Source organism: Sorangium sp. So ce726 (assembly GCF_051521405.1).
Lineage (GTDB): Bacteria > Myxococcota_A > Polyangia > Polyangiales > Polyangiaceae > Sorangium.
This window is the reverse complement of the sequence record NZ_CP150349.1, coordinates 10305293-10362963: the sequence shown is the minus strand read 5'-3', so window position 1 is coordinate 10362963 and position 57671 is coordinate 10305293. Positions and strand designations below refer to the sequence as shown.

General features: G+C 69.1%; 48 protein-coding genes and 1 pseudogene (1 of these 49 cut by a window edge). 28 read left to right on the top strand and 21 right to left on the bottom strand.

Features of this window, described 5'->3' with window-relative positions; genetic code table 11:
- Positions 1-57 precede the first annotated feature (57 nt).
- Positions 58-1650: an FAD-dependent oxidoreductase gene (locus WME79_RS38560; protein WP_437525427.1), complete on the top strand. Its 1593-nt coding sequence runs from the start codon at positions 58-60 to the stop codon at positions 1648-1650.
- Positions 1651-1733: 83 nt separating this feature from the next.
- On the opposite strand, the gene WME79_RS38555 is transcribed toward WME79_RS38560, so the two are convergent.
- Positions 1734-3071, bottom strand: coding sequence for an adenylate/guanylate cyclase domain-containing protein (locus WME79_RS38555; RefSeq protein ID WP_437525426.1), 1338 nt, complete (start codon positions 3069-3071; stop codon positions 1734-1736).
- A gap of 164 nt (positions 3072-3235) precedes the next feature.
- On the bottom strand, positions 3236-4174 hold the full coding sequence (locus WME79_RS38550) for an SGNH/GDSL hydrolase family protein (RefSeq protein WP_437525425.1): 939 nt from the start codon (positions 4172-4174) through the stop codon (positions 3236-3238).
- A gap of 369 nt (positions 4175-4543) precedes the next feature.
- Here WME79_RS38550 and WME79_RS38545 point away from each other — a divergent pair, with 369 nt between their 5' ends.
- The gene (locus WME79_RS38545; protein ID WP_437525424.1) at positions 4544-5419 is read left to right on the top strand and encodes a helix-turn-helix domain-containing protein; all 876 of its coding nucleotides are present in this window, start codon (positions 4544-4546) and stop codon (positions 5417-5419) included.
- Between the two features lie 172 nt (positions 5420-5591).
- Here the strand turns inward: WME79_RS38545 and WME79_RS38540 are convergent, their stop codons facing one another.
- A complete protein-coding gene (locus WME79_RS38540) occupies positions 5592-6665 on the bottom strand; it encodes a polysaccharide deacetylase family protein (RefSeq protein WP_437525423.1) in 1074 nt (357 codons plus the stop codon).
- Positions 6666-7596: 931 nt separating this feature from the next.
- The gene (locus WME79_RS38535) at positions 7597-8004 is read right to left on the bottom strand and encodes a hypothetical protein (RefSeq protein ID WP_437525422.1); all 408 of its coding nucleotides are present in this window, start codon (positions 8002-8004) and stop codon (positions 7597-7599) included.
- Positions 8005-8219: 215 nt separating this feature from the next.
- Here WME79_RS38535 and WME79_RS38530 point away from each other — a divergent pair, with 215 nt between their 5' ends.
- Positions 8220-8384, top strand: coding sequence for a hypothetical protein (locus WME79_RS38530; protein WP_437525421.1), 165 nt, complete (start codon positions 8220-8222; stop codon positions 8382-8384).
- 49 nt (positions 8385-8433) lie between these two features.
- A complete protein-coding gene (locus WME79_RS38525; RefSeq protein WP_437525420.1) occupies positions 8434-9255 on the top strand; it encodes a hypothetical protein in 822 nt (273 codons plus the stop codon).
- Here WME79_RS38525 and WME79_RS38520 read toward each other — a convergent pair.
- The 3 genes from WME79_RS38520 to WME79_RS38510 form a co-directional block, all read right to left on the bottom strand.
- A complete protein-coding gene (locus WME79_RS38520) occupies positions 9226-10284 on the bottom strand; it encodes a cyclase family protein (protein ID WP_437540023.1) in 1059 nt (352 codons plus the stop codon). The genes WME79_RS38525 and WME79_RS38520 overlap by 30 nt on opposite strands.
- 217 nt (positions 10285-10501) lie before the next feature.
- Positions 10502-11785, bottom strand: a complete 1284-nt coding sequence (locus tag WME79_RS38515) for a PAS domain-containing protein (RefSeq protein WP_437525419.1) — start codon at positions 11783-11785, stop codon at positions 10502-10504.
- A 43-nt stretch (positions 11786-11828) separates the two neighbouring features.
- Positions 11829-14042 carry a cytochrome c peroxidase gene (locus WME79_RS38510; protein ID WP_437525418.1) on the bottom strand — a complete coding sequence of 738 codons (2214 nt, stop codon included), beginning with the start codon at positions 14040-14042 and terminating at the stop codon, positions 11829-11831.
- 251 nt (positions 14043-14293) lie between these two features.
- Here WME79_RS38510 and WME79_RS38505 point away from each other — a divergent pair, with 251 nt between their 5' ends.
- Complete coding sequence (locus WME79_RS38505; RefSeq protein WP_437525417.1) at positions 14294-14695, top strand: hypothetical protein; 402 nt, start codon at positions 14294-14296, stop codon at positions 14693-14695.
- A gap of 49 nt (positions 14696-14744) precedes the next feature.
- Here WME79_RS38505 and WME79_RS38500 read toward each other — a convergent pair whose 3' ends face one another.
- Together WME79_RS38500 and WME79_RS38495 are read right to left on the bottom strand one after the other, a co-directional pair.
- A complete protein-coding gene (locus tag WME79_RS38500; protein WP_437525416.1) occupies positions 14745-16190 on the bottom strand; it encodes a right-handed parallel beta-helix repeat-containing protein in 1446 nt (481 codons plus the stop codon).
- Between the two features lie 173 nt (positions 16191-16363).
- Entirely contained in the window at positions 16364-18049 is a 1686-nt protein-coding gene (locus tag WME79_RS38495) for a right-handed parallel beta-helix repeat-containing protein (protein ID WP_437525414.1), read from the bottom strand.
- A gap of 523 nt (positions 18050-18572) precedes the next feature.
- Between WME79_RS38495 and WME79_RS38490 the strand changes: the two genes are divergently transcribed.
- From WME79_RS38490 to WME79_RS38480, 3 genes are all read left to right on the top strand, one after another.
- On the top strand, positions 18573-18842 hold the full coding sequence (locus WME79_RS38490) for a hypothetical protein (protein ID WP_437525412.1): 270 nt from the start codon (positions 18573-18575) through the stop codon (positions 18840-18842).
- A 364-nt stretch (positions 18843-19206) separates the two neighbouring features.
- Complete coding sequence (locus WME79_RS38485) at positions 19207-19806, top strand: HdeD family acid-resistance protein (protein WP_437525410.1); 600 nt, start codon at positions 19207-19209, stop codon at positions 19804-19806.
- 198 nt (positions 19807-20004) lie between these two features.
- Positions 20005-20430 (top strand): CBS domain-containing protein, encoded by a 426-nt coding sequence (locus WME79_RS38480; RefSeq protein WP_437525408.1) that lies wholly within the window; start codon positions 20005-20007, stop codon positions 20428-20430.
- Here the strand turns inward: WME79_RS38480 and WME79_RS38475 are convergent.
- The 4 genes from WME79_RS38475 to WME79_RS38460 form a co-directional block, all read right to left on the bottom strand.
- Positions 20427-21239, bottom strand: a complete 813-nt coding sequence (locus WME79_RS38475) for an HAD hydrolase family protein (protein ID WP_437525406.1) — start codon at positions 21237-21239, stop codon at positions 20427-20429. The genes WME79_RS38480 and WME79_RS38475 overlap by 4 nt on opposite strands.
- The gene (gene zwf / locus WME79_RS38470) at positions 21236-22630 is read right to left on the bottom strand and encodes a glucose-6-phosphate dehydrogenase (protein WP_437525404.1); all 1395 of its coding nucleotides are present in this window, start codon (positions 22628-22630) and stop codon (positions 21236-21238) included. The genes WME79_RS38475 and zwf overlap by 4 nt, the downstream gene beginning before the upstream one ends.
- 276 nt (positions 22631-22906) lie before the next feature.
- A complete protein-coding gene (locus WME79_RS38465) occupies positions 22907-24562 on the bottom strand; it encodes a tetratricopeptide repeat protein (protein ID WP_437525402.1) in 1656 nt (551 codons plus the stop codon).
- 37 nt (positions 24563-24599) lie between these two features.
- Positions 24600-25724: a metallophosphoesterase gene (locus WME79_RS38460; RefSeq protein ID WP_437525400.1), complete on the bottom strand. Its 1125-nt coding sequence runs from the start codon at positions 25722-25724 to the stop codon at positions 24600-24602.
- 707 nt (positions 25725-26431) lie between these two features.
- On the opposite strand from WME79_RS38460, the gene WME79_RS38455 reads away from it, so the two are divergent.
- From WME79_RS38455 to WME79_RS38445, 3 genes are all read left to right on the top strand, one after another.
- On the top strand, positions 26432-27043 hold the full coding sequence (locus WME79_RS38455) for a hypothetical protein (RefSeq protein WP_437525398.1): 612 nt from the start codon (positions 26432-26434) through the stop codon (positions 27041-27043).
- 7 nt (positions 27044-27050) lie between these two features.
- Positions 27051-28442 (top strand): hypothetical protein, encoded by a 1392-nt coding sequence (locus WME79_RS38450; RefSeq protein ID WP_437525396.1) that lies wholly within the window; start codon positions 27051-27053, stop codon positions 28440-28442.
- A gap of 62 nt (positions 28443-28504) precedes the next feature.
- The gene (locus tag WME79_RS38445; RefSeq protein ID WP_437525394.1) at positions 28505-29566 is read left to right on the top strand and encodes an imelysin family protein; all 1062 of its coding nucleotides are present in this window, start codon (positions 28505-28507) and stop codon (positions 29564-29566) included.
- Between the two features lie 36 nt (positions 29567-29602).
- Here WME79_RS38445 and WME79_RS38440 read toward each other — a convergent pair whose 3' ends face one another.
- The 4 genes from WME79_RS38440 to WME79_RS38425 all read right to left on the bottom strand — a co-directional run bounded on the left by WME79_RS38440 (position 29603) and on the right by WME79_RS38425 (position 32015).
- Complete coding sequence (locus WME79_RS38440; RefSeq protein WP_437525392.1) at positions 29603-29995, bottom strand: hypothetical protein; 393 nt, start codon at positions 29993-29995, stop codon at positions 29603-29605.
- Positions 29996-30021: 26 nt separating this feature from the next.
- A complete protein-coding gene (locus WME79_RS38435; RefSeq protein WP_437525390.1) occupies positions 30022-31173 on the bottom strand; it encodes a zinc-dependent alcohol dehydrogenase in 1152 nt (383 codons plus the stop codon).
- Positions 31174-31278: 105 nt separating this feature from the next.
- Positions 31279-31419, bottom strand: coding sequence for a hypothetical protein (locus WME79_RS38430; RefSeq protein WP_437525388.1), 141 nt, complete (start codon positions 31417-31419; stop codon positions 31279-31281).
- On the bottom strand, positions 31416-32015 hold the full coding sequence (locus WME79_RS38425; protein ID WP_437525386.1) for a TetR/AcrR family transcriptional regulator: 600 nt from the start codon (positions 32013-32015) through the stop codon (positions 31416-31418). Before WME79_RS38425 ends, WME79_RS38430 begins: the two co-directional genes overlap by 4 nt.
- A 107-nt stretch (positions 32016-32122) precedes the next feature.
- Here WME79_RS38425 and WME79_RS38420 point away from each other — a divergent pair.
- The 3 genes and pseudogenes from WME79_RS38420 to WME79_RS38410 all read left to right on the top strand — a co-directional run.
- A pseudogene (locus tag WME79_RS38420) lies at positions 32123-32254 on the top strand (alkene reductase); the annotation flags it as partial.
- 123 nt (positions 32255-32377) lie between these two features.
- Positions 32378-33289, top strand: a complete 912-nt coding sequence (locus WME79_RS38415; protein ID WP_437525385.1) for an NmrA family NAD(P)-binding protein — start codon at positions 32378-32380, stop codon at positions 33287-33289.
- A gap of 5 nt (positions 33290-33294) precedes the next feature.
- Positions 33295-34188: an SDR family NAD(P)-dependent oxidoreductase gene (locus WME79_RS38410; protein ID WP_437525383.1), complete on the top strand. Its 894-nt coding sequence runs from the start codon at positions 33295-33297 to the stop codon at positions 34186-34188.
- Between the two features lie 129 nt (positions 34189-34317).
- Here the strand turns inward: WME79_RS38410 and WME79_RS38405 are convergent, their stop codons facing one another.
- Complete coding sequence (locus WME79_RS38405; RefSeq protein WP_437525381.1) at positions 34318-35886, bottom strand: sigma-54 interaction domain-containing protein; 1569 nt, start codon at positions 35884-35886, stop codon at positions 34318-34320.
- A 209-nt stretch (positions 35887-36095) separates the two neighbouring features.
- Here WME79_RS38405 and WME79_RS38400 point away from each other — a divergent pair, with 209 nt between their 5' ends.
- The 7 genes from WME79_RS38400 (at position 36096) to WME79_RS38370 (ending at position 44667) form a co-directional block, all read left to right on the top strand.
- Positions 36096-37331, top strand: a complete 1236-nt coding sequence (locus WME79_RS38400; RefSeq protein ID WP_437525379.1) for an RtcB family protein — start codon at positions 36096-36098, stop codon at positions 37329-37331.
- Positions 37328-37984 (top strand): peptide chain release factor-like protein, encoded by a 657-nt coding sequence (locus WME79_RS38395; protein ID WP_437525378.1) that lies wholly within the window; start codon positions 37328-37330, stop codon positions 37982-37984. The genes WME79_RS38400 and WME79_RS38395 overlap by 4 nt, the downstream gene beginning before the upstream one ends.
- A gap of 325 nt (positions 37985-38309) precedes the next feature.
- On the top strand, positions 38310-41012 hold the full coding sequence (locus WME79_RS38390) for a TIR domain-containing protein (protein WP_437525376.1): 2703 nt from the start codon (positions 38310-38312) through the stop codon (positions 41010-41012).
- Positions 41013-41411: 399 nt separating this feature from the next.
- Positions 41412-41903 (top strand): cytochrome c-type biogenesis protein, encoded by a 492-nt coding sequence (locus WME79_RS38385; protein ID WP_437525374.1) that lies wholly within the window; start codon positions 41412-41414, stop codon positions 41901-41903.
- Positions 41904-42147: 244 nt separating this feature from the next.
- On the top strand, positions 42148-42996 hold the full coding sequence (locus WME79_RS38380) for an MbnP family copper-binding protein (protein WP_437525373.1): 849 nt from the start codon (positions 42148-42150) through the stop codon (positions 42994-42996).
- Position 42997: 1 nt separating this feature from the next.
- On the top strand, positions 42998-43531 hold the full coding sequence (locus tag WME79_RS38375) for a hypothetical protein (RefSeq protein WP_437525371.1): 534 nt from the start codon (positions 42998-43000) through the stop codon (positions 43529-43531).
- Positions 43528-44667 carry an MbnH family di-heme enzyme gene (locus WME79_RS38370; protein WP_437525369.1) on the top strand — a complete coding sequence of 380 codons (1140 nt, stop codon included), beginning with the start codon at positions 43528-43530 and terminating at the stop codon, positions 44665-44667. The genes WME79_RS38375 and WME79_RS38370 overlap by 4 nt, the downstream gene beginning before the upstream one ends.
- A gap of 23 nt (positions 44668-44690) precedes the next feature.
- Here the strand turns inward: WME79_RS38370 and WME79_RS38365 are convergent, their stop codons facing one another.
- Positions 44691-45461 carry an SDR family NAD(P)-dependent oxidoreductase gene (locus tag WME79_RS38365; protein WP_437525367.1) on the bottom strand — a complete coding sequence of 257 codons (771 nt, stop codon included), beginning with the start codon at positions 45459-45461 and terminating at the stop codon, positions 44691-44693.
- A 121-nt stretch (positions 45462-45582) separates the two neighbouring features.
- Between WME79_RS38365 and WME79_RS38360 the strand changes: the two genes are divergently transcribed.
- The 5 genes from WME79_RS38360 to WME79_RS38340 all read left to right on the top strand — a co-directional run bounded on the left by WME79_RS38360 (position 45583) and on the right by WME79_RS38340 (position 50769).
- Positions 45583-46275 (top strand): TetR/AcrR family transcriptional regulator, encoded by a 693-nt coding sequence (locus tag WME79_RS38360; protein WP_437525365.1) that lies wholly within the window; start codon positions 45583-45585, stop codon positions 46273-46275.
- A gap of 13 nt (positions 46276-46288) precedes the next feature.
- Positions 46289-47176: a phosphotransferase family protein gene (locus tag WME79_RS38355; RefSeq protein WP_437525363.1), complete on the top strand. Its 888-nt coding sequence runs from the start codon at positions 46289-46291 to the stop codon at positions 47174-47176.
- Positions 47177-47585: 409 nt separating this feature from the next.
- Complete coding sequence (locus WME79_RS38350; protein ID WP_437525361.1) at positions 47586-48818, top strand: polysaccharide deacetylase family protein; 1233 nt, start codon at positions 47586-47588, stop codon at positions 48816-48818.
- A gap of 137 nt (positions 48819-48955) precedes the next feature.
- Positions 48956-49774, top strand: coding sequence for a peptidyl-prolyl cis-trans isomerase (locus WME79_RS38345; protein ID WP_437525359.1), 819 nt, complete (start codon positions 48956-48958; stop codon positions 49772-49774).
- On the top strand, positions 49771-50769 hold the full coding sequence (locus tag WME79_RS38340; RefSeq protein WP_437525358.1) for a HupE/UreJ family protein: 999 nt from the start codon (positions 49771-49773) through the stop codon (positions 50767-50769). Before WME79_RS38345 ends, WME79_RS38340 begins: the two co-directional genes overlap by 4 nt.
- A 73-nt stretch (positions 50770-50842) precedes the next feature.
- Here the strand turns inward: WME79_RS38340 and WME79_RS38335 are convergent, their stop codons facing one another.
- On the bottom strand, positions 50843-52012 hold the full coding sequence (locus WME79_RS38335; RefSeq protein ID WP_437525356.1) for an SUMF1/EgtB/PvdO family nonheme iron enzyme: 1170 nt from the start codon (positions 52010-52012) through the stop codon (positions 50843-50845).
- Positions 52013-52284: 272 nt separating this feature from the next.
- On the opposite strand from WME79_RS38335, the gene WME79_RS38330 reads away from it, so the two are divergent.
- Positions 52285-54978 carry a penicillin acylase family protein gene (locus WME79_RS38330; RefSeq protein ID WP_437525354.1) on the top strand — a complete coding sequence of 898 codons (2694 nt, stop codon included), beginning with the start codon at positions 52285-52287 and terminating at the stop codon, positions 54976-54978.
- Positions 54979-55244: 266 nt separating this feature from the next.
- Positions 55245-57116 carry an ABC transporter ATP-binding protein gene (locus tag WME79_RS38325; RefSeq protein WP_437525352.1) on the top strand — a complete coding sequence of 624 codons (1872 nt, stop codon included), beginning with the start codon at positions 55245-55247 and terminating at the stop codon, positions 57114-57116.
- Between the two features lie 64 nt (positions 57117-57180).
- On the opposite strand, the gene WME79_RS38320 is transcribed toward WME79_RS38325, so the two are convergent.
- Positions 57181-57671: the end of an alpha/beta hydrolase family esterase gene (locus WME79_RS38320; protein ID WP_437525350.1), read on the bottom strand. 550 nt of this gene lie beyond the right edge of the window; only the last 491 of its 1041 coding nucleotides appear in the window; its start codon lies off the right edge, out of view — the gene reads right to left on this strand; the stop codon is at positions 57181-57183.

Here is a 57671-nt window from a genome sequence, read left to right as displayed (position 1 = left end):
CAAATCCGACGCGATACACTGTATCGTTGTGATACACTGTATCAAAGGACGGTTTTTATGCACGTAGAATCGACGTCGGTGCTCGTGGTCGGGGGCAGCCTGGTCGGCCTGTCGGCCGCGGTGTTCCTGTCCTGGCGAGGTGTGCGCACGGTGCTGGTCGAACGGCATGCTGGCAGCTCGCCGCATCCACGCGCGATCGGCTACACGCCGAGGACGCTGGAGCTCTATCGCGCGGTCGGGCTGGGCCAGCACATCCCGCAGGTGCCGCCCGGCTTCCGGCTGCGCCGGGCTCGGATCGAGAGCCTCGCCGGGGAGTGGTTCGAGGAGGTCCCGTGGACGCCCGGGGAGCAGGTGGCGCCCGCGATCGAGCGCTCGCCGTGCGCGGGCGCCGCGATCGCCCAGGATCGTCTCGAGCCCAGGCTTCGAGACAGGGCGGTCGAGCTCGGCGCGGACGTGAGGCTCGAGACTGAACTGACCCGCTTCGAGCAGGACCCAGACGGCGTGACCGCGTGGCTGCGCGAGCGCGACGGGCGAGAGGTCGCGCTGCGCGCTTCCTACCTGGTGGCGGCGGACGGCCACCGCAGCGCGATCCGCGAGGCGCTCGGGATCGGCCGCGCCGGGCGAGGGCACATCCGGACGGTGCGCAGCGTCCTCTTCCGGGCTCCGCTCGAGGAGTACCTTCGAGCGGGGGTCACGCAGTTCGCGATCGAGCAGCCGGGCTTCAGCGCATTCCTCACCACCTACGGCGACGGCCGCTGGGTGCTGATCTTCTGGGATGACGAGGAGCGCGACGCGGCGACCTTGAGAGCGCTGATCTCCAGGGCGATCGGCAGGGCTGACCTGGAGATCGAGATCGTCACCACCGGGCGCTGGGAGATAAGCGCCCTCGTCGCCGACCGCTTCACCTCCGGCAGGGTGTTCCTCGCCGGGGATGCCGCGCACACGCTGCCGCCCAACCGGGGTGGTTACGGCGCGAACACCGGCATCGAGGACGCCCACAACCTCGCGTGGAAGCTCTCTGCGGTGCTCTCCGGCGCGTCGACGCCGGATCTGCTCGACACATATGACGCCGAGCGGCGCCCGATAGCGTGGCTCCGGCACCACCAGATCTTCGCCCGGGAGGACTACAAGGCGCACGCGGGCGGGACCGCCGGAGGCGCGCCGATCATCGACGACGACGCCATGGAGCTCGGGCAGCTGTACCGATCGACGGCGGTGCTCGGCGCCGGCGACGGGCTCCCGCCGGCGTTGCGGCCCGAGCAATGGGCGGGTCAGCCCGGCACGCGCGCGCCGCACGCGTGGGTGGTGAGAGGTGGCGAGCGGCTGTCGACGCTCGATCTGCTCCAGCGACGCTGGGTGCTGCTCACCGAGGACGCGCGGTGGTGCTCCGCCGCAGCGCAGGTCGGTGAGCAGCTGGGCATCGAGCTCGAATGCGTCTGCATCGGCGCAGAGGTGCAATCATCCGATGATGGAGCGTTCTGCAGGGCGTTTGGCCTCGAGGCCGGGGGAGCGTCGCTGGTCCGCCCGGACGGCTACGTGGCGTGGCGCTCGCTCGATCTGCCGGCGGATCCGGCGGGCGCGCTCGCCGATGCCCTCGGGCGGGTGTCGTCCGCCGCGCGCCGCACCGGCGAGCTCGCCGCCCTCAAGTAGGTGTTCGTCGCCAGCGGGATCGACCGACGATGATGGTCACGATCGATTGACCCGGAGGGCCGGTCACGCAGACGGCCAACCGCTCACTTGACGTAGAAGGCACGCACCGGCGCAGCTACGCCCTTCAGCCGGAGCTCGCCAGCGGACTCCAGCGGTACGGCGCCGCCCAGCAGCTTCGCCGTGCTCTCGCCAATGAGGATACGGCCCGGCTCACTCGCCGTCTCGAGCCGCGCGGCGATGTTCACAGCAGGTCCGATGACGGTGTAGTCCGAGCGCGCCAGCGACCCGAAATTGCCGACGACGGCGTCACCCGTGTTGATGCCAGCGCGGGCGACGAGGCGAACACCGTCACCCAGGCTCGGCAGCGTGGCTTGAAGTTCGCGCGCGAGCGCGACGCAGCGACGCGCCTGCTCGGCCGGGTCGAGGGGATCGGGGGCTCCGAACACGAGCATGACGGCGTCCCCGACGAACTTGTCGACGGTGGCCCCGTGCGCGTGCGCCACGTCAGCCACCGTCGACAGGTACCGGTTGAGCAGCCGCCCGACGGCCTCGGCACCGAGCCTCTCCGACAGCGATGTGAACCCCACGAGGTCGGTGAACATCACGGTCACCACCCGCCGCTCGGGCTCAGCGTCCATCCGCAGCTCTCCGTGCGCGGCGCGCTCGACGAGCGACGGCGGCAGGTAGCGTCGGAGGACGGACTCCGTGAGGTAGCGGTGGAGCTTGGCGGTCTGGTTCACTGCGTAGTTCGACGCAAAGAACACGAGGAAGATGCCGGCGGACATGTCGGCCATCACGGCCGCCGCGGCCGCGGGTTCAGCATAGAAGAGGTGTGGAAAAGACGGGCTGAACGATGGAGGCGGTGGGATCACGCCCATGAGCTCGAGGGTGCCCACGCCACAGTACAGACAGGAGCCGAGGACCGCAGTGAAGAGGCCGAACCGAAAGCCGAGGAAGATCCGGTACAGCGCTACGAACATGACGATGTACAGGGCCGCCGGCGACACCAGCGTTCCGGTGGCATGCATGACAAGCTGGTTTGACGCGAGCTCGGCGGTCAGCGTGGCATAGGTCAGCGCGCGAGCGATGATCGAGGCGTCCCGCCCTGAGGCCCGCGTGACCGCCAACAAGGCCCCGTTCGCGACGATGAAGACCGCCAGCATGGCGAACCAGGCGGCCACGATGAAGCGTGCCTGCGCCGGGTGATGCGCGCGCTCCGCAAATATCGATAACGCCAGTCCCGACGGCACCAGGATGGGCGCAGCGACGAGGAGCCTCACGCCAGCGGCGGTCCGGATCCGCTGGCGCGCTGCGCGCTGCGCGCCCGTGTCCGTCAGGAATTCGCGAAAGAACACGCGCACAGACGCGCCGAGATGGCCGGCACCGCCGTGCTCCTGCATCTCACCGACCGAGGCGCGCACCGGACGAGCGTACACATCGCGCGCCGGCGCACGCAAGCGTGGTCGTCAATCGGCCGCTGCTGCGCCGTGCTCAGCGCGCGGGGACGGAATGCTCGTGGTATCGGGCAATCGCGCCACCGCGCTCCGAGCGGGTCGGCGGTCACTGGATCGGGCTGGCGCCCGGATCACCTCAGGTAGTCGGAGATCGCGTCGTACCAGCGGCCCGCCATCCGGGCGTAGCCAGCCTTGTTGGGATGGACCCCGTCGCCGAGCTCGGACGTGGGGAAATCCTTGAACTGATCGACGAAGAGGACGTGCGCGCCCTTGCTGGCGCGCGCCTCGACCAGCGCGGGGATCTTGGCGTTGTACGTGCTGACCGCGTTTGCGCCGCTCGGGAAAGGAATGATGTTGCTCACGACGATCAGCGCGTCGGGCGCCTCGGCGATCAGCTCGTCGATGAGCGCGCCCAGGCGGGTGTCGGCGCCGTTCGGGCTTTGATACATGTCATTGGTGCCGGCATGGAGCAGCACGATGTGCGGCATATCCCGGAGCCCCGGGGTGGGTATACGATTGGCGATCTGCTGGATGGTCTCTCCGCTGATGCCCTCGTGATTGCGGGGGAACGGCTTGCCATCGACCATCGCTGGGCCGTTCATCTGCTGCGTGCCCGTGAAGGTGACCTCGTGGCCGTCTTGCGTGGCAAGGTGGAAGAGCTCGACCCGGTACCCGCCGTCGAAGCCGAGACCGAAGGTGATCGAGTCCCCGAGGGGCAGGATCTTGCAGGCGCCCGTCGCAGGGCAAGGCTGGAACCCTGTATCGGGCGAGCCCCCGCTGCCGCTCGAGGTTTCCGCAGCGCTGCTGCTGCTGCTGCTGCTCGCGCCCCCAGCCCCGCCGCCGCTGCTCGAGCTCGAGCTGCTGGAAGCAGCTCCGCCGCCCGAACCGCTGGTCGCCGCCGTGCTGCTCGCTCCACTCGTGGTCGAGGAGACTCCCGAGCCCTCACCCGTGCTCGTCGTCGGGGTGCCGCCGGAGGAAGAAGAAGCACCTCCTCCGGTGCCACCCGAGCCATCGGACGACCCATCAGAAGCGCTGGAGCAGGCCATGGAACCGACCAAGAGAAGGCCCACGAGCGGAATCCCACGGGCAAAGGTGCCGAATGCGCCACGGCGGACGAGCAGCGAAGAGGTCGAGGTAGACATGTGAACACAGCTCCCGGTCAGCGACCGAAGAAAAATATGTTTTGAAAAGAATTGGCGGGAGCTCGGCGCAATGCCACACCACCCGCACAGCCTCTGCGAGGAAGTGAAGGGAAGGGTACGTGGCGCTCGTAGCGAGGTCGTTCAAATTCCCGGCGAAGGTTTTCAGGATCCCGACGTGCGGGATCCGATCCACCAGACACCGGCGAGCAGAGATGTGTGAACGCTCACATGCCAGTGCACGAGGGGCTTGACCCCCGTGTTCCTCGACGTCGACGATGCTCCGGGGCGACCCCAGGCATGACCGCGGAGTTTTCAGCGAAATACGGGGCGGCGCTCACCGGATCGGACTGGGTGGGGCTGCCCCTCCGGATCGGGCACGTGCCCGAGAGCGGCCGGGTCGAGGGACTCTCGGCGGAGAGCGATGCGGTCCTGGTCTGGACGGGAGGCCCGTCGCAGGTCGACATTCGCTTCGCGGAGCCGACCTCGGGCGAGGTCCGGGAGCATTCCTTCGAGCGGCTCTCGGGAATGATGGACCTCTTGCCGCGGAGGACCAGGCTTCACAGCGTGGAGTGGCGGGGGCGGCCCTCCGTGTGCACGTCGGTGAACTTCCCCGAAGCCTCCATGGTGGCTCTCTGTGCGTCTCCGTCCGCCGTTCTGGTCCCGGAGCGGGATCCGCGGTTCGGCCTGGTCGACGCCCATGTCGTCGACCTGGTCCATCGCCTGCAGGCGCAGGCCGAGGGCCAGGAGTACTTCGGGGCTGTCTACGTGCAGTCGCTCTGCCTGGCGCTGGCTTCCTACCTATCGGCACGGTACGGAGCGGGATCCGGGGCGGAGATCTCGCTGCGCAACGCGAGCCTCTCCAGGAGCCAGCGAACTCAGATCGAAAAATTCGTGGACAGCGAGCTCTCCTCGAACTTCGGGCTCGTCGACCTGGCGGGGCAGGTGGGCTATTCGCCGGACCATTTCTCGCGCTTGTTCAAGAACGCCTTTCACCAGACTCCCCACCAGTACGTCATTTCACGCCGCATCGAGAGGGCGATGACCATGCTCCAGGACGAGCGGCTGTCCATCGCGGAGATCGCGCTGGAGTGTGGCTTCTCCAATCAGGGGCACCTCACGACGGCGTTCAAGCGCCGCACGGGGACGACGCCGGGCGCATATCGAAAGAAGTGAGCGCCCAGCCGGGCTTCTTGGGCGCAGGCGATCCCCTCGCGCCGAGCAGCGCCTGGCGCGCCGGCGGGGCCGCGCCGCCCGCGATCTGCATGAGCGGCTGCGCGCGGGTCCCACGATCACTCGACCAGCGAGGCCGACGGGCCCTGGGCTTCGTCCTGAGAGCCATCGAGCATCAGGCCCGGATCGACCGGCGCCACCGCGCGTCGCCGCGCGAGTTGCCGCTGCAGTAGCTGCTGGTCCGCAGGACGCCCGACACCGAGCGGATGAGGCTCCGGTGATCCGGGCCGAAGTCGATCCGCGGCACCGAGAACGGCGCGTCCGCGGAGCTATGGAATCCGCTGATGGTCGTATGGTCGCCAGGCCAGTTGGTCACGGCTCCCAGGAAGCCGAGCCGGCGAAGCGTCGCGCACTCGCGAGGACCGAAGTCCGTCCCCACATGCCCGTTCGGATAACAGAAGATGGGGACCGGGCGCCTGGCCTCGGCGCGCAGGCGCGCCCAGGACACGTGGATCTCGTGCTTCGATTGCGCGTCGGTCGTCCTGGAGAGCACCGGATGGGTGACCGTGTGCGGACCGAACGTGATGCCGCGCGCCTCGCACGCGCGGACGTCATCCCACGACATGGGCGCGTACCGCGCGGGAGGGCGCGCCGGGAGATCGACCTCGGCCTCGGCGACGAGCCGCTGGATGGCGCGGAGCTTCTCGGTTTCGGGCACGCGCTTGCAGCGCTCCATGAAGCGCCGCGCGAGCCGCGCCCGCGGGATGCCGTTGTCCAGGCGGATGACGTGGCGGATGCCGTCCACCATCACGCTGAGCTCGCGGCGCCGCGTCGTCTCGAACACGTGCTCCACGCGGTGCCACCAGCACCACAGATGGCCGTCCAGATAGCCGCTCACCACGAAGATGGTGGCCGGGCAATCGAACTCCGCGAAGATCGGCGCGGCGACCGTCGCCTGGTCGATCGTGCCGTCATCCATCGTGAAGGCGACGGCCCGGTCGATGGGCGGCTCCTCGCCCGCGAGGCCTCGGAACACCCGCTCGAGCGAGACGAGCGGATACCGCTCGCTTCTCAGGAACTGCAGCGCGCGCCGGAGGGCGCGCGGATCGAGGCCCTCGATCCCGCGATCCGGGTCCGCGAACCGATGCATCACGATGATGGTCGAATGGCCCTGCATCATCGGCGTGAATGGCCGCGTCGCCCACGGCGCGGCCAGGAGATCCGAGAGCCATCGCATTGCGTTCGACATGAGTTGTCCCCCCTCGAGAGCGTTTGAAAGCAGCAGCGTTCGGCGATGGCGGCGCTCCGCCGCCTGATCAGCTCGCGAGCGGCGCCGGCGAGCGCGACGAAAGGTGCTCGCCGAGAGCTCGCCCGCCGTCGCGGTGCGGGGCGGCGGTGGTTGCGCGCGGCGTCACCGCAATCGGTCCGTACCACCATACCCCTCCCCATCGAGTAGACTGCCGATCTCTCGACTCGACCGCTCATCGAGCGCCAGGCATGCATCGCTGTCCCCCCGTCGCGCCGTGTCTCACCGGTACGGAACACACCGTCCGGGGCATCGCCAGCGCGAAACCGGGACGGATGGGGCCTCGACCTGGCAGATCGATACGAGCGCTGCAACACGCCGCATGGCTACATTGCGGACGGCAAGGGCGCGACTCGAATATACTATACGTCGAATTCACGAACTGACAAGCACATCGCACAACAAACGAGAAGGCCGGAGTGCGGGGGCTGCACAAACTCAAAAAGGACATGGACCGCGGCGCCCAGGAGTGGTGATCCGTCCCAGTCTTCGACTGGCCACGTCCCTCGCGGGCGACACCCGTCCAGGAGCTGGCCGCGAGCCCGCGTGGGCGGCGCGGTCGCTGGCCCACAAAGTCGTTCGTTTTCGCCAGGTTACAAAAATCGTCGCCGGCCGGTCACGAAACGTGAGCCGCGTCTGGCTCGCCTGAGCACTGTAGAGGGCGTGCCGTGGCTCGGGCCGGGGGGCGGTCTGGGGTGGAGCGTGGTTGGCAGAGGTTCGCCCTGCGGCGGCGCTGCAGGGGACTTCGGATCGTCGTCTCCTCACGGAACATGGGACACCGCGATGGATATTGCCGGACGGAGGACACCTCGATGCAGGTCGGAGACGGCGTAGCCGCGCGCGTCTGGGGGGGCTGCGCCGATCGCGACCCGCATCAACGGCTGCGCGCCGGTGCTTCGCGGAGGTAGTCGAGCAGCCGGGCCTCGTCGCTGCCGATCATCCGATCGATGCCGTCCTCGCGGACATGGCGCTGGATCTGCAGCGCTCCCGCGGTCGTCCGCACGAGGATGGCGATGCGCCGGAAGCCGCCCATCACGACCGGCCGAATTCGCTGCATTGCCGCCTCGAACTTCGGATCATTCCGCCCCACCGCCGCGCGCAGATCGATGAGCAGACACAGGCGATGGCGGTCGACCCGGTCGAGCGCGCGGCCCACCTCCATCCACAGCTCCTCGAACTGCGTGGCAGACTCGGACGGCAGCGGGCTCCGCGTGACCCGCGCGATCTGCGAAACCGGGTCGACCGTCACGGTGTGGTGCGCGTTGCGGAGGAGCTCGAGCATGGCCAACGACCATTCTATCAGATCCAGAGCAGCCGAGCGAGCGAACGAGCCGAGCACCCCGGGTGGAGCAGCCGAGTTCGCCGATGCTGCCTGGCTCTTTCTTCGACGCCGCCGGAAGCGACGCCTCGGACACCTACTGGAAACCTGCTCGGCGAGCCCCACCGCGTGAATCGCTCTGACGCGCAGTGGCAAATCCTGGACAGGAGCGGCGATGGATGCGCTCGGCCGGCGAAGCTGCGCGCGCGGCCATCGGCGAGGCGCGCCGGCATGTCCTCTCCATCGCTGACAGGATCGACGATCCGGTCTATCGCGAGAGCTTTTTGAAGAGCGTGCCGGAGAACCGGAGGACTCTGGAGCTCACGTCGATGGACGGCCGCTGACAGGCTCGTGTAGGCTGGCCCCCACAAAGAACCGCGCGGGAGGGCGCTCATGCACGTGAAGACCCCAGCGATCGGCCTGCTGCTGCTCGCCTCGTGGCTGCTATGCATCACGGGTTGTGCTGCTGTGCCGCTCGTGCACCGATTCGGCAAGTTCCACGAGGTCCATGTCCCGCTCGATGGGGTGGAGACGGTGGTGACGCCGGCGACGGTCACTGCGGCCGACGTTCACGCCATGCGCGCGCAGCTCGCGTTTTCGGGCGCGTCAGTGCGGGGGGACGACGCGCTCCGGGAGGAGGGGCGCAGGGAGCTCGATCGCGCGCTCAGGTTGGAGCCGGCGAACGTCCTCGCGCTGCGGATGCTGATGCAGTTCGAGAGGGGCTTGCCGGTCAACGAGTGGATCAGCCGCCTGGAGGAGCAGGTGGCGCGTCGGCCCGACGACGGCGAGGCGTGGCTCCTCCTCGGTCAGCTGCTCGGCTACCGAGAGCGCGGCGTGGAGCAGCTCGCCGCGCTGCGCCGGGCGGTCGCGCTCCTCCCCGGCGACGCCTTGGCCTACAACAACCTCGCGTGGGCGCTCGTCACCACGGGGCACCCGCAGGAGGCGCTCCCCCTGGCCACGAAGGCCGCGATGCTCGCCCCCTGGAACGCCTCGTTCCTCGACACGTACGCCGCGGGCCTGTTCGCGCTTGGGCGCTGCCCCGACGCGCTCCGGGTCCAGGCGCGCGCCGTCGACCTCATTCCCCATCACGCACAGGGCTCCAGGCGGGCGCGTTGGTTCACCGACAAGCTGGGCGAATACCAAAGCTCCTGCGGGCAGGTCGCGGATCGAGGCGAGCCGATCCGCTCACCGGATCGCGAGCGGGATGCCCGGTGATCCGGACGCGCCCCGGAGGGGCAGCGGGCTGTAGACGTAGAAGAACTCGTAGGGGCTCTTGTGGCCGTGGGGCCGCTCTTCGAGCTCTGCGGCCAGATCCGCGGCCAGCTCCGAGAGCACCATCACCTCGTGCATGAAGATTCCGCTCTTCACCAGCAGGTGATGGTGCACCGGGAAGATCACCCCCGGCGCCACCGGAGGCTTCGGCGGGAGGACCTCGATGCCGAAGTTGTCTGACCCGACGCAGGCGATCCCCTTCGAGGAGAGCCACTTCGCGACCTCGAGCCCGATCCCTGGCTGAGCCAACCCCACGCCCGGCTGCGTGTAATACCCCTCGGTGCCGAGCTCCCAGTTCTCCTCCCAGCCCGTGAAGATCAGCACGACGTCGCCTGGGCCGATGTCCCGCGCGTCCATTTTCTGCGCGCGCAGCGTCTTCATCACCATCGACAGCGTGATCTCCTGGCCGAACGCGAGCGTCTCCCCGCCGTTTGCGTAGCGCTTGACGTCGAGGAGCACGCCGCGCGTGACGAGCGGCTTCACGTTCTCGACGCCGAGGTGCGCGAGCCCGTCTTCCGTGAGGATCTCGGCGCCGGTGAACTGGTTGTAGAAGAGCGCGTCGGCGGGGTCCGTGCTCCCGGGCGGGATGTAGCCGAAATGGCCCAGCGCGTCGAACTCCGTCCCCATCTGGCCGAACTCCCCGTGCATCACCTCGGAGTTCGTGACCTGCTGCTGGATCACCGTGGTCGGCCCAGCCTCCATGGAGAGCCCCTGGTTGCCCGGGAACGCCGGCATACCCGGCTCGTAAACGTGACCCAGGCGATAGACCTTGCCCTCCTTGATCAGGCGCTTGCCCTCGAGGACCTTGTCCGGCGTCTGCGTGTTGGAGGCGCCCGCCTCGTCGTCAGGGCCCCACGGCGAGGGACCGGGCACCGGATCGTAAGCCTCCAGCATCGGCACGCCGCGGGCCAGCGCTGCCCCCGCGACCAGGCTGACGGCCATGGTCACCACGATCGCGCCACGTAACGGCATCACTCCAGGCTTCATAGGCAACCTCCTGGGTCACATCGCACGTTGTACCGACAGCGCCGTGCGCTCCCATTATGGGCGCGGGCGCATGCCATCAATAGAGTACACCGTCAGGGGCGCCATAATACTGCTCTTCCGAGATCGTCGCGGGCTTCGCCAATGCTGTGAAGGCCTTGTGCGTACCCGCGTACACCCGGTCTCTCGGTGGGAGCGCGCTGGGTCACCAGCGGAGCCGGCGTCCCAGCGCATAGGCGATGCCGCTCTCCAGGGTCCCTTTGGTCACGATGCCGCTCAGATCGGCGCCCATTGTCGTGAGCGTCTGCGCGATCTGCGGCTTGATCCCGGTGAGCACGACCCGGGTGCCGAGCAGCCCCGCGGCCCGGGCCGCGTCGACGAAGGATTGCGCCACCCGCTCGTCGACGACCTTCACCCCGGTGATGTCGAGGATGGCGATCTTGGCCTGCTGGGCGGCGATCCCTTCAAGCAACGTCGTCAGGATCTGCTCGGCGCGCGCGGGGTCGACGCTCCCGACGATCGGCATTGCGACGACGCCAGGCGCCAGCGGCAGGAGCGGCGTGATGAGCTCCTGGATCGTCGCCTGCTGCATCTCGATGAGCTGCCGCTGCATCTCCGCGCGCTCGGCCTCGGCCTGCTTCGTTCGGCTGATGTCCACCGAGATCGTCCCGACCGCGTAGATCTTCCCCTCGGCGTCGCGGATGGGGAACTTGGTCGACAGGTAGGTGCGCGGACCATTCGGGTAGACGAGCACCTGCTCGGATGCGCCCGGGCGTCCGGCGGCCGCCACCTCTTCATTGGCCTTTCGTATCGAGGTGGCCGCCGGCGCCGGGAGAAGGTCGTAGACGACCCGCCCGAGCAATTCCTCGCGGCTCATCTTGTAAAACGACTCGATTTCGCGGTTCACGAGGAGGAGCCGGCCCGCGGCGTCCACCGCGACCATCATCGACGGCGTGTATTCGAGGAACGCATGGAGCAGGCTCTCACTCCGCTCGAGCATCTGCTCCGTATGTTTGCGCGCGGTGATGTCGTGCGCCGATCCCAGCATCCGGCGCCCCGGTGCCTCCGGCTCGCGGCCGAGCGCGACGCCTCGCTCGAGGAACCATCGCCAGCCGCCGTCGCGACCGCGCACGCGGTACTCCACCGTCGCCTGCTCCCCGCTCTCCGAGGCGGCCACGCGAGCCCGGTACTCCTCGATGCGACCGATATCGTCCGGATGGACTATCGGGGAAAGGCCGTCGCCATGGGGCGAGCCTGCCGCCGATCCATCGCCCCCTCGGGCGAGATCGGCGAGCTCCCGGTTCCGGTAGATGTACCGCCCCTCATCGAGATCGAGCACGTAAACGAGGCTGGGCAGCGCGTCGAGCAAGCGCTCCGGGAAGCTGCGGTCGGCCTCCTCCAGCTCGGCGACGCGGGAGCGCAGGCGCTGCACTTCCTTCTGCAACGCGTCCAGCTCCGCCTCGAGCGCCACGGTCTTCTGCGCGTCCATCGCCCTCGCAGGGCGATGTTATCCCAGCCTCGGCTGAGGTGGATCACAATTTTCCTGGGTATCCGCGCTCCAGCACGATTTCGCGCGACGCCTCGTCGAGCTCGATATCGGCGCGGGGGATCTCGCCGGTCAGGCTGTCGAGCCAGCGGGTGATCAGGTGCACCTCCTTGTCAGCCAGCTCCTTCCCGAGCTGGTGTCTCGCCATCATCCTCACGGCCTCCTCCAGCGAAGAGACCGAGCCGTCATGGAAGTAGGGCCCTGTCTGGGCGACGTTGCGCAGGCTGGGCACCCGGAAGACCATCCAGTCGACGTCCCGCCGCGTGATCTCGTAGCGGCCCCTGTCCTTCGTGTCGGGCCACGGCTTCACGAGCCCGGCCTTCTGGTACATCGTGGCGCCGAGGTCGGGCCCGAAGTGGCAGGAGACGCAGCCGATATCGACGAACACGTTGAAGCCCGCCCTCTCCTCGGCGCTCAGCGCGGTCTTGTCCCCCTCGAGGAACACGTCCCAGCGGCTCCGTGTGAACAGCGTGGCTTCGAACGCCGCGAGCGCCCGCGCGACGTTGTCGAACGTCACGGCCTGCGGCTGCCCGGGGAACGCCAGCGCGAATGCGTGCTTGTACCCTCGGGACGAGCGCAGCGCCGCCTCGATGCCCTCGGGCGTCGACGCCATCGCGCTCCGGGACTGGAGCTCGTCCTTGGCCTGATCCACGAGGTTGTTCTGCCGGCCATCCCACAGCAGCGCGAAGTAGCCGGCGACGTTGTAGACGCTCAGCGTGTTCCGCGGGGGCTCGAGACCCTCGCTCCCGCGCGATAGCTTCCTGTGATCCGCACCCCAGGCCTCCAGCGGGTGGCACGAGGCGCAGGTGAGGTCATGGTTCCTGGACAGGCGCGGATCCTGGAAGAGCATTCGGCCCAGCCTGATCTGCGCCGCGGCGGTCGGGTCCGGCGGCTTCGCCGGGCCGGCGGGCAGGGGCGCGAAGCTCGCCAGCCGCTCCGGCGCGATCTCCGAGGACGTCGTCGGCGTCATGCGGGAGAGCCCGAACGCGAGCAGCGCGGCGGTCGCGACCGCGCCGCCCAGGATCACGCTGAACCCTCGCCGGAGGCGCGCCGGTGCGGTCGAGCTGGCAGTCGCGTTGTGCTGTACGTCCGGCGCTCTCTCGGGGAGGGTGGACGTGACGAGCGGGCTCACGGACCGGTGCGAGCGCGGCTGTGCGTCGGCCGATGGCCGCTGCGTGGTGCTGGCGCCGCTCTCTCCGGTGCTCCTGTTCCCGCTGTCGCCTCGCGCTGGTGAGAGCTGCTCGGTGGCCGCGAGGGAGGGATCGGGCCGCTCGCAGGCGTCGGCCGGCGCGCGGTAGCGGCGGATGTGCTCGACAGAGGCGCTGGCTGCCGGCGTCCCGAACGGCTCGATCGCCTGGGCCAGCGCGACGATCGTCTGTGGGCGCAGGCGTCGATCCTTCTCCAGGCAGCGCAGGATCGCGCTCTCGAGCGCCGCCGGCACGTCGATTCTCCATGCGCGGATGGCCGCGGGTGGGGTCTCGACGCCCGCGAGCAGGCTCTCCGGCGTCCATCCGACCTCGAAGGGGCGGTGCCCGGTGATGAGCTCATAAAGGATCACGCCGAGCGCCCAGATGTCGGCGCGCTCGTCTGCCCACTTCAAGCTGAGCGCCTGCTCGGGTGCCATGTACGGCATCGAGCCCGCGATCACGTTCGAGGTCGTGAGGCTCCCGCTCCCGTCGTCCACGGTCGATTTCGAGAGGCCGAAATCGAGCACCTTGATGAGCGAAAACCCGTGCTCATCTCTCGCCAGGAACAGATTGGCCGGCTTGAGATCGCGGTGGACGATCCCGTGCGCGTGGGCCTCGGCGATCGCCTCGCACGCCTGCAAGACGAGGTCGACCGCTTCGGCGACGGGGAGGTGATCGCGCGCGCAGAGCACCTCCCGGAGGTCGAGCCCCGTCAGGCGCTCCATGACCAGGTACGGCGTACCTGCGTCGAGCAGGCCGGCGTCGAGCACGCGCACCACGTGCCTGTCCTGGAGCGACGCGGCGGCGCGGGCCTCGCGCAGGAAGCGCTCCACGGCGTCGGCCGTGCGCACGCAGCTCGGGAGCAGCAGCTTCAGCGCGACCGGCTGCCTCAGCGCCACGTGCTCCGCGGCGAGGACCACACCCATCCCGCCGCGCCCGAGCACGCGCTCGATCCGATACCTCTCTGCGAGGATCTCGCCCGGCGCTGGGACTCCAGGGATGGATGCGTCCATGATCTCTCGACGAGGTGGCGACGTGGAGAGGCGGGCACGGCCGCCCGGGCTCGGCGGCGCGACACGGCCCTGCGGCCGGGAACATGGGCGAGGCGATCCCCACCGGCAAGGGCCCGCAGCGGGCGAGCTGCGGTGTCAGGCCAGGAGGGCCGTCTCCAGGCCGCCGGCCGCCGGCGGCGGGCATCGCGGAGGCGCCTTGTTGGCAAAACGGCCAGCTTCTCTCCGGGCCGGCGCTGCGCTAGTGGGGCCGTATGTACAGCGTGTTGGAAGCGTTCAAGGCGTGCGGGTGGGCGGCGTGGCTCGCCCTCCTCGCCGGGACGGCCGGCATCGGGATCGGCGTTGCGGGGGCGGGGATGCTGGCGACGAAGGCGCGGGGCATGGCCTGGATCCCGGGCGCCGTCGCCGTGCTGCTGGGGCTCAGCGCCGTCTCGGTGGGGCTGCTCGGCCGATCCATCGGGCTCGCCCGCGTGGAAGCGGCGCTTGGTTATCCCGGCGTCGAGATCGACGCCACGCAGCGCGAGATGATCCGGCGCGTCGGCACGGAGGAGGCCAATCAGTGCGTGAGCATCGGCGCCTCGCTGGGCGCCCTGCCGTTCGTGATCGGCGCGGCCGCGGTCGGGATCGGGCTCGTCCTCCGTAAGAAGCCGGCTTGATGGATTCAGGGCGCCAAGCACATTTGCGCACGCGCCTGTGCCGGTGGGACTACTCTCCGCTCTCGAAGGGACCTAGATCCGGCGCGGATCCGTTGTACTCCGCGCCCACGTCGGCGCCCGCGTCGCGGAGATCGCTGCCTGGCACCAGCTTCAGATAGTCGATGTCCGGCAAGCTGCCATCGGCCTTGCGGGGGCCCTTGAGCAGGCTGGTGTCGACGCTCACGAAGTCGCCGCTCGTGGCCGACAGTCCACCTTGCCAGCTGTTGTTCGTGATGTTCGTGGTCGTGGCCGACAGTGACCCGTTCGTCCCCAGGGAGATCGTGTTTCTGATGGTCAACGAGGCCGCGATGTTCGAGGTGCTGAAGTTGATGTTGCTGCCGTTGGCGTGCGCCGCGCTGTTCAGGATCGTGACGCTGCCGCGGTTGCTGTTGTGGTCGAAGCCGTCGTTGACGTTCCCCGCGGCGATGCACCGCGTGTAGACGGCGTTGTGGCTCAGGTCTTTGCCGTCGCTGCCGCCAGACTTGAAGCCGTTGCCGTCGCCTGCGCCGGCCGAGCCATTCTTGAGCTTCCCGTTGTCGATGGCCCAGCAGTCGTCGTAGGTCGTGGTGACGTTGTTTGCGGGGCGCAGGTAGCCGTCCCAGCCATCATCCAGGTTGTTCCAGGCGCGGCAGCCCACGAAACTGTTGCCCGTGCCGACGTCGAGCTTGGCCGCGAAGCCGTCGGCGTTCTCCAGGCTGGAATCGGCGTTGAAATACGAGTCGCAGTTGAGCACCAGGTTGTCGGCCGCCCCTCCGCCTAGCTGGAGCCCGGTGTCGGCGCATTCGACGAACGTGGAGTATTCGATCACGTTGTGCGAACCGCTGACGAACATGCCGTTGTCGCCGGCTCGGAGGACATCGATGCCGTAGATGTGCCAGTAGTCGCCGGACAAGACGAGCCCGCGGTTGCTGGAGCTCTCCGCCATGGCGGAAAAGTCGAGCAAGGGGCGTTCGCTGTCCAGGGGGTAGGCGCGCAGATCGATGGTCGAGCCGCGCATGCCGTCCTTGGTCAGGCTGAGGGTCGTAGTGAGCGCGTAGGTGCCCCCGCGCAGGTAAATGGTGTCACCCGCGTTCGCCCGAAGGAGGGCGGCGGCCACGGTCATGGGATCACTCATCGTTCCCGACGCGTCCGCCGCGCCATCCGGAGCCGCGAAGAGCGCATCGGGATCGATCGTGGGCGCTCCGCCGCTCCCCGATCCGCCGCCTGTCCCCGAGGTGACGCCCCCGCCGGCGCCGCCAGCTCCGTCGCCGCCCGTCCCCGTGGTGGCGCCCCCGCCGGCGCCGCCAGCTCCGCCGCCGCCCGAGCCGGCGGCGCCACCGCCGGACGTGGTCGTGCCACCCGTCGCGACGGTGCCGCCTGCGCCCGAGCTGCCGCCGCTCGTCGGAGCCCCGCCGCTTCCTGGAGTGTCTGTGTCAGCCGCGCCGCCGTCAGAGCAGGCCGCACTCGCCAACAACACGCTCGGGGCCAACAGGAGGCGCCACAGGCGGCCGCGTCGGGTCGGGAACTGGGGCTTGGAGCTCGGGTTCATGCCATGGAAGCATTGCCACGCCGGCAATAGGCCGTCTACCGCGCTTCGTACCAAATTCGAGAACCGGGCGAAGGGCTGCGACACACGAGCCGCGGCAGCGCTCATGCGCTGGCCGGGACTCGGCGCTTCCGGCGCGTCCTGAAGGCCCAGAGCGCGAGGTTGAGGAGCACGAGGCCCGCTGCATCCGGCCGGTGGACGCGAAGCGTGCTGCACGCGCAGCCGCCTGAGTCGTCGGCGCTGCTCGGACCGGTGTCACCGCCGCCCGTGCCCGAGGTTCCGCCGCTACCGACGCTCGTTGTGCCGCCGCTACCGCCGCTGGTTGCGCCACCGCTTGCCGCACCTCCGCTTGCCGCACCTCCGCTTGCGCTTGCGCTTGCGCCGCCCGACCCCGTAGCCGTGGTACCGCCACCGCCTGAGCCAGCGCTCCCCGCACCGCCGGTGCCGGAAGCCCCCGCGGTCTCGGTCTCGACCAACCCCGCCTCGAAGCAGCCAAGATCCGGAGCGGACCCTGCGTAGGGCAGGCCGACGTCGACGCCCTTGTCGATGGCGTCGCTGTCCGCCGCGAGGCGGAAATTCGTGAGCACGGGCAAGCTTCCGTCGGCCTGTCGCGGAGCGTCCAGCCCCATTTGGGACGGATTCTGAAAGTCCGCGTCCGAGACCGTGACACCACCCGCCGTCCAGGAGTTGTTCGCGTCGTCGGCGTCGTTGCGGTTCGAGAACAGCGTCCCGCCGAACGCCAGATTGTTCCGATAGACCCCGACGGTGATGTCGTTCCCGTCGAAGTCCATCCCGAGCATGTTGAAGTCGGGGCGATTGCCGTACGACGTGTTGTTGTAGAAGTAGAGCGTGCTCGGGTGGTGGTTCGCGTAAAACCCTGCCGCCCTGTTGAAGGCGGCGAGACAGTTTTGCACCGTGTGCGCCGCGGGCTCGGCCGGAAATCTCGACGGATCGGCGCCGTATCCGCCGCCCTTGAAGCCGTTGCCGTTGCCGATGCCGGTCGTCGTCCCCGGCTTGTAGCCGTTGTACCAGGCCCACGAGTGCTCGACGAGGCAGGCGGCGCCGGAGTTGATGAAATCGTAGCCGTCGTCCGCGTTCCACCAGGCGCGGCAGCCTCGAAATACATTGCCGGTCTCCCGGGCGCCGACGTGACAGCCGAAGCCGTCCGCGCTCTCGCCTGCGCCGTTCGACGTGAGCTCGTCGAAGTTGTCGTGCGAGTCGCAGTTGAGCACCAGGTTGTTGCTGCCGCGCTGGATGAAGATGCCGGCGCCCATGATGTGGTGGACGTCGAGCGCTTCGAAGATGTTGTTGCTCCCCTGATTCCACACTCCCCAGGACTCGTGGTTCAGGTTGTTGTTCTGGCGAACGCCTTTGATCTCGAGTCCCTTGAGGTGAATGTAATTGCCGGAGACGAGGATGCCCTTGATGCGGCAGGAATCCCTGATGCCGTCGAAATCGAAGACGGGCTTCTCGCCGGGCGCGGCCCAGTACTTGATCAGGCTGCCGGCGCTCCCGCTCTTGTTCAGCACCACACCGCTGATGGTCGCCGTCCCGCTCGAGCAGGTGGTGGTGCCCTCCGTGTACGTGTACGTGCCGCCTTTGAAGTAGAAGACGTCGCCGGCCATGGCCACGCTTTGCGCTTTGGCCATCGACGCGAACGGCGCGGCTTCGGTGCCGGCGTTCGCGTCGTTGCCGGCGGGCGCCGGGGCCACGTAGTAGTCCTTGGACCAGCCGCTCGTCGCAACGAGCAGCGGAGCGCCCAGCGCAGACAGCGAGAGAAGGAGTCGCACGTTCATTCTTTCACCAGCCCGAGGTCGTCGAGGTTGAAGCCCGCCGAGGCCGGGGGAAAGCACACCCAAACGTCGTGGAAACGTCAAGCCCAAACTGCAGTGCCTCCGGGGTGACAGAACCAGCGTCTGTGCAATTCGGCCCCCGTGGAAAAACGACACGATGGCTCCCCCGAAGCCGTCGGGGTCGCGGGTCGCGCGGCGCGCGGCGAAGGAGGCGCCGCCTCCGGAGCGGGGCAGAGGGCTGTTGCCTTCGGACGCTCGCGTCCTCTACGCTATGGAGGTCTTGATCGGACAGCATCGCTCGACGGGCTGCGCCACGCCATCGGCTGCTGGTGCGCCGTCGGAGCACACCTGGAGTGGATCCATGCGACGATTCGCGATCTCTCGTTGGCTGATAGCGTGCTTGGCGAGCTGTACGTCCGCGCCGCCGTCCACGCCGGGGGACGGGGCCGCCGAGGGGCCTCCGCCCCCTGCGCCGTCGTGTCCGACCCAGAAGCTCGCGTTCACCAAGGATACGGGGTGCGTGAACGATGGATCCCTGGAGTTTTGCCTGCCGTCGGGCGACGCCGCGCTCCTCGCGCGCGTGCGGGGCATCGCGCCCACGATCCGGGCCGGCTCGTCGAGGGGGCGCGCCAGATGCGATGTGCCCGCAGAGACCCTGTACTTCTTCCCCACGGGAGACGCCGAGTGCAGCGCGCGCCATGGCGCGCTGGAGGACGCGGCATGGGACCAGGTTTGTCGTATCGCCGCGCTGCCCGAGGTGCGGGAGATCGTGCCGACGTGGTACGAGTGAGCGCGGGCCGGCGCTCCTGCGTTGGCTCGCCGGCTGGGCGGCCCGGCCGGCACGGATGACGGATGGCTGATGGCTCGTAGAACCACCCCGCGGAGTGGGCCTTCCGCCATCCCCTGGGCGTGAGGGGGTGAGCAACCTGATCACGGGCGCGCGAGACCGGCCGCTCTGGAGTCACTTGACACCGTTCGGGGGCGGCACCTTGTTCGCCGTGGCCCGACCCTGCCGTGCCCCGCCCGGCTCATGCGCTCTCGGCGGAGCGCGTGGCGCTCGTTGCGGCGAGCAGGCACGCCGGTGAGGCGCTGGGCTTCCATTGACGGTTGCGGTTACGGCGAAACTCCAGCTCCGGGAAGAGGAGGGTACACACATGGCTGATCGCTGGGAGGACCCTGTTCGCACGACGAGCTTCGGATTGAATTTGGTCGAGCCTCACACCCTGCGGGAGAACCGCGGCTCGTTCATCGGGCTCGGCATCGCGCTCTTGGTGCTTGGCGCTCTCGCGATCCTCATGCCCGTGATCGCCTCGCTGGTCACGGCGGTCGCCATCGGGGCCGTGCTGGTGGCGAGCGGTCTCTTCCAGGGTATCCACGCCATCCAGCACCGGCGATGGGCCAACTCCGGCTGGTCGATCGCGGGCGCCCTGATCCAGATCGCAGCGGGCGTCCTGATCGTGGCCTTCCCGGTGACGGGCACGGTCACGCTGACCTTGATCCTCGCGGCCTTCTTCTTCGCGGAAGGCTTCCTCAAGATCGTCCGCGCGCTCCAGCATCGCGAGATGCCCGCCTGGGGTTGGCTCCTGTTCGACGGGCTGCTCGCGCTGGCGCTTGGGGTCCTGATCTGGTGGCGCTGGCCGAGCACCGCGGCGTGGGCGATCGGACTGCTCGTCGGCGTCAACGTCCTCGTCAGCGGCACGTCGATGCTGCTGATCGGCACCGCCGCGCGACAGCGGCCGGTGGCCAGCATGTGACAGGCGCCCCGGGCCGGAGACCGCGCCCAGCGCTCGTCCTCGGGGGCGCGCGGCGCTGTCTTCGGCGGGGGATGGCAAGACGGCCGATCGGAATGCTCAGACCGAGGAAGGCCACACGCGGGCGGCGTGGACGCTGGGTTTGCGCCGCCCGCCGCCCGCCGGGGACGCCCCGCGTGGCGGCGGAGGAGGTCGGAACCGATGCGCGTCGATGAGATCATGACTCACCCGGTCTTCACGGTCGCTCCAACCGATTCGGTCGAGCGCGCCGAACAGATGATGAACCACCAGCGGATCAGGCACCTCCCCGTGACCGACGGCGACGTGCTGGTCGGGATCGTCAGCCGGCATGACGTGCTCGATGTGTCGCCGGCGAGCCTCAGCGTGCCGTCGGAGGACGACGAGATCGAGTACAAGGCCAAGCTCCACGTGGACAAGATCATGCACGGGGTGGTCGAGACGGTGCGTCCCGGCACGGACGCCGCCGAGGCTGCCGCCAAGCTGTTCGACCTGAAGATCGGGTGTCTCCCGGTCGTCGACGAGCGATTCCACGTCGTCGGGATCGTCACCACCTCCGATTATGTCCGCCTCGCCAGGGACCTCTTGAGCCAGAGGCGCGTCGCTTAGACACCACCGCTCGTGGCGAGCAGCCAGGTCTCGACGGCGTGCGCGAAGCCCTCCTCGGCGTTCGACAGCGTGATGAAGTCGGCTTGCCGCTGCACGACGGCGCGCGCCTGCCCCATGGCGATGCTGAGCCCGCTCTCCCGGAACATGAGCACATGGTCGGGCAGCTCGCCGATCGCGGCCATGGCTGCGCCGGAGACGCCGAGGCGCGCCGAGAGGGTCCTCGCGACCTCTCCGGAGTTGGCCCGCGGGTGCATCACCTCGATGCAATGGGGCACGGGGCGTGACGCCGAGAAGAACGCGCAGGCCCCCCGGAGGTCCGACTCGCCGCGCTCCAGCACCTCGGCGTCGTCGCTGACGCCGACGATCTTGACCGCGCTGTCCACGACGCCTTCCCAGCGCTCGACGACCCTGGGGACACACTGCACGGCCGCCTGCTCGCGCGCGACGTGCGGCGCGTCGGCGCGGCGCACCAGCCAGTCGTTGCCCTGGTAGACCCAGACCGCGGCGCCGTGTCGCTCCAGGGTCGCGATGACGACCGCGGCCGCGCCGTTGTCCATCGGGTGCCGCTCGATCACGGAGAGATCCGGCCGCACCAGCATGGCGCCGCCGAACGCGGCGACGGGCGTCGCGATCCCCAGCCGCCCGAGCAGGACGCGCAGGCCGCGCGGCGAACGCCTGCTCATCAGCGCGAGGTCGATGCCGGCGTCGCGGAGGCGACTCACCGCCTGCTCCGCCCTGGGGGTGAGCACTCCATCAGGCGTGAGGAGCGCGCCGTCCACGTCGGCGAGCAGCACCCGAATCCCGGTCATGCGGCTCTCCTCGCCAGCGGGGTGGCCACGGTGGGCGTACGCCACCCGCCGAGGTCGGCGACGAGGCGGTCGGCTTCGGCCGGGCCCCAGCTGCCCGGCTCATAGGGCGAGGGCGGCGTCGCCTGGTCCAGGATCGGCTCGACCACGGCCCATTGCGCCTCCACTTCGGCCTGGCTCGCGAACAGGGTCGGATCGCCGGCGAGCGCGTCGCCGAGGAGCCGCTCATAGGGCGCCAGCGCCTCGGACAGGTCGCTCGCCACGAGCAGCTCGGTCGGCTGTCCGGCCATCAGCTCGCCGGGCGCCTTGATCCGCACGCCGACGGCGAGCTCCGGCGACGGGGCGAGCCGGATGCGCACGTAGTCGGGATCCCCGCGCCCGACATCCTCGAACACGGCGTGCGGAGGCCGCCGCAGCAGGACGAGCACCTCGGTCGCCGTGACGGCGAGGCGCTTGCCAGCGCGGATGCAGAACGGCACGCCCGCCCAGCGCCAGGTGTGGATGCGGAGCCGCGTGGCGCAGTACGTCTCGACCTGCGACCCTGGCGCGACGCCCGGCTCGCCGCGGTACCCCTGGTATTGACCGCGGACGACGTGCGCCGGATCGAGCGGCGTGATGGCCCGCAGCAGCCGGACGCGCTCCGCGCGCACGGCGTCCGCGTCCCCGGACGGGGGTGGATCCATGGCGAGGCACGCGAGCACCTGCAGGAGATGGTTTTGCAGGACGTCGCGGATGCACCCGGTGGCGTCGTAGAACCGGCCGCGGCCCTCGATGCCGAACCTCTCGGCCATGGTGATCTGGACGCTCTCGACATGGTGGGAGTTCCAGACCGGCTCGAGCAGCGCGTTCGCGAAGCGGAAGTAAACGATGTTCTGGACCGGCTCTTTGCCGAGGAAGTGGTCGATCCGGAAGATCTCCTCTTCCGGAAAGACGCTCGCGAGCGTGCGGTAGAGCGCCCGAGCGGACTCCAGATCGTGGCCGAACGGCTTCTCGACGACGAGCCGCCCTCGCCGCACGCAGCCGGAGCGGTCGAGCGCCTTGACGACCTCTTCGAACAGGTCAGGCGGCACGGCCATGTAGTGGAGCGGCCGCTGGGCGGTGCCGAGCCGCTCGCGGAGGCGGTGGAACGTCGCCGGATCGCCGTAATCCCCGCTCACGTACGAGAGCCGCGCGCACAGCTCGCGGTAGACGCCGGCCTCGAACACGCCCGCCCGCTCGAGGCTCTCGCGGACGCGGGCGCAGAGCTGCTCGATGCTCCACGGGCTCTTGGCCACGCCAAAGATCGGCACCTCCAGCTTGCGGCGGCGGATCAGCCCGGCCAGCGCCGGGAAGATCTTCTTGAAGGCGAGGTCGCCTGTCGCTCCGAAGAGCACGAGCGCGTCGGCGGCCTTCATGCCGCCTGCTCGGCGGCGCCGAACATCACGCGCCGCGTGCCCGAGCTCCCCTTACCTTCCATCCATCCAGTGCACATGCGCTCGGCTCCTCGCATCTCGTGATGGCCCTGGGGGCCCTGGTCGCGGTCCGGCATCGCGTGTGCCACGCTGGATCGGCACGAGCAGGCCCTGCCGAACGCGGCGGCGGGAGGCTCTCCGGGGCTCTTGCCGCCGCATACCTGAGCGCAGATCCGCACCACTCCTGTGCAGCCTGCGCATGTGCCGGGTCTGAGCGGCTCACCGAGCGCGGGCGCGCTTTTGCGCCATGCCCTGGAGCCTCTTCACGAGCTCGACAGCCTCGTCCTCGCGGCCGAGATCGTGCAATGCCCTGGCTCGAATCAGGAGCGACTCGGGGAGCGCATCGTTGCGGCGCGTCTCGGGCTCCAGCAGGCGGGCCGCTTCTGCCGGGTCACCGCTGCGAAGCGCGACGGTGGCGAGGTTGTGGGTGATCTGGCGCTTCTCTCGATTGTCACCGGAGCGCTCGAGAGCGGACGTCCACGCGGCGCGAGCGTCGGCCCACCGCTCCTGGGCGAAGCGCACGGCGCCGAGGTTCTGGAGCGCCGCGAGCTCATCGGCGTACGAGAGATGGTCGGCGTCGGGCGCCGCGGCTCGCTCGTACCGCGACGCGGCTGCCTCCCAGTCGCGAGCGTCCCGGGCCACGTCGCCGAGGAAGAACTGCCCCTCGCGGCACGCGGGCTCGCGGCTCACCTCCGGCGCCCAGAGGCGTTCATCGCTCGCATACCTTCGTCCCTCGCGCAGCGAGAGCGCCGCGAACGGCACGCCGAGGACAAGGACCAGCGCCCACAGGCGGCGGCCATGGCGGTCGGCTGCTTCGGCGAGGAGCATCGCGCCGAACGCAAGCGGCACATAGAGGTAATGGGGCGACCACCAGCGCATGACCGGGACGAGCTGGAGCGAAGGAAGGAGAGCAAGCGCGAAGAGCCATGCAACGCCCCGCCGTCGTGACGCGAGCACCGCGACCCCACCGAGCACGGCGGCGCCGAGGAGGGCCGAAAGGCTCGCCGTGCGGGTGATCCGGAACGCATCGCAGATGCTCTGATCGAGCGGCACGACCAGCACCAGGGCGCTCTTCCCGAGCGCGGCGAGCCTCGTACCGATGCTCTCGTCGAGAGGCAGCGCGGGATGCTGGGCCCGGAAGCGGGGCGCGTACAGCAGGCGGAGGCCGGTCGCGGCCGCGAACGCGACGCCTTCCGCTGCGAGCAGGCGCAGGCGCGTCGCGCCGTCGGTGGAGGAGGCCTGGGGGCGCGGCCCGGCGTGCCGGGCGGCACCCCCATCGGCCGGGGAGCCGCCCTCCCGATGTCGCCCGGCGGAGAGCGCCAGGACGAACAGCGGACCGAGCAGCCACGCCGTCTCCTTCGTGAGCGCACCCGCGAAGAGCGCCGCGGCTGCGAGAGCGGGTTTCTGCGCCTCGTGCGCGGCGACGAGCGCAAGGAGGAAGACCGCTATCATCGCCTCCGAGCGAAACGCGATCGCGGAAGCCACAAGGGACGTCGTCGGATGCACCGCGAAGAGCAGCCCGGCCGCCAGCGCCGCGCGGGGCGAGAGGCCGAGGGCCCGCGCCGCCACGGTCGTCATGACCGACGCGAGCGCATGCCAGCCGAGCGTGACCGCGTGGAAAAAGCCGGGCGTCTTTGACACGGCCGCGTCGATGGAGAGCGACAGCGCCATGAGCGGCCGGTAGAAGCTGGTGTCCGCGAAGCCCCGGGTGAACAGCCCTGGCCAGCCGGAGGGCGCCGCGAGCGCGCGCCCCTCACCGAGTTGCGCGTGATCGAGCCAGACGTAGCCGCCGCTGAGGGCCGTCGCGTGGGAAGCGGCGGCCAGCGCGGCGACGGCTAGGAGCCCGCGGCGGCCGGGGGAGAGCTCGCGCAACATGCACCCCTACTGCGATCGGGAGACTCGCCAGGCACGCTCAGTCATGGGTGATCGAGAACGTCTCGGCGGTCGTCCCGCTGATCGTCTTGAAGTAACCCGTGGCCGCCCTGGGGTTGCCGCCGACGTTGAAGGTGATGAACTGAGCACCATAGTTCGCGCTCTGGTTCGAGGTGTAGATGAATCCCCACGTGTTGTTGCACCCGTACGGAAACGTGGTCGGTGTACAGCGCGTCTGGGTGCGGATGCTGTTCCCGCCGAGGCCGGCGACCGTCACGAACGACCGCCCGTTCGTCCCATCTCCTCCGACGCAGAGGATCCCTGCGCCGTTGCACGTGGGGTCGACGGTCTGTGAGGTCATGTTGGTGAGCGTCCTTGTCCTCTCGTAGCTGTGCTCGTGCCCCGTCTGGATGATCGCGCCCTGCTTCCGGCACGTCTCGTAGACGTCCCAGCCCATCTCGTCGCCCTTACCGCCCACCTGCATGGCCGCCTGATTCTGGTGCCAGTGGCAGATCTTCCAGATGTGCGTGTCCGTGTTGAGGAACGGCGTGATGTGCGTCGCCCCGTTATCGCCCTTCTTGGCGGTCACGAGCACGAGGCCGCGGAAGGTGGTCTTGTAGTTGGCGTCGTGCGCGCCGGCGACCCGGGTCGCGCCGCCGAGGTGATTCGCCGCCTTGGGCAGGTAGCCGCTCCAGGAGGAGTCATCGTGGTTGCCGCGCGAGATGAACACGGGGAACGTCGTGCCGAGGACCGACTCGACCTTGTTCCACCACGTGGTCGGGTTGGCCGAGTACGACATATCGCCGTTGACGACGACCGCCGCCGCGCCCTCGCTGAGCACGAGGTTCAGCACGCTCGTGAAGCTGCTCCCCGTGCCCGTGTCCCCGATGAAGGCGATCTTGAGGTTCGGATCCGTCGAGACCGTTCCGTTGAGCGCGGCAGAGGCCGACTCGCTCGGCTCGAGAGCGCCTTCCTCCTCCTGCCCGTCGTAAACCCCCTGCGGATCGTCGTTCGCGCCCTCGTCGCCGCCCGCGCTGCCACACGCCGAAACCCCGGTCCCCATCGACAGCGCCAGCACGATGGCGCCGATCACGAGGCCGAACATCCGCGCGAGCGGAGCCTTACGAGGCTCCTTCTGCTGATCCCTATCTCCTTGTGTCACCATGGAATACGTTCCTTCTCCACCAGGCGCACGGGGCTCCGCGCTCACGGCGTCACCGTCGAGATCGAGAGATCTGCCCCCTGGATGGAAAATCTACCCTATTGCAAGGACTCTTATTTTTGTCGTGGAGAAATTGTTGCGATATCATTGCGTATGAATGCAAGTCAGGTGCTCGCGCCCGATGGCCCGAGCGCTCTGTCTGGTGTCGTCGCACAGCGGCTTCAAAGCGAGCCGCCCTGGTGCGTGCCGACGCTGCAGACACACCGAGAGCTCGAGCAAAGCCGACGGGACGGCATCGAGCTCGCCGATAGAACTATATATTAAGGAGGAGCTCCGCTGCCTTGGCCGTGTTCGACGAGCGCGATCCCGGGGGACCAGATCGTCGCCGAAGGACAGCAGCTCAATTTGTCACTTAATCTCCACACCACTGTCCTTGGCGCTGCCGGTAGAAGAACCTGTCGACTCGATCCTCTCCCCGTTGACAGGCTCGACGAGGACATACGTCGATCAGGCCTTGTGCCCCTGACATCCGCGTTGCTCGCGGGCGGGGCTGCAGCGACGTTGTCATAATCCTCGGGTGCGCCTGGGTGGGAGAACTGGCATCCTCGAAGATGCTCCTCCTATGAAGAAGGTCCTCCATTGAATCGACCGATCATGTGCTGGTGCTCGGCGGGCGCGGTAGATCTGCGGGTGGGACAGGAGAACCTGATATGAATCTGTCCATGGGCAGGGGTGTGGCCCGAGGGTTCCTGTGGTCAAGCGCTGCGCTGGCGCTCGTCGGATGCGGAGCCGATGACGCCGGGAGCGGGCCGAGCCCCGCAGCGGCGGCGCTGTGCAGCGGGACGATCTGCGCCGAAGACGAGTTCTGTTACTATCCGCCGGGGGCCTGTGGAGGGAAGGACGGAGCTTGCCTGTTGCGACCGACGACGTGTCAGAGCGACACGCAGGTCTGCGCCTGCGACGGTCGCGCCTACGCGAGCGCCTGCGAGGCGGAGCGGGCAGGACAGAGCATCGGCGCGGCCGAGACGTGCGCCGCTGCCGCCGCGCCTCCAGGGACCTTCGCCTGCGGCAGCTACTTCTGCAGATCGGCCGATCAGTATTGCGAGATCCTCGACGAGCCCCACGAAGAGCCGTTCAAGCCGCCGCCGCAGCTCTTCTGTCATCCGATCCCTGGCCCCTGCATGCCGGAGCCGTCGTGCGACTGCGTCGGCGATGCCGCCGAATCCATGAGCGTGGGAAACTGCTACAGCCCGCCGGTCTGCACGCAAGACGCGGGGAAGCTCACCATCGAGTGCAACGCCGAGGTGTACGACCCCATATGAGGACCCGGTGAGCGCGCGACGAGCCGCCCTCCTGCTGGTGCTCCTGACCGCCGCTCCGCTCGCGGGCTGCTCCAGCGGCTCCGACGCGGCCGGCGGGACGCCGACGTTCCACGCCGATATCGAGCCGCTCCTTCAGCGTAGCTGCGTGAGCTGCCACGCCACCGGTGGGATCGCCCCGTTCGGCCTGGGCAGCTACGAGGACGCGAAGAGCGTCGCTGACCTGATCGCCGAGGTCACGAGGGAGCGCACGATGCCCCCGTGGGGCGCGTTCGAGACGGACGAGTGCAGGCCTCGCCATGGCTGGAGGGCCGATCTCCGGCTCAGCGGCGAGGAGATCGCGAGGATCGAGGCGTGGAGCGCAGGAGGGGCGCCGGAAGGGGAGCGCGCCCTCTCGCCGGCTCCCCTCGCGTCGGGAGCGGATGAGCTCCACGGCGCGGAGCTGGAGCTGGCGCCGATGGCGCCGTTCGTCGCGAGCGGCGAGTCGGATCTGTTTCGCTGCTTCGTCCTGGATCCGAAGCTCCCGGACACAAGGTACCTGAACGGATGGAGCTTCCTCGTCGGAAACTCGAAGATCGTGCACCACGCGTTGATGTTCCTCGACGAGCGAGGCGAGAGCGAGGCGCTCGCCGGCCCTGACGGCAGCTACGACTGCTTTGGTGGCCCGCGGGTCGAGGGCGGCGTCGTCGCGGCCTGGGCGCCCGGCGGTCGGCCTTTCGACGCAGGACCGAACGTAGGCGCCGCGATACCGGCGGGCTCACGGCTCGTGATGCAGATCCATTACCACCCGGCCGGGGCGACGGCAGCTCCGGACAGGACGCGCTTTCAGATGCGCTTCACGCCGTCGCGCCCCGAGTACGAGATGCTCTTCGCGCTCGTCGGCAACTACGCTCGCCAGTTCGCGAACGGCGACGGCTTGCAGCCCGGTCCGGACGACGAGCGAGGCGCCTCCTTCCGCATCCCGGCAGGCGCTCACGACCACGTCGAGCGCATGCGCTACACGCTGCCTGCCACGATGAACGGTCACCCGACGCCGGACCTCCATGTCTACGGCGTCGGCCCGCACATGCACTACATCGGCACCGACGTGAAGATCGACATCGAGCACGCGGGCGGGGCCTCCGGCCAGGAGACCGAGGAGTGCTTGCTGCAGGACCCGTCCTGGGATCTCACATGGCAGCGCCTCTACCAGGTCGACGCCGCGATGGACGACCTCCCGCGGCTCGCGCCGAGCGACGCGCTGAAGATCAGGTGCACGTACGACAATTCCCTGGACAATCCGCATCTGCGGGCGGCGCTGAGAGAGCGACACACAACGAGCCCGGTCGACGTGTTCCTCGGGGATACGGCGTTCGACGAGATGTGCCTCGCGAGGATGGCGTTCATTTACAAGGCTCGTTGAGGAGGCGCTGTTCGACTCTGTGCGCTCCTTCCGAGCGCACCCCAAGACAGGAGCTCTTCCCCATGGTCATCCATCGCGCGCGTCTTCCCGTCTACCTTGCCATCGCCGCCTCTTTCGCGCTCGCCGCGTGCGGGAGCGACGGCGAGGAGCCGCTCGCCGCCCCTGGCTACGAGGAGCAGGCCGTGCTCGACGTGAAGGCGTTCATCCAGACGAACCTCGACGACCTCGCCTCCGCGGCGGCGGCGCTGCAGGCCGCCGCGCCCGAGCCTGACGAGGACGGATGGAGCGCGGCAGCCGACAAGGACGCTGTCGATGCGATGAAGGCCGAGTGGAAGAAGGCGCGGTGGGCGTATGAGCACGTGGAGGGCGCGATCGCGGTCATCTTCCGGGATCTCGATGAGTCCACCGACGCCCGGTATGACGCGTTCATCGAGACGGCCGCTGACGCCGATCCGTTCGACGGCGAAGGGGTGACCGGCGTCCACGCCATCGAGCGGATCCTCTGGTCCGACGCCATCCCGCCTGCGGTCGTTGAGTTCGAGTCGGGCCTCGGGGCCAGGTACCGCGCCGCGGCGTTCCCCGCGACCGAGGCCGAGGCCAAGGCGTTCAAGCGCGGCCTCTGCGCCCGCCTGGTGGCGGACACGAAGAAGATGCAATCCGACTTTCGCGGGCTGGCGCTCGACGCGCCGTCGGCGTTCCGGGGGGTCATCGGCTCGCTCGGCGAGCAGGTCGAGAAGGTGGCAAAGGCCGCCACGGGCGAGGAGGAGTCCCGTTATGCCCAGTACACCCTCGCCGACATGCGCGCGAACGTCGCAGCCGGGAGGCTGACCTACAATGCGTTCCAGCGCTGGCTCCTCTCGAAGGAGGGCGACGCCGCCGCGGTCGATCAGGCGGTCCTCGATGGCTTCGAGCGGCTCGAGGATGCCTACGCCGCGCTTTCCGGCGACGCGCTGCCGCCGGTGCCCGACATGTGGAGCTCCGAGGATCCGACGGCGGCGCAGCTCGAGACCCCGTTCGGCCAGCTCTTCTCGCTGGTTCAGCGCGAGAGCGATGACACCGTGGAGGGCTCCCTGGTCCGCAGCATGGTCGAAGCCGCCGAGCTGCTCGGCATCCCGGAGCTATGATCCACGAACGGCGACACCCACCTCAGGGGGCCTCCGTCATGCGCGCTGTGACGCCGTGCGCCTGGGCTTGCCTGCCCTGACGGCCCGCCTCTTCAACAGGAGAGGGAGGCTCTCGATCACGTCGACCCGATCCGCGATGAACAGCGCGACCCAGTGGGAGAGCCGGTGATCCGGGACCTTGTAGGCGATGCGGCGCAGCGCGCCGCTCGCTCCTCTCGGCGGCAATGCCGTGCTGAACACCGGCGTCGGGCGGGCGCGCCCGGGGTGCCTGAGCACCAGCCCCTCGATCGGCTGCTGCTCGGGCTCGAGCCAGTGCGCGCTCTCCAGGAGGCGCGGCGGCACCTCCCTCGGGACGCCGGGCCTGTCCTCGAGGCAAAGATCGACTCCCCAGTATGGCAGCTCCCTCGGCAGCACGATCTCGGCTTCCATGATCGCCTCCTCCTCGATGGCAGAGCTCACTTGGTCCCCCGCGGAATGAGCACGCATTTGAGGATCCCGTCGGTCCTCGCCGCGAACACCCGGTACATCTCCGCGGCCGCCTCGAGCGGGACGCGGTGGGTGATGAGCGCCCTCGGGTCGATGTGCCCGTTGCGGATGTGCTCGAGCAGGCGGGGCATGTACCGCTTCACGTCGCACTGCCCGGTCTTGATCGTCAGGCCCTTGTTCATGGCCGCGCCCATGTCGATGAGGTTCCACGGCGGCCCGTAGACGCCGATGATCGAGACCCGCCCGCCGCGGCGGACCGACTGGATCGCCCAGTTGAGGGCGACGGGCGACCCGGCCTCGAGCTTGAGCGCCTTGCCCAGCACGTCGTGCAGCGCCGAGCCGTTCGCCTCGAGGCCGACCGCCTCGATGCAGACGTCCGGCCCGCGGCCATCGGTCATGTCCCGGAGCGCGGACACGACATCAGGGGTCGCGCTGAAATCGAGCGTCTCTGCCTTGTTGTGCCGGCGCGCGAAATCGAGGCGGTAACCGACCGAATCGACGGCGATGACCCGGCGCGCGCCGAGGATCCATGCGCACCGCTGGGCCACGAGGCCGACGGGCCCGCAGCCGAAGACGGCCACGGTGTCCGCGGGGCCGATGTCCCCCATCTCCGCGGCCTGGTACCCCGTGGGGATGATGTCCGAGAGAAAGAGCGCGTCCTCGTCCGAGAGGTCGTCGGGGATCTTCATGGGGCCGACGTCGGCGAAGGGGACGCGGACGCGCTCGGCCTGGCCGCCCTGGTAGCCGCCGGTCGTGTGCGAATAACCGAAGATCCCGCTGGCGAGCGTGGTGAGCGGGTTCGTGTTCTCGCAGGCGGAGGTGCGCTCTCGCTGGCAGAAGAAGCACGTCCCGCAGGCGATGTTGAAGGGCACCACGACGCGGTCGCCGCGCTTCAGGGTCTGCACGGAGGCCCCGAGCTCCTCCACGACGCCGGTGAACTCATGGCCAAAGATGGTCCCCACGCGCGTGTCAGGCACGTAGCCATGATAGAGGTGCAGATCAGAACCGCAGATCGTGGCGCGACTCACGCGCAGGACCACGTCGTTCGGGTGTTGAACCCGAGGCTCCGGGTTTTCCTCGACGCGGACGTTCTTCGGCCCATGGTATGTGAGCGCCAGCATTCGCACGACCTCCCAGCTTGCTCGATGGGGCAATGCAAGGGGTGAACCAGGCGCGCGTGCTCGTGGGTGCATCTGGCGTAGGCATCGCAGGCGTCGTTCGCTTCCTCAGGGATCTTTCGTCATCTTCTTCTCATTCTTCGGCCGCGGCGGCAGCTTCATCTTCTTCGGGTCCTCGGACGCCCCGGCCGTGGCGATGCGGACCGTGCGGGTCGAAGCGTCGAGCGCACGGGCGGCGTTGTCGCTCACGGCTTGCCTCCTCCGATTCCGTTCCACAGGAGCTCGATGAAGCGCTCGACGTAGCGCTCCCCGGCAGCAGGGGCCGTCGATTCGCCGCAGACGCGCGCGGTGAACGCCCAGCCGTGCAGCGCGCCAAGGATCGTCGAGGCGAGCGTCTCGACGTCGCACCTGGCCAGGCGTTCCTGGCTCTGAGCGCGCTGCAACCACACGACAAGCGCGCGGAACGCCTGTGCCGGTGCCGGCTCGCTCTTGCGCCCGCGGTAGGCCTTCCCCGGCTCGATGCCGGCGGCTTGCAACACGCCGAGCCCCGCCTGCAGGTCCTGGAAGTAGGCGGACATCACCTTGGCGTGCTCAACGAGCTGTTCGCGGATCGGGCGGTCGTCGGGCCCAGCCTCGAGCGCAGCCACCCACGGGACCTCCTTGGGCGGCCCGAGGGCGGCGATCATCAGCGCCTCCTTCGAGCCGAATCGGTTGAACAACGTGGTGTGGCTTACGCCCAGCTCGCGCGCGATGTCGGCAGCCGACACGCCCGCGCCGCGCTTGAGGAAACAGTGCCGCGCAGCGACGACGATCTGCTCATCCGTGACTTCCTTCGGTCTTCCCATGGTGACACTCGCGGGCTTGACAGCTCCTAGCCCAGAGTTTATTTCTTTCCAGAAAGAAACAAACCAGAGGCCTGCGCGATAGGACGCCCATCGCAGAGGAGTACACCATGGGTCGCCTCTTCACCCCCGTCCAGGTCGGCCGTTGCACCCTGCCCAACCGCCTGGTCATGGCGCCCATGACCCGTTTCCGTACCGACGACGCCGGCGCACCGGGCGACCTCGTCGCCTCCTACTACGCCTGACGCGCCGTCGCGGGGCTCATGAACAGCGAGGGACAGACCGCGTCAGCGATCGAGCGCTATCGGGCGGGCCACATGGGCAGGCTCGAACCCACGAACGTGACCTGATCGAGGGAGACGACGATGAACAAGCAGACGATCGCATTGGTTGGCGGTACGGGCAGCCTCGGAACGCTGATCGGCAACGCGGTGCTCGACAAGCCGGGCGTTCAGCTCCGGCTGCTCGTTCGCCAGGGCAGTCGCGACAAGGTCGCTGCGCTCGAGAAGCGGGGTGCACAGGTGGTCGAGGGCGCGCTCGGGGCGGATGCCGGCGGCGCCCTGGCCTCGCTCTGCCAGGGCGCATCGACCATCATCTCCGCGGTTCAAGGCGGCGCCGATGTCATCATCGACGGCCAGACGCACCTCTTGCGCGCGGCGCGGGACGCCGGAGTCAAACGCTTCATCCCGTCGGATTACTCGCTCGACCTCTTCAAGGTGAAGCCCGGCCATATCCCCACGTCCGAGATGCGGCGCCAGTTCGCGTTGGTCGCGGACGCCGAGCGCGGCGATGTCGAGGTGGTCCACGTGCTGAACGGCGGGTTCCTCGATCGTGGCGTGCTGTTCGGCTTCATCCGCGTCATCGACGTCGACAAGCGAACGGCCTACGTCTGGGGCGACGGCAAGCAGCCGATGGACTGGACCACCTACGCGGACACGGCGCGGTACACCGCGGAGGTCGCCATCGACGAAAGGCCCGTCCCGCGCGTCTTCTCCGTCGCAGGTGACGTCCTCGACTTCGAGGGACTCGTCCATGCGTACGAGTCGGGGTCGGGCAAGAAGCTGCGTGTGGAGCGGCTTGGCTCGCTCGAGGAGCTCGACGCACGCATCGACGAACTTCAGAAGGCCGGCCCCGCGAACCTCCTCGCCTACCTGCCGCTCATGTACTTCCGGTCGATCCTCAGCGGCGAAGGCAAGCTCGACGAGTTGATGAACGACCGGTACCCGTCGATTCGGCCGACCACGGTGCGCGAGTACGTGGTGAAGGAAGGACTCTGAGCGTCATGAAGAGAGACAAGAGCATCGCGTGGCATCGTATCGACACCGCGAGCCTCCATCTGAAAGAATGGAAGGTCGCGGTCGTCGGCGGAACCGGCGGTCTCGGGCGTGCGATCAGCCGCGTGCTGGCCTCTCGGGGCGCGAGCGTGACGGTCGTTGGCCAGACCTTCCGCGACTCCGGTGTGCCGGGGATCGAATTCATCCAGGCGGACCTGAGCCTGATGCGCGAGGCGGAGCGCGTCGCCAAGGCGTTGCCGGCGGAGAAGCTCGACCTCGTCGTCTTCACCACCGGGATCTTCGCTGCGCCGAAGCGCCAGGAGACCGCGGAGGGCATCGAGCGGGACATGGCAGTCAGCTACTTGAGCAGGTTGGTGATCCTCCGCGAGATCGCCCCGCGTCTCGGGAAGGACCGGCCGGCGGCTCTCATGAAGCCGCGCGTGTTCATCATGGGCTTCCCCGGTACCGGCCAAGCAGGCACGCTCGACGATCTCAACGCCGAGAAGTCCTACGTCGCCATGCCGGTCCACATGAACACCGTCGCCGGTAACGAGATGCTCGTCCTCGACGCGGCGAAGCGCTACTCGAGCGCGACCTTCTTCGGCCTGAATCCCGGGCTCATCAAGACCAACATCCGCGACAACTTCTTCGGAAAAGACACGCTGAAGTCGCGCATCATGGAGACGATCATCGGGCTCATGACTCCCAGCCCGGAGACGTATGCCGAGCGTCTGGCGCCGCTCCTCGTTTCTCCCGATCTGGAAGCGTACAGCGGCGCCATGTTCAACCAGACGGGCTTCGCCGTCTTGCCGACGCCCAGGCTGACGGACAGCTCGTACGTGAGCGCGTTCCTCGCGGCCTCGGAGGCGTTGGTGGCCCGGGCGAACGTTCGCGTTTCCTGATGGGAAGGTCGTTGCCAGACGCGAAGACCGGTCAGGGCTTGGCTCACGGAAGCCGTAGGAACAAGAAGCTCAACATCGGCTCGCACGTGGTGCAGGTGCCGCTGGCGCTGGTTTTGATTCTACCGAAGCTCACCGGAGTGGCCACGCGCGCGGTCCGTCGCCCTTGCCGAGGTGATATGCCGCCATCTTGCGCTTCAGGGTGTTCCTGTCGATGGCGAGCGCGCGCGCCGCGCGCGAGAGATTCCCGTTGTGCACCTCGAGCGCGCGCCCGATCGCGGCGCGCTCGGCCGACGCCACGGCCTCCGCGAGCGGCGCGACCTCCTCGCCGCCTGCCTCCAACGCCGTCGCGCGCGCGATCCCGCCCGCGCCGCCGCTCGCCGGCCGCGCCGCCGGCGACGCGATCTCCGGCGCGAGGTCGCCCACGTCGACCGTGTGCTCGCAGAACACGCCCCACCGCTGCACCTCGGCGCGCAGCTCCCGCACGTTGCCCGGCCAGGCGTGCTGGTAAAGGCTCCTCAGCGCCTCGCGCGTCACCTTGAGCCCGCGCCCCTTGCGCCGCGACTGCACCTCATCGAGGAACGCGTCGACGAGCACCTCGATGTCGCCACCCCGCGCACGCAGCGGGGGAACCTCGATGATCGCGCCGCGGAGCCGGTAATACAGATCCTCGCGGAACGTCCCTTCCTCGACCATCGCCGCGAGGTCGCGGTGGGTGGCCGCGAGGACGCGGACGTCGAGCTCGATCTTCGCCTCGCCGCCCACCCGCCGCAGCGTCCCGTCCTGGAGCACGCGCAGCAGCGACGCCTGCACCCGCGGCGACAGCTCGCCGATCTCGTCGAGGAACAGCGTCCCGCCGTGCGCCTGCTCGAAGACGCCGCGCCGCCGCCCCGCGGCCCCGGTGAAGGCGCCTGCCTCGTGGCCGAACAGCTCGCTCGCGAGCACGCCCTCGGCGAAGACGCTGCAGTTCTCCGCGATGAACGGCCCTTTCGCGCGCGGGCTGTGCTCGTGGATCGCCCTGGCCGCGAGCTCCTTTCCGGTCCCGGTCTCGCCGACGATCAGCACAGGCACGTCGGTCGTGGCGACCCGGGCGATGCGGGCGCGGAGGAAGCGCATCGGCTCGCTCTCGCCGACGAGCATCGTGTCGCGCGTGCGCGCCTCGGCCCGCAGGCGCACGACCTCCTCGCGCAGCGCGCGGATCTCCGGGAAGCCCTCGATATCGAGCCGGACCTCGCGCACCGGCCGCGGATGCGGGTGCGGCACGAACGCCGCCGGGATCACCTGGAGCATGCGCGCCGGCAGGATCCCCGCCTGCACCAGGATGACCCAGAGCGTCTGCGCCTGCGGCGTGCCGGCCGAGAGCAGGATGTCTGTCGCCCACGCCGCCGGCGGAAAGGCGCGCTTGAGCTGCGCCGAGAGCTTCCCGAGCGCCCGGAACAGCTTCGCGTGGTCCGACGGATCGTCGACGTCCACCACCCGGAGCTCGATCCGCTGCGCGCGGGCCCGCGCCCGTTCGACGAGCGCCTGCGACGGCGCCTCGCCCGCCGGGATGGTGAGGACCACGATCGCGTCGTAGCGGCTCTCTTCCTGGTCGAGGAGCCGCAGCACCGGCCCGCGATCGCCCTCGGGCCGGCGGCCGTGGTGCGCCGGCGCCGGCCCGAGCGTGCCCGCGTCCGACCAGGTGAGGAGGAGGCGATTCACTGGTGCACCGTACACCAGGTATGGTGCACGATGTACCACTTTATCTGGTGCGTGGTGCACCATGTTGAAGCGTTCTGCCGGCGTCGCGGCGGGCCGCGCGCTGGCACGGAAGCCGCAAGTCTCCTCCGCATTCCCATGGGCATTCCCATCCGCGTGTGCGTCTGCCTTTGCCGCCTTTGCCGCCTTTGCCGCTTGCCCCGGAGATCTCCATGAAAGCCCCCGCCGACAGCGCAGTCCTTCCTGCCCATGCCCGCCTGGTCGCCCGCGACGACGTCTGGCTCGAGGGCAACGCCGTCCAGCAGCTCGGGCGCGTCGCCGCGCTGCCCGGCTGCGTCCGCGCCGTGGGCATGCCGGACCTGCACGCCGGGCGGGGCATCCCCATCGGCGCGGCCTTCGCGTTCGCGGACCGGGTCGTCCCGGAGCTCATCGGCGGCGACGCCGGCTGCGGTGTGCGGCTCGTCGCGACGTCGATCGGCCGCATGGCGCCGGACGTCCTCGAGCGGCGCGCTCGGCAGGCGATGGACGACGATCCGCTCGCCGGGTGCGACCCGCGGGCGGTGTTCGAGCGGGTCTGGGAGCGCGGCGCGCGCGGCTTCGCTGAGCTCGACGGCGTGCCCGAGGCCCTCGCGCGGCTCGCGGCGGCGGAGCCCGAGGACGGTCTTCGCCCGAGCGGGGATGCGTCGCCCTACCGCGCGGGCTACGAGGGTGCGCTCGGCTCGGTCGGCGGCGGGAACCACTTCCTCGAGGTCGCCCGGGTCGGCGTGCTGCGGGACCCTGCGGCGGCGAAGGCCCTCGGCCTCTCCGCGGGGGAGCTCGTCGTCCTGGCGCACTCCGGCTCGCGCGGGCTCGGCGGCGCGCTCGGGCAGCGCTGGGGCGGCGCGGTGCTCGAGGGGGACGCAGCCGAGCCGTACCTCGGCGAGCTCGCCGGCGCGTGCCGCTTCGCGCGGGCGAACCGGCTCCTGCTCGCGTACCGGATGCTGCGCGCGCTCGGCGCCTCGCGGGCATCGACGATCACGGGCGGGCTCGACCTCACCCACAACGACGTCGCGCGCGAGGCCGTGGGCGGCGAGCTGGCCTGGGTGCACCGCAAGGGGGCCGCGCCCGCCCGGGGCAGCGACTTCACCGTGGTGCTCGGGTCGCGCGGCGCGCCGTCGTGGGTGATGCGCTCGTGCGACGCCGAGGCGGGGCTGCGCTCCGTCGCGCACGGCGCGGGCCGCAAGATGGGGCGCAGCGAGGCGCGCGAGAAGATCGCGGCCAGGTACCGGCGGCGCGAGCTCACCCGCACGGAGCTCGGCGGCCGCGTTGTGTGCGACGATCCGGCGCTGCTGCTCGAGGAGCACCCGGACGCGTACAAGCCGATCGAGCCGGTGATCGAGAGCCTGGTCGAGGCCGGCCTGGCGACGCCGGTCGCGCCGCTCGTGCCGGTGCTCACGGTGAAGCGATGAGCCGGTCGTGGGTGCAGATCAGCGCGGGGCGGGGGCCGATCGAGGTGCGGCGCTTCGTGGCGCGGCTCGCCGAGCGCATGGAGGCGCTCTGCCAGGAGCGCGGGCTCGCGGTGGTCGACGTCACGGTGCACGGCGACGAGGGCGCGCCGGCCTCGGTCGAGATCCTGGTGGAGGGCGACGCGCGGCGCTGCCTGGAGGGCGAGCTCGGGACACACGCGCTGGTCGATCGGAGCGCGGCGCGGGGGAAGGCGGCGCGCAAGAGGTGGTTCGCGGGGGTGGCGGTCCACGCTGCGGGGGCGGACGCCGTGGCGGGCGCAGGCGTGGATCTCGGCGAGCTCGAGATCTCGGCCTGCCGCGCGAGCGGGCCAGGAGGGCAGCACGTGAACAAGACCCTGTCAGCGGTCCGGATCCACCACCGGCCGAGCGGGATCACGGTGCGCGTCGCCGATGAGCGCTCGCAGCGCGCGAACGTCCGCCGCGGGGTGGAGCGCATCGCCGAGCGGCTCGCCGAGCGCGCTGCCCGGCGCGTCGCAGACGGGGAGGCCGCGCGCTGGAGCGAGCACGCTCGGATCGTCCGGGGCGAGCCGGTGAGGACATATCGGGTGGGGCGGAAGAGCGCGCTCGTGGTGGCGGAGGCGCGGGAGGCGCGGTGAGGGGGACTTGGCCACCCGGCTCGTCGGCGTCCGCGGTTTGCTCCTTCGGCCACCTCGACGAGCAGCCGAGGCGTCTTCCGCCGCTGGGGGCCTATTGGGATATATCGAACGCGCGAGCCATCCCCATGCGTGTCGAAACTCCGTGGCAGTGGCGCGCGCGACAGCGCCCGACATCGCGCACCTGAGGCAGGAATCGCGCTTCCTCTGGATCGTCGACCAGGGCGCCAGCGTCGCGTGGGCGTCGGAGAAGAAGCCGTGCTATTCGGGGCTTTCGCGCACCGGAACGCGTGGCACGGTTCGGCTGCGCCTGTGCTAGCCTGGTCTCATGTCCGAGGTAGAGCCCGTTGAGGTGTTCATCTCGTATGCACCGGCGGACGAGGTCCTGCGTGCCCGGCTCGAAGTCCATATGAGCTTGCTCCAGCGGCAAGGATGGATCCGCACGTGGCACCGCGGACAGGTCATCGCCGGGCAAGAGGCGGACGCCGTGATTGCGGTCCGGCTGGAGGCGGCACGCTTGCTTCTGCTCCTCGTGAGCGCCCGATTCCTGGGCTCCGACGACTGCTACGAGAAGGAGATGAAACGAGCGCTGGAGCGCCATTCCTGCGGTGACGCTCGGGTCGTCCCGATCATCGCTGAAGCGTGCGACTGGCACGACGCTCCTTTCGGCCATTTGGACGTGCTCCCCGCGGGTGGAAAGCCGGTGAGGAGCTGGCGCGTCCAGAGCGAGGCGTGGGCGAACGTTGCGCGGGGCATTCGGGCCGTCGCCGCGGAGCTCGCAATGCCGCGGGCGCTGGTCGATGCGCTGCGCGCCAAGGCTGAGCGGGTCCAGCTATCCGCCGGGATGCTGGGACGCGGGGTGGGCGGCTTGAGGCAAGCGCTTGCTCTGGAGGCACTGGAACGGCAGGAATTGGCGCAAAGGAGTCGCGGGTCCAAGGCGACTCCTTACGCTCCGCTCGATGAACCTGATGGATGGACACACAGCGAGACCATGCGACGATTTGTTCACGCTGCCTTCCACGTGCGCCCTGACGGCCCCGCTCGGCTGCGACAGGTTGGCATACCTCCGGGGCAGCAGATCGTCCGCGAGCGCGAGGTGCTGGCGTGCCTGGAGAGGCTCGGGTCTACGGGGTGTGTCGTCTACGGTCGTTCGGGCGTCGGAAAAACTACGTTTGCACGTCACCTCGCCCACGAGCTTGCGCCCCACTACGCCGACATGCAGATCGAGATTGACCTGAGGGGCGCGAGCCTCGTCCCCTCGCCGCCCGAGGCCGTCATGGCCGAGGTGATCAGCGTGCTGACACGGCAGCGCGATATCTCCAGGCTGCAGTATAGTCAGCCTGATCTCGCGACTCTCTATGCATCGATCTTCGAGCACCGAAGGGTGCTGCTGCTGCTCGACGGCGCACGTGACGCTGCGCAGGTAGAGCCACTCATACCCCCGCCAGGCAGCCTGCTCATCGTCACGTGCCGCGAGCAGCTCACCGTCCCTGGTATGCAGACGTTTTATCTTGATGCCATGGCCCCCGACGACGCACACGCCTTTGTGCGACGTCTCTGTCCACGACTAGACGAGGCAGCCGGTCACGAAGTATCGAATGCCTGTGCCTTCCTTCCGCTGGCCATCTACATCGCCGCCTGCACCTTGAACGCAGAGGTTGGCGATACGGCGGAATCCATAGCTCCGCTTCAGGAACAACGCGAACGAGCGGACCCCGTGGAGGCCGTGCACCTCTGGGCGCTCGACCGTATGGACGCACCGTTGCGCGCGCTCTGGTACATGCTGAGCGTCTTCCCTGCCGATTTCGGGCAAGAGGCGGCCGCCGCGGTGGGCGCCATGGAGCCGGGGGCGATCGAGCCGGCGCTGCGCACGCTGGTGCATCGCGGACTGCTTCTCCGGAACGACACCGCAGATCGCTTCCGAATGCAAGGCGGCTCAGGTGCGCATGCTCGCTCTCATGCGGACGCCACCCTCCTCCGCGAGGCAGCACGGCGCCATGCCGAGCATTTCTGGGGCAAGCTTCATATGATGCAATCGGACCATCAGCTCTCTGCGTTCTGTGACCTGGAAGATGCCAGTATCGACGCGGCGCAAGCATGGGCGGCTGCGGTCATGGAGGAAGACGATATGGGGGCGGTCATCTGTCGGGATCTTCCCCTGTTGCCCCCCTGCTGCTGGAAGGGACGACAACTGGACAGGAGCTATCACTGGGCACAGAGCGGTATGGCCGCGGTGAAGCACCTCGGCGGAGATGAGAGCGCCTACGCGAGCGCAGTGCGCTCTGTCGCGCAGCGCGGCGATATGCGCGACGCTCCGAGGGAATTTCACGAGCAGGCCCTCGCGCACGCTCGGGAACTTGGTAATAGCGCCGTGGAGTACGTGATGCTCGACAGATTCGCCGACTTTTGCGTCAAGCAGAGAGATTGGCATCGTGCGATCCTGCTCCGCAAGGAGCAGCTCGCTGTCGCCGATCGCCTCGGAGACACCTCGCGCCGGATCTTCGTACAGGAGAAGCTTAGCATCTGCCTTGATGCCGGAGAGCCCGGCCAATCGCTCGCGGCACACGAGCAGTTCCTGGCGAGCGCTCGTGAGCGCGGGGATCTCGGAGGTGAATACATGACGCTCGACGCGTTCGCCCGCTGGTGTGCGAAGCGGAAAAATTGGCGTCGCGCGATCCAGCTTCGATCGGAGCAGCTCGACATTGCCCGCAGACTTGGCGATCGCGAGCGCCAGGTCCGCACCCTCGAGCAGCTAGACGCGCTTTGTCGTCTCGACGCGCGCGGAACTGGCCAAGCGCTCGATCCCGCTCCGGCATGCTTCCCGCCTGGCTACAAGGTCGGTGATCGCGCTACAGAATGCTTGGCGCTCGACACGTTCGCTCGCTGGTGCGTGCAGCAGCAAGACTGGTCTCGCGCGATCGAGCTCCGGAGAGAGCAGCTCGTCGTCGCTCGCCAGATCGACGATCGCCCGTGGGAGCGCTGGATCCTCGAACAGCTGTCTCAATATCAGCAGGCTTCATCCGTTGAATGAACATAGAGGACGACGCCCCCCTGATGCAGGTGATGAGCCATTTCGGCCTGATCCGGGCGGGCGCCATGGCGAGCTAGCGGTCGAGGTCAGCACCTCCGTCGTGCCGCGCTTGCCCAAGAGGGCACGATGTCGTCGGCTGGGGTGGGCAATGCGTCAAGGTGTCGCACCTCGTCGAACGATGCAGTCGTATCTTGGCCCTCGGCGCGCACATCGCCGCGCCGTCGACAAGCGCGACATCGTGTCGCAGGACCTTGGCGGCGGGTGACGCTAGCCTGTTTCACGATGATCCAGCGAGACCGCGGCAGGTCGGCCAATGACCCGGCCCGTTTTCCTCACGGCGCGCGAAAGGTAAGCAGACCGGTGGGCCTCCGGTCGCTGCAGAGCTCACGCTGGCGCCACGTGGCAACGCTGGCCGTCGCCCTCGCTGGCGTGGCGCTCACCGGCAGCGCCGAGCCCGCGCCGCCCAGCCAGGCCGCCTCGGAGCTCGTCGACTCGACCCCGGTGCCTGGCGAGAGGGCGCTCGCAGCGCGTCTGCTAGCGCCTTGTTGCTGGGATCAGACGCTCGATGTCCACGAATCGGAGGTAGCGCGCGATCTTCGCCGCGAGATCCATACGCGTCTCCGTCGGGGCGAGGTGGCCGACGCCATCGAGCAGGACCTCGTGGCGCGTTACGGCGAACGCCTCCGCGCGGCGCCCTCGTCAGGCACGCTCGGCAAGGTCGCGCTGGGATTGCTGCTGGGCATCGCAGTGACGTTTCTCGGCATCTTCGCCCTGCTGCGCTCATGGCGGAGCAACGCTGCGCAGGCCGCGCCGTCCGGAGGCACCCTTGCGGCTGTCCGCGACGAGTACGACGATCGCCTCGACGACGAGCTCCGGGAGCGCGACGCTTGAGTGCACCCGTCTTCCCGGTTGATTGGAGAGGAGGCTCAGCAAGGACATCTCGTTATGACCGCGGCGCAGCGGCCGCGGTGTAAAACTCTTCGCCCGGATACCGCCGGCGCCCCTTGAAAGACGGTCACGAGGTGCGACAAATTGCTGCACCCCGGAGAGCCGAGTTTCGAGTACGCTCCGCTCCATTGCGGTGGTGACGCCGTTGTGCCCTCGTAGCTTGAAAGGTTGCCCGATGGTTGGTTCAATGGCTCGTGTCACGTTCCTCAGCGTGGCCTGTCTCGCGGCTCTGAGCGGATGCGGCGGGAGCGATGAGGATGTCATCTCGAAGACGTTCGCCCTGAGCTTCGCCGCCAAGGTCGGCGACAGGCCGTTCTCCTGCACCGACACCTTCGATGGAGTCGGCACGACCGGATCGGCGGTCAATGCGCTCGATTTTCGCATGTACGTCTACGACGTGCGCCTTGTTCGCGGGGACGGGTCCGAGGAGCCCCTCGCGCTTGAGCAGGATGGCCAATGGCAGCGCGACAAGATCGCGTTCCTCGACTTCGAGGACGGCACGGGCTCCTGTGAGACCGGCAGCCCGGAGACGAGGACCGAGGTTGTTGGCACCGCGCCCGCCGGCGATTACGTCGGTGTCAGGTTCAACGTGGGTTTGCCCCCGGAGATGAACCACCTCGACGCGGCGACAGCCCCGGCGCCCCTGAACATTCCCGGCATGTGGTGGTCGTGGAAGGGTGGCTACAAGTTCGTGCGCCTCGACCTCATCTCGACGATGAACCCGACCTACTTCTTCCACCTCGGGGGTACGAAGTGCGAGGGGACCGTGAGCGAGGGTTACTCGTGCGCCGCTGACAACCTCGCCGATATACGTATCGACGGGGTCGATCCGGAGTCGAGCACCATCGTCTTCGATATCGCCAGATTCTATGCTGAGTCCGACCTCGACCACCAGATCGACGGCGAGACGGATCGCACCTCCGGTTGCATGTCGTTCGAGGGCGATCCAGAGTGCCCGCCCGTCTTCAACGCGCTTGGCATGGGCTTCGACGGCGTGAACCCGTCCGCTGCGCAGACCGCCTTCCGGGTGGAGTGAGATGTACATCCTTAGAACAGCGACCTGTCTGCTCGCGCCGCTATGGGTCTGTGCGCTTGCCGGCTGCGGTGCCTCCGACGACGACATGGACGAGCCGAGCGACGCAGAGGTCCTCCCGGGCGACCCTCGCTTCGAGCGCGATCCAGCGCTCAACGTGGAGAACATCAGCGCCGCTGCGGAGAAGCGCAGCCACAACATGGGGCAGAACTGCTTCGGCTGCCATCAGCCCCATGGGCCTGGCAAGGGGCTCTTCACCACAGCCGGAACGGTGTACGGGCCGTCGGGCACGCCGGCGACAGGCGGAACGGTCGAGCTCCGCACGGCCGGCGGAGGTGAGGGAGATCTCGTGCTCTCCGTTGCCATCGACGGGAACGGGAACTTCTTCACGACCGAGCCGCTGCCCTTCCCGGACCAGGCGCTCTTCTTCTTCTTGCGGTCCCAGGACGGCGAGGGGACGAACGAGATGCCGTTTCCAACCATCTCTGGAGCGTGTAATCTGTGTCACAACGAACAGCGCCGCATTCTGCTGGAGTGATCCGCGCGAGCACGTCGGCGGCGCTCGTCGCGCTCGCGGCGGCGTCGTGTGGGGGCGAGACGGAAGCGACCTTGCCGGTCGACGGCTACGAGCTCGCCCTGCCCGTCGGCTTTCCGAAGCCGTGGGTGCCGCCCGACAACCCGATGAGCGAAGCGAAGGTCGCGCTCGGGCGTGCCCTGTTCTTCGACGAGCGCTTGTCGGGCAACGGCACCATGGCGTGCGCCTCGTGTCACGAGCGCGACAGGGGGTTTGCCGACGGCAAGCCTACCCCGACCGGCTCGACAGGGGACACGATCCCGCGCAACGCGATGGGGCTGGCCAATGTCGCCTATTTCCCGCTGCTCACGTGGGGCAACCCCACGCTGTCGTCGCTCGAGGAGCAGGCGCTCGTCCCGATGTTCGGCGAGAACCCGGTCGAGCTCGGGATCACCGGGGCCGAGGACGTCGTGCTCGGCCGGCTTCGCGGCGATGAGGCGTACAAGACCGCGTTCGTCGCTGCCTTCCCCGGCGAGAGCGAGTCGATCACGTTCGATACCGTCGTGAAGGCGATCGCGACGTTCGAGAGGACGCTCCTCTCCGGGCGCTCCGCGTACGATCGGTATACCTACGGCGGAGAGGCGGGCGCGATGTCGGAGGCGGCGTTGCGCGGCATGGACCTCTTCTTCTCCGAGCGGCTCGAGTGTTATCACTGCCACAGCGGGATCAACTTCACGACCGCCTTCCGGAGCGCCGAGACGAAGCAGGCGGAGATGGATTTTCACAACACCGGCCTCTACAACCTCGGCTCGGACGGGGACTACCCATCCGGCGGAGAGGGGCTGTTCGAGTTCACCGGCGACCCGGCGGACAAGGGGAAATTCCGCGTGCCTTCGCTGCGCAACGTCGAGCTGACGGCGCCCTATATGCACGACGGGAGCGTGGCCACCCTGGAGGAGGTCATTGACCACTACGCCGCAGGAGGCAGGACCATCGACGACGGGCCGTTCGCAGGCGTGGGCAGCGAGAACCCGAACAAGAGCACGCTCGTCAGGGCTTTCACCATCACGCCAGAGGAGAAGGCCGATGTCGTGGCCTTCATGAAGAGCTTGACCGATCCGGAGTTCGCAGCCGTGGTGGACGGCGCGCAGGCGCCGTGACCGGGGGGTGTCAGTTACATCGGTTACATCGGTCGGCCCCCGCTCGCGCGGATGATCTCCCCCGTGACCGCGGTGTTCGCCGCCGAGCACAGGAACACGATCGTCGGCGCCACCTCCTCCGACCGCAGCAGCCGCCGCACGGGATACGCCTTCCCGCGCTGCGCGACGAACTCCGGTGATACCTGTGCGCTCACCTTGTCGGTCAGGGTGAAGCCCGGCGCCACCACGTTGGTCAAGATCCCGTGCGGCCCGAGCTCGCGCGCGAGCACGGACGTGAGCCCGTGGAGCGCCGCCTTCGCGGCGCCGTACGGCCCTGCGCCGACCACCCCGTCGAGCGCCACGCCCGACGAGATGTTGACGATCCGCCCCCATCCGCGGGCGCGCATCGAGGGCACCGCGGCCTGGATCGCAGCGAAGGCGCCGTCGATGTTGTCGTGGATGACGCCCTGCCACTCCGCGAGCGGGATGTCCTCGAAGCGCGGCGCTTCCCAGGGCAAACGCTCGCTCCAGCGGACCGCGTTGTTGACGAGCACGTCGAGCTGCCCGAAGCGCGCCACGGTGGCCGCGACCGCCGCCTTGACGGACTCGACCGACCCGAGGTCAAGCTCCAGCGCGACCGCCTCGCCGCCTCGCCCCTCGATCTCCTGGACGACCTCCGCGGCCTTCTGCCGCTCGCTCCGGTAGGTGAGCGCCACGCGCGCCCCCTCGGCCGCGAGCTGCAGCGCCACCTCCTTGCCGATCCCCTGCGAGCCACCGGTCACCAGCGCGGCTCTCTTCTCCAGCCCCAGCTTCATGCGACACCTCGCTTTCAACCGGAAGGTAAACAAAATGGAAGAAACTTCCAAGATTAAATTGGAAGAATCCTCCAATTGGGCCGGCTGGCCAGCGGTTCGCGGCTGGGGTAGGGGAGGGGCCATGGCCGTGGCTCGACAGAACGGCGTGGCGCGCCGGGAGGCGCTTCTGGACGCGGCGCTCCGCTGCTTCGAGCAGCGGGGCCTCTTGCGCACCGGCATCGAGGACGTCCGCAAGGAGGCGGGCGCGAGCCCTTCCAGCGTGTACCACCTCTTCGAGGACTTCCCGGCGCTGGTGGCCGCGCTGCTGGAGCGGACCTTCGAGCGGCTGGTGGGGCACGTGACCGCGCGCGTGCTCGCCGCCAGGACGGCGCGCTCGGCGGTGCGGGCGCTGGTGGAGGCGCACTTGACCTGGGTGTTCGACCACGAGGGCGAGGCCCGCTTCATGTACCAGGCGCTCGCGCTGGAGCTCGACGGGCATCACCGCGCCGCGCTCCGGGAGACCAAAACGCGGCTCAAGGCGGAGGTGATCGCGCACCTCTCGGAGCTCGGCGTCTTCTCCGGGGGGCGCTCGTCCGAGGTGATGGTCGACATCGTGCTGCTCGGCCCGGCGCACCAGGCCTGCCGCGCCTATCTCTCCGCGTCCGGCGCCGTGGACCCCACGTGGATGAAGGCGACCCTGCCCGAGCTCGCCTGCGGAGCGATGGGCAAGGTCGACCCGGCGCAACGGGCGGCGCGGACAGGGAAGCGCGCCAGTGGTGCGGAGCCGCTTCAGCAGGCCGGCAGGAGAAGGAAAGGCAAGCTCGAGATCGGCTAACCTGATCCATCGAATGAGCATCGAGGACGACGCCCCCCTGCTGCAGGTGATGAGCCATTTCGGCCTGACCCGGGACGCGCTGCTCGGCACCGGCGGTGAAGCATGCGTGTTTGCGCTGGGCAGCGAGCGGGTCGTGCGCGTCCACCATCCCGGGACCGTCCGGGAAACGGTCGTTCGACGAGCCCAGCTGCTCGAGGGCTTCCACGAGGGCGCGAGCGCGGTGCCGTTCTCGATCCCGCGTGTCCTGGAGATGACCGAGCTGCACGGCCGCCTCATCACAGTCGAGCCGCGGCTCCCCGGGCGGCCTCTCTTGCAGGTGCTCGGCGAGGCGACAGGCGCCGAGCGTGAACATCTCATCCTCCGCTTTCTCGAGGCCTCGACGCACCTGAGAGCCCTGCGCGTGAGCGCTGCGTGGTACGGCGACCTCTGCCAAGCCGAGCCGATCCAGACGCCCTCTTACCGCTCTTACCTCGAGCTGCGCGCAAGGAAGAGCCTGACCTGCGCCGGGAGCGCGTTCGACGGCATCGATCCAGCGCACCTGGCCGCCGCGCTGCCCGAGCCGGAGCGACCGAGCTTCGTGCACATGGACTTCTATCCAGGCAACGTGCTGGTCGAAGGCCAGGAGGTGAGCGCCGTGATCGACTTCGGGGGCCTACCCATCGTGGGAGACGCTCGGCTCGATCCGCTCTCTGCCGTCATCTACCTCACGCCGTTCATCACCACGACCGCCACGGATCGCGACCGACGCCTCGCCCGGGAGTGGCTGCTGGCCCAACACCTCGACGCGCTGTTCGAGCCTGCAGAGCGATGGCTCGCCGCCCGCTGGTCGTTCGCGACCGACGACGTGCGCTTACATCGATGGTGTCGACGCGTGTTGCTCGGACACCAGGGGGATCCGTGACGCGGACCCTCGGACCCACGCGGCGGGCGGTTCCTCCGGCCGTCACCACGGGGCCGCCCGCCTGCTTTGCCGATCGTCCAGGCGGGGATGGAATACACCCGGCGAGTCAGGGTGACAGCGCTGCACATGAGGCCGACGCGAAGCCCGGTACGCTCCGGCAGTCGCCGCGTCGCTAGAAAGATACGGCGGAGCGCTTCGTTGACGCGGCCCTTGCTACTTTTGGTAACGAGTGAGCCGCTCGCTACTTTTGGTAACATGTGAGCCATTCGTGCGATGCGTCGATCCGCGTGCGTCGTGCTTAATCCTTTGAGCGCCTTCGGGGAATTTGTATCCTCACCCTATGCTCAAATCTTCGCGATTCCTCCACTTTGAAAATTTTCCTGCGTCATCGTCCTTGGCGCTCGGTGCGATGTTGTTGCTGGGCACGCTGCACGTCAGCGGCTGCGGCGGCGATGACGGGGAGGATACCTCCACCAGCGGCACCACCGGTGGCCAGCAGACGACGAGCAGCAGCAGCGGCGGCACGCCGGGGAGCTCCGCCTCCTCCTCCACCGGCGCGGATCCCAGCACGACCTCGGCGTCGACCGGGGGCGACGGCGGCTCGAACCCCGCCGGCACGGGCGGCTCGGAGCCGGCCGGCACGGGCGGCTCGGAGCCGGCCGGCTCCGGCGGAGCGGGTGGCGCAGGAACGGGCGGTGGCGGTGACGGAGGAGCGCTGCCCGACTCCGGCATTCCGCCGGCGCCCGGCGCTGGCAATGTGCCGAAGCCGGCCGGCGCGGCCGGCGGGTTCAAGGTCATCGACTGGGCCGGCTTCGCGGGCGCGGTGACTTACAGCTTCGACGACGTGAACCAGACCCAGATCCAGCACTTCGATGAGATGATGGCGCTCGACGTGCCGTTCACCTTCTACGTCTGGACCGGTAAGCAGGAAGCGAACAACGCGGTCTGGAAACAGTCTCTGACGCGCGGGCACGAGCTCGCCAACCACACGAGGAGCCACTCGAGCAACGACAGCGGCTCCGATACGGACGCCGCGACGAAGGACATGAAGGACAAGTACGGCGTCACGCCGTATACGATGGCGGCCCCGAACGGCGCGGGTGTATACGAGGGCATCGCCCGGACGCGCTTCATGATCAATCGCGGCGTGTCCAACGCCCTGATCGGCCCGAACGACAACAGCAATCCGTTCGTTCTGCCCACCTACATTCCCCCGACCAACGCTTCCAAGGCGCAGATGGACTCGGAGGTCGCGAGCGCGCGAAGCGGTAAGAAGTGGCGCACCTTCTGCATCCACGGCTTCACCGGCGGCAGCGACGGCGCCTATCAGCCGATCCCGTTCCAGGCCTGGGTCGATCACGTCAAGGCCGTCAAGGAATACGGCGACGTGTGGATCGGCACCATGGAAACCATCGGTGCCTACTGGCGTGGCCAGAAGGCGATCACCGACGGCACCAACATGAAGAACGGGAACGACACGACCTACTCGTGGACCCTCCCCGCCAACTTCCCGCCCGGCAAGTACGTGCGCGTGACGGTGACCGGCGGCACGCTCAAGCAGAACGGCGCCGTGCTCAGCTGGGATCCGCACGGCTACTACGAAGTGGCGCTCGACGCGAAGTCCGTCACGCTGTCGCCCTGATCCGAGCCGCCCGAAGCCCCGCGCCGCCACCGGCGCGGCTTCGGGCGTAGCCGACCCCACCCAGGGCAGGTCCCGCAGCTGGGGCTTGACGTCTCCGGAGCGTTTGGGTCTCCTCTCCCGCGGCGAGAGCGCGTCTCATGTCTGACACCAGCGGTAACACCATGGGGAGCTTCGCTCGGTTGCTCCGCGAACCGGTCATTCATTTCCTCTTCATCGGCGCGCTGTTGTTCCTCGGCCACCGGCTCGTCGCCGGCGATCCCAGGGAGATCGTCGTCGGCACGGGGCTGAAGGCGGACCTGGAACGGCAGTTCCGCGACAACATGGGGCGGGCGCCGACGGCGGCGGAGCTGGCGGAGGCGCTCGACGGGTGGAAGCGGGACGAGGTGCTCTACCGTGAGGCGCTGCGGGAGGGGCTCGATCGGCAGGATGCGACGGTGCGGGTCGCGCTGGCCGAGAAGCTGCGGACACGGGCGGCTCAGCCGGTGGCGGCGCGAGAGCCGACGGATGCAGAGCTGGACGCGTGGCTGGCTTCTCACCGGAGCCAGTACGAAGCGCCGCTGCGGTACGATTTCGAGATCGTAGCCTTTCCCAGGAGCGACCCGGCTGCGGAGGAGCAGCGGTCGACGTATCGACGTGCGCTGGCCGACGGTGCGGACCCAAGGACGCTCGGTCGTCCGATCGAGGGTGGCAACCTCACCCGCGATTCACTCGCAGCCAGGTTCGGACCCGCGGTCTCCGAGAGCATTGGCAGCGCGCCGCTCGCGACGTGGCAGCCCCTGGAGACCCAGGACAGCCTGCTGCTCGTGCGGGTCAACCAGATAGGCGGGGGGCTGCCCAGCCGCGAGGCGATCCGCGCGATCCTCACCATCGACTGGGCCGCCGCAAGGAAGAAGGAAGCCGTCGACGCGTTCGTCAAGAGCCTCCTTGCGCAGTACAGATTCAAGGAGAGCCCTTGAATCGTTCGCGTCTGCTCCGGCTGGCTCGGTCCCTGCCGTTCTTGCTGGCCCTGCTCCTGGCGCCTGCCCCCGCGGCTGGCCACGCGCTCAACTCAGCGCTTCTTTCGCTGACGGAGGTGGAAGGTCACGACGGGCGGTTCCTCGTGCGCTGGCAGGCGAGCTCGTCCGCACTCCAGGCCGAGCTCGCGACGCCGGCCGTATTTCCCCCGGCCTGCAAGGTCGAGGGAGCGTATCTCGACTGCGGTCACGCCGGCCTCGTCGGCACCATCGAGCTCCCCTGGCTCGAGGGAACCGAGACCAACGTGATGGTGGTGGTCGAGTGGCGGAATGGAAGCCGCCTTGTCCGGGTGTTGACCGGCAACGACCCGAGCCTGGTGGTCTACGGTATTCCCGCCTCCGCCGGGCTTGGCGCGCTCCGGCCGATCATGGTCGATTACACGTGGCTCGGCGTCGAGCACATCCTGACCGGGTTCGACCATCTCCTCTTCGTCATCGCGCTCACGCTCCTCGTACGCGACGGCCGGAAGCTGCTCGGCGCCGTCACGGCCTTCACGGTCGCGCACAGCCTGACGCTGGCCTGCGCCGTGTTCGGCTGGTTGACGTTGCCAGCCCCGCCGGTCGAAGCGGCCATCGCGCTCTCGATCGTGCTGATCTGCGGCGAGTGCATCCGGCCGACGGACTCGCTCACCCGCCGGGCCCCATGGGCCGTCACGTTCGCCTTTGGGCTGCTTCACGGGCTCGGGTTCGCGTCGTCGCTGCTCGACATCGGGCTGCCGGAGAGGCATGTGCCGATTGCGCTCTTGTTCTTCAACGTGGGTGTGGAGATGGGTCAGCTCGGCGTGATTGCGCTGGTGGTCGCGCTGCGCCTCCTCGCCGCGCGGGTCCCCACGCAACCAGAGACGGTGAGGCGCGGCGTTGTGTATGCGATGGGCGCAATGGCTGGCTACTGGTCGATCGAGCGCGTCGTGGCGATGCTGACGGACGCCAGCATGTAGCGGATCCCGCGGGCTGCGGCGTGGAGGCGGCCCCTTCGCGCTGCACTACAGGCCCGACAGGCGCCCTTGCCGCTCACCGCTTCTCGCCGTTCCCTGGCGCCGCGGGCGCGCCCCCCGGCGTCCCGTCCACCGCGCCCGGCCCGAGCAGCGTGCCGCACATCGTCTTGCACAGGATGTCGGTCGGCTTGCACTCGCACTTGCCCTGCTGCTTCAGCTCGAGCTTCCCGCGCATCTCCTCGACCGTGAACTGCGCCATCCGCTCGACCCGAGCCATGTCCCACCCCTCCTGGACCTGCCGGGGTGTCCGCGGCTCGGTGGCCTTGCCGTCGGGCTCGGCGCAGCAGCGGAAGCTCAGGAAGTAATAATAGAACCCCTCGTCGTGGGTGTAGATCTTCGGCCGGCACTGGTTGCGCACGCCCTTGTACCAGGGGCCGCCGGTGTGGACGCTGTCGAACTTGCCGCGCCAGCCGCCGCTCGTCTCGCTCGCCACCACCTCATCCGTGTTCGCGGGCAGGTCGGCGACGCCATAGTCGCTGATGCACTGGGGCTGCGACCCGCTCGGCACCCCCTTCCAGAGGCGGGCCAGCTCGCCCGGATCGCGCTTCGCGACCTTCTTCATGTCGGGATCGTCCCAGAGGTGGTCGCCGTTGCACTTCGTCGCGTCGCGCGAGTACCCGTAAGGGAACGGCTTCATCTCGGGGCCCTCGCAGGCGAGCGTCCACTCCGACTCGGTGCAGAGGCGCTTGCCGGCGGCGGCGCACTTGACCTGCGCCTGGTGGAAGCGGTTCATCACCTCGGGCCGCTCCCCCTTCTTGTTCGGCCACTCGTACGTGTCGATGCAATAGCGCTTCTTCGTCTTGTCGCCTGTGCAGCGGGCCGGGGTGGGCGCGAACTCCTCGCAGATCGTCTTCTTGTTCGACTTGTCGTACCAGCTGCGGAGGCAGCTGTGCTCGACCTCGCTGCAGTACTCGCCCTCGACGAGCTTCATGTCGGCCGGGCACGCCTGCTCCTCCGCGGCGGCGGTCTCCCCGCCGGCCGTCCCCGCCTGGGCGGCAGGCGCGCCGGCCTGCGGGGCGGGGGGCGCCGCGGCTCCGGGCTCGGCGGGGGACGGCGCGGCCGCGGGCGGGCGTCCGTCGTGCGCGCGCGGGGAGGGCAACGGCTGGGCGGGCTCCGGGGGGGCGCCGGAGCAGGCGGCGGCGAGCGTCAGGGCGGGGAAGGAGAGGGGGAGCAGGAGGCGTCGCATGCCCGGCGTCATAGTCGAGATCGCGGCGAGGGGAACCAGGCGTCGCGCCCCTGGATCGACGCCGCGCGCCCCGGCCGGGCCGGAGGCGCTCTGGCGGGGGCCGCGCTCGCTCCGGGCGGCGGCGTGCCTGGTGCTCTCCGGGGGCACCGGCTTCCCGAGTTGGCCCTGCGGGATCTGGCCCTCTGCCCCGGCAGGCTGTCGACGCGCACAGTTCGCCGCTCCCGCCGAAGGCGCGTGATATCGTGCGCCCGAAGATAGAAGGAGTATCGCTGATGATGCGCACGGCTCGTCTCGGTTCGCTGGCTCTCGGGCTCGTCCTCGCCGCTTCGGCGGCCGCTGTTTCATGCGGCGATGACGGCGAAGCCCCGTCCAGCGCGGCTGGCGGCGACGGCGGTGAAGGCGGCGGGGGAGCAGCGGGCGGCGGGGGAACCGCGGGCGGCGGCGCAGGGGGATCGGACGCCGGCGGCGTGACGATTCCCGATCTCGACGGGGAAGTCCGGGCGGTGACCGACGAGCTCGGGGTCCTTCACCTCGAGTGCGCGTCCGACAACGACTGCTTCGCCGCGCTCGGTTACTTCCACGCTCAGAACCGCTTCTTCTTCATGGATTTCATCCGCAACCTCGTCGAGGGGTCGCTCGGCGGGCTGGTGAAGGCGGGCGCTCGGGTGCTCGAGCAGGACTATCAGAACCGCCATTTCTTCACGACGCGCGAGGGCGAGCCGCTCGAGAAGGCGCTCTACGAGCAGGCGAGCCCGAAGGTGAAAGGGCATTTCGACGCGTACTCGCGCGGCGTCAACGCCTGGCTCGCCGACATGCGGAACAAGAGGAACGGCGCGACGCTGACCGTCGAGTACAACCTCGCGCTCCTGGTGAAGGAGGCGATCCGCGACTGGACGCCGGAAGACAGCGCCGCCGTCGGCCTCTACGTGCTCAACGATCTCTCGAACAACAGCGAGCAAGAGCTCGAGCTCGCGGCGCAGGTCCCGCTGTTCGATGGGGCGCTCGCCGCCGATCTGTTCTCGCCCGCGCCGGTGTTCGACGCGTCCACCGTGCCCGCCGCGCAGACGGCGGACCTCGTGCGGCCCTTCGCGCCGTCAGCCGTGTCGCGGCTCTCGCCGCACCGGGCGCTCTTCACAGGCGCGGCGATGCGCGCGGCGAAGGTCGGGGACGGCCGGCGCAAGATGGCGGGCGACACCGGGTCGAACAACTGGGCTGTCGGCCCGGGCCGCACCGAGAGCGGCCACGCCATCCTGGCGAACGATCCCCACCTGTTGCTCGGCAATCCGAGCATCTGGTTTCCCGTCGAGCTGGACGCCAAGAGCAGGGGCGACGGCGAATACCACGTCGCCGGCGGCACGTTTCCGGGCATGCCGAGCGTGATGATCGGACAGAACGAGTCCATCGGCTGGGGCGTGACCACCGCGTACTACGACCTGGCCGACGTCTACCTGGAGACGCTCACCGGGGACGGCGCGTCGGTCGATTTCAAGGGGGAAGACGTGGCGATCGTCGAGAAGACGTTCTCGTTCAAGGACGCGGCTTCCGGCGAGACGATCGAGAAGAACTTCCGCTGGGTCCCGCACCACGGGCCCATCGTGAGCGAGGACGCGGAAGCCGGGACCGCCGTGACCATCCGCTGGCGCGGGCACGACGGCGGGACGGACCTCGACGCGTTCTTCGCCCTCGGCCGCGCTGGCAGCGTCGATGAAGCCAGGAGAGGGCTCGAGGCGGCCAGCTCCGCCAGCCAGAACTTCGTCGTTGTCGACACCGAGGGGAACATCGGCTGGTTCCCGTACAGCAAGGTGCCGGCGCGGCCCTGGGCGTCGCCCGAGGTGCCCGCGTGGCTGCCGCTGCCGGGTGACGGAAGCGCCGAGTGGGGCGACCCGATCCCGTTCTCCGAGCTGCCGCAGCTCCTCAATCCTCCTGCGGCCGCGATCGCGACGGCGAACGGCGACATGACGGGCGCGACCGCCGACGGCGATCCCACGAACGATGAGCAAGGCGCGCTCCAGGCGTGGGACAAGGCCGACGGGACGCGCGAGCAGCGGATCCTCGATCTGCTCGACGCAGGCGGCGACGCGCATTCGCCCGACACCATGACGGCGATGCAAGGCGACACGTACTCGCTCTATGGCAGCTTCGTCGTGCCTGCCGTGCTCTCGGCGGCAGAGTTGGCGACGTTGACGGACGATGAGCAGGCCGTCGTCGACGCGCTCGCTGACTGGGACTCTACATGTCCGACAGGGCTCGACGGGCACGATCCGGTGGACGCGGGCAAGGTGGACGACGCCACGCTCGCCGCGGAGTCGATCGGTTGCACGGCGTTCCATGCGACGTTCTATGCGATCGTGAGCGAGGCGCTGGGCGACGAGGCGGCGGCCGCGGGCCTCGATGAGCCGGGGTTCGGGCTGACCGTGGTGGCGCGCGCGCTGCGCGATCCAGCGCGCTTGAGCTCGGGCCCCCTGCTCTGGGACGACGTGACCACCGACGGCGTGGTGGAGACGCAGAATGACATTTTGCTCCGGGCGCTCACGAAGGCGGCCGCGTCGCTCGTGGCCATCGGGCCGGCGGACGACTGGCGCTGGGGCCGCGTCCACACGCTCTCGCTCCGCAGCATCTTCGATAACTTCGGCCTCGCCGTGTACAACGAGGGGCCTTATGCCGCGCCGGGCGGGCTCTTCACCGTCAACGTCGCCAACCCGAGATCGCGCGCGCTCCCGCCGGACGGCGAGAAGCCCAGCTTTGCCTTCGCCAACGGGCCGTCGATCCGCCTGGTCATCGACGCGGATCCAGCGGGCCCGAAGATGCGCTTCGGGCTCCCCGGCGGGTCGGACCTCCACCGCGAGAGCGCGTTCTACAACAACCTCCTTCCGCAATGGCTCGACAACGAGCCTCTCGAGTTCCACTTCGGGCCGGGCGCGGTGACGGATCCGGCGGGCGTGGTGGACGTCTCGCCGGCGCGCTGACCCTGCGCGATCCAGCGGTGAGCCCCCGGCGGCGCCATGTCGCCGGGCGCCGCCGGCGCGAGCGCGCGGGTCATCGCGGCCGCCGGCCGCGCCGGCGCGTGATCCGGACTCCCAGGATCCCTCGGCTCCACAGGTTCTTGGGACACCGATGATTCCATTCGAACGCGCAGAGAAGACCGTTGCGCCTAGGGCTATCCCCTGCTCGTATCCGGCCGCGCCTGGCGCGCTTCTCCTGCGCTGCGATGAGGCGCGAATGAGCATTGGCCGTGAAGCGATCCCTGATTCGTGACCTGCGCCGGAGTCTGAATTACCTATCTCCCTACCGCGGTCGACTTTCCGTGTGCCTCGCGCTCACGCTCGTCTCGGGCGGCCTGCCCGCGCTCGAGCCGCTCGCGCACCGCGCGATCTTCGACCAGATCTCGGCGAGCGCTGGTGTCTTTGGCCCCGGGAGCGGGCCGGCCGCGCCCGGCGAGCAGAGCGCCCGGGCCCTCGCCGGCATGACGCTCGCCCTGTGCGCGCTCGTCGTTCTCCGGCAGATCGCGGAGGGCCTGGCGGCGCTCTCCGTGTGGCGGGTGCGGCTCCGCATCAACCGGGACCTGCTCGACGAGACCACCGCGCGGCTGCACGCCCTGCCCCTCTCGTACCATCAGGAGAGGGGCGTCGGAGAGACCATGACGCGGGTCGATCGCGGCATCACGTCGCTCATGGACTGCCTTGCTTCGGTCGCGTTCCAGCTCTTCCCGGCGCTCGTCTACCTCGTGGTCTCGCTCGGGATCATGCTCCGGCTGAGCCCGCTGCTCGCGCTGGTCGCTGTCGGGTTCATCGTGCCTCCGCTGCTCTTCGGCAGGGCGACCACCGCGCGCCTCGTGGAGCGCGAGCGCGAGGTGCTCGACCGCTGGTGCGGGATCTACAACCGCTTTCAGCAGGTGCTCCTGGGCATCAAGACGGTCAAGGCGTTCGCGCGCGAGGCGGACGAGCACGCCCGGTTCATCCGCTCCGTCGAGGAGGCGCAGGGCGAGGTGCTCCAGAGCATCCGGCTCCAGACGCGGCTCTCTGCGGGCCGGAGCGTGTGCGTCAACATTGGCCGCGTGGCGCTGCTGGGCGTGGGGGGCCTCCTTGTCCTCCGCGGGGAGCTCGGCGTGGGCACGCTGGTCGCGTTCCTCGGCTATGTCGGCGGCCTCTATGGCCCTGCGCAGACGCTCCTCGGCGTCTACGAGACGGCGCGGCGCGCCGAGGTCGGCCTGGCGGCGATCTTCGGCGTGCTCGACGCCGACGTCGCGGTCGCCGACGCGGAGCGCGCCGTGAGCCCGGAGCGCATCCGGGGCGACCTCGAGCTCGACCAGGTGAGCTTCCGCTACAAGCACGCCGTCGGGCGGGCGGTCATCGACGGGATCTCGCTCTCGATCCGCGCTGGCGAGTTCGTGGCGGTCGTGGGCCCGAGCGGCGCCGGGAAGAGCACGCTCGCCGATCTGCTCCTGCGGCTCCACGATCCGACCTCCGGGGCGATCCGCATCGACGGGCACGATCTCCGGGCGCTGTCGCAGCGCGGGCTCCGGCGGAAGCTCGGGATTGTCACGCAGGAGCCGTTCCTCTTCGAGGACACCATCGAGGCGAACCTCCGCTATGGCTCGCCCGACGCGACGAAGGAGGCGCTCCGCGCCGCGGCGCGCGCCGCCTGCGCGGAGGAGTTCATCGAGCGGCTCCCTCTCGGGTATCAGACCCTCGTCGGCCGCGGGGGCGTGGCCCTCTCCGGCGGGGAGCGGCAGCGCCTCGCGATCGCGCGCACGCTGCTCAAGGACCCGTCGGTCGTGATCCTCGATGAGCCCACGAGCAGCCTCGATATCGAGAGCGAGACCGCTGTGCAGCGGGCCATCGAGGGGCTCTCGCGGGGCCGCACCACGCTGCTCATCGCGCACCGGCTGTCCACCACCATGCGCGCCGACCGCGTCGTCGTCATCGACGGCGGTCGCGTCGTCGAGCAGGGCCCGCCCGCGGCGCTCCTCCGCCGCGGAGGGGCATACCGCCGGATGATGGATCTCTGGCGGGCGCACGAGCCGTCCGGCGCGAAAGGCCTCGGCCATCGAGCGGGTGTGCTGGAGCCAGCGCTTCTCGAGGCCGCACCGGTGGCCGGCGTGTGAGCGGATCCCGAGGCGCCGGTCAAAGCATGATCCTGAGTTCGCCTCCGCGCGCGGAGCGCGCCGGTCAGAGCTCCGAGAACAGGCCCCAGAAGGCGCCGGCCGCGAGCGCGTCTTGCCGGTCGTGCCCCTTGCCGCTCGTCTCGCACCAGATCACCGGATAGCCCGCGTCACAGCCCTGATAACGAGCGCAAGGCGCGGGGTCCTCCGGCACCGGCGCGGCCCCGGCGTCGCAATGGTTCAGCTCGAGGAGGCGATCGCGCTCGGCGTAATTGCGGTCGATCGTGTTGTCCTTGTCGTCCGCGTCGTGGATGAAGATGCGCGCCATCCGCCCGACGCAATCGCGCGGCGTGCCCGGCGTGCCGCCCGAGACCGTGCCGGTCGCGCGGAGTTTGTCGCCGCGCTTGCACTCGAGCATGTTGATGAGCCAGGAGCCGCTGCTGTAGCCCGCCGCGAACACGCGCGACGTGTCCGCGCAGGTGTTCGCGAGCACGTCCGCCAGCATCTCATCGAAGAAGGTCAGATCCGGTCCGTTCGACGAGGAATCCCAGCAGACGC

Excerpts from the sequence above, each read along its gene's own strand:
- WME79_RS38560 (WP_437525427.1), top strand. The coding sequence starts at position 58 with ATGCACGTAGAATCGACGTCGGTGCTCGTGGTCGGGGGCAGCCTGGTC.
- WME79_RS38545 (WP_437525424.1), top strand. The coding sequence starts at position 4,544 with ATGACCGCGGAGTTTTCAGCGAAATACGGGGCGGCGCTCACCGGATCG.
- WME79_RS38540 (WP_437525423.1), bottom strand. The coding sequence starts at position 6,665 with ATGTCGAACGCAATGCGATGGCTCTCGGATCTCCTGGCCGCGCCGTGG.
- WME79_RS38535 (WP_437525422.1), bottom strand. The coding sequence starts at position 8,004 with ATGCTCGAGCTCCTCCGCAACGCGCACCACACCGTGACGGTCGACCCG.
- WME79_RS38530 (WP_437525421.1), top strand. The coding sequence starts at position 8,220 with ATGCGCTCGGCCGGCGAAGCTGCGCGCGCGGCCATCGGCGAGGCGCGC.
- WME79_RS38525 (WP_437525420.1), top strand. The coding sequence starts at position 8,434 with ATGCACGTGAAGACCCCAGCGATCGGCCTGCTGCTGCTCGCCTCGTGG.
- WME79_RS38520 (WP_437540023.1), bottom strand. The coding sequence starts at position 10,284 with ATGCCGTTACGTGGCGCGATCGTGGTGACCATGGCCGTCAGCCTGGTC.
- WME79_RS38515 (WP_437525419.1), bottom strand. The coding sequence starts at position 11,785 with ATGGACGCGCAGAAGACCGTGGCGCTCGAGGCGGAGCTGGACGCGTTG.
- WME79_RS38510 (WP_437525418.1), bottom strand. The coding sequence starts at position 14,042 with ATGGACGCATCCATCCCTGGAGTCCCAGCGCCGGGCGAGATCCTCGCA.
- WME79_RS38505 (WP_437525417.1), top strand. The coding sequence starts at position 14,294 with ATGTACAGCGTGTTGGAAGCGTTCAAGGCGTGCGGGTGGGCGGCGTGG.
- WME79_RS38485 (WP_437525410.1), top strand. The coding sequence starts at position 19,207 with ATGGCTGATCGCTGGGAGGACCCTGTTCGCACGACGAGCTTCGGATTG.
- WME79_RS38480 (WP_437525408.1), top strand. The coding sequence starts at position 20,005 with ATGCGCGTCGATGAGATCATGACTCACCCGGTCTTCACGGTCGCTCCA.
- WME79_RS38475 (WP_437525406.1), bottom strand. The coding sequence starts at position 21,239 with ATGACCGGGATTCGGGTGCTGCTCGCCGACGTGGACGGCGCGCTCCTC.
- zwf (WP_437525404.1), bottom strand. The coding sequence starts at position 22,630 with ATGAAGGCCGCCGACGCGCTCGTGCTCTTCGGAGCGACAGGCGACCTC.
- WME79_RS38465 (WP_437525402.1), bottom strand. The coding sequence starts at position 24,562 with ATGTTGCGCGAGCTCTCCCCCGGCCGCCGCGGGCTCCTAGCCGTCGCC.
- WME79_RS38460 (WP_437525400.1), bottom strand. The coding sequence starts at position 25,724 with ATGGTGACACAAGGAGATAGGGATCAGCAGAAGGAGCCTCGTAAGGCT.
- WME79_RS38455 (WP_437525398.1), top strand. The coding sequence starts at position 26,432 with ATGAATCTGTCCATGGGCAGGGGTGTGGCCCGAGGGTTCCTGTGGTCA.
- WME79_RS38445 (WP_437525394.1), top strand. The coding sequence starts at position 28,505 with ATGGTCATCCATCGCGCGCGTCTTCCCGTCTACCTTGCCATCGCCGCC.
- WME79_RS38440 (WP_437525392.1), bottom strand. The coding sequence starts at position 29,995 with ATGGAAGCCGAGATCGTGCTGCCGAGGGAGCTGCCATACTGGGGAGTC.
- WME79_RS38435 (WP_437525390.1), bottom strand. The coding sequence starts at position 31,173 with ATGCTGGCGCTCACATACCATGGGCCGAAGAACGTCCGCGTCGAGGAA.
- WME79_RS38425 (WP_437525386.1), bottom strand. The coding sequence starts at position 32,015 with ATGGGAAGACCGAAGGAAGTCACGGATGAGCAGATCGTCGTCGCTGCG.
- WME79_RS38415 (WP_437525385.1), top strand. The coding sequence starts at position 32,378 with ATGAACAAGCAGACGATCGCATTGGTTGGCGGTACGGGCAGCCTCGGA.
- WME79_RS38410 (WP_437525383.1), top strand. The coding sequence starts at position 33,295 with ATGAAGAGAGACAAGAGCATCGCGTGGCATCGTATCGACACCGCGAGC.
- WME79_RS38400 (WP_437525379.1), top strand. The coding sequence starts at position 36,096 with ATGAAAGCCCCCGCCGACAGCGCAGTCCTTCCTGCCCATGCCCGCCTG.
- WME79_RS38395 (WP_437525378.1), top strand. The coding sequence starts at position 37,328 with ATGAGCCGGTCGTGGGTGCAGATCAGCGCGGGGCGGGGGCCGATCGAG.
- WME79_RS38390 (WP_437525376.1), top strand. The coding sequence starts at position 38,310 with ATGTCCGAGGTAGAGCCCGTTGAGGTGTTCATCTCGTATGCACCGGCG.
- WME79_RS38380 (WP_437525373.1), top strand. The coding sequence starts at position 42,148 with ATGGCTCGTGTCACGTTCCTCAGCGTGGCCTGTCTCGCGGCTCTGAGC.
- WME79_RS38375 (WP_437525371.1), top strand. The coding sequence starts at position 42,998 with ATGTACATCCTTAGAACAGCGACCTGTCTGCTCGCGCCGCTATGGGTC.
- WME79_RS38365 (WP_437525367.1), bottom strand. The coding sequence starts at position 45,461 with ATGAAGCTGGGGCTGGAGAAGAGAGCCGCGCTGGTGACCGGTGGCTCG.
- WME79_RS38360 (WP_437525365.1), top strand. The coding sequence starts at position 45,583 with ATGGCCGTGGCTCGACAGAACGGCGTGGCGCGCCGGGAGGCGCTTCTG.
- WME79_RS38355 (WP_437525363.1), top strand. The coding sequence starts at position 46,289 with ATGAGCATCGAGGACGACGCCCCCCTGCTGCAGGTGATGAGCCATTTC.
- WME79_RS38350 (WP_437525361.1), top strand. The coding sequence starts at position 47,586 with ATGTTGTTGCTGGGCACGCTGCACGTCAGCGGCTGCGGCGGCGATGAC.
- WME79_RS38345 (WP_437525359.1), top strand. The coding sequence starts at position 48,956 with ATGTCTGACACCAGCGGTAACACCATGGGGAGCTTCGCTCGGTTGCTC.
- WME79_RS38335 (WP_437525356.1), bottom strand. The coding sequence starts at position 52,012 with ATGCGACGCCTCCTGCTCCCCCTCTCCTTCCCCGCCCTGACGCTCGCC.
- WME79_RS38330 (WP_437525354.1), top strand. The coding sequence starts at position 52,285 with ATGATGCGCACGGCTCGTCTCGGTTCGCTGGCTCTCGGGCTCGTCCTC.